Annotated in this window: 55 protein-coding genes (1 of these 55 running past the window's edge); 21 read left to right on the forward strand and 34 right to left on the reverse strand. The window is 51.7% G+C overall.

The genetic code is table 11. The features are described 5' to 3' along the window. Positions 1-195: 195 nt before the first annotated feature. A complete protein-coding gene (locus CLH62_RS20110; protein ID WP_099619974.1) occupies positions 196-1,062 on the forward strand; it encodes an ArdC family protein in 867 nt (288 codons plus the stop codon). 87 nt (positions 1,063-1,149) lie between these two features. On the opposite strand, the gene CLH62_RS20115 is transcribed toward CLH62_RS20110, so the two are convergent. After that, entirely contained in the window at positions 1,150-1,431 is a 282-nt protein-coding gene (locus CLH62_RS20115) for a hypothetical protein (RefSeq protein ID WP_099619975.1), read from the reverse strand. A gap of 303 nt (positions 1,432-1,734) precedes the next feature. Here CLH62_RS20115 and CLH62_RS20120 point away from each other — a divergent pair, with 303 nt between their 5' ends. From CLH62_RS20120 to CLH62_RS20140, 5 genes are read left to right on the forward strand one after another with little or no spacing between them, the layout of a single operon-like run. Beyond that, positions 1,735-2,016 (forward strand): hypothetical protein, encoded by a 282-nt coding sequence (locus CLH62_RS20120; RefSeq protein ID WP_091643682.1) that lies wholly within the window; start codon positions 1,735-1,737, stop codon positions 2,014-2,016. Next, the gene (gene traD, locus CLH62_RS20125; protein WP_099619976.1) at positions 2,017-3,852 is read left to right on the forward strand and encodes a type IV conjugative transfer system coupling protein TraD; all 1,836 of its coding nucleotides are present in this window, start codon (positions 2,017-2,019) and stop codon (positions 3,850-3,852) included. Then, positions 3,852-6,641: a MobF family relaxase gene (gene mobF / locus CLH62_RS20130; RefSeq protein WP_099619977.1), complete on the forward strand. Its 2,790-nt coding sequence runs from the start codon at positions 3,852-3,854 to the stop codon at positions 6,639-6,641. The genes traD and mobF overlap by 1 nt, the downstream gene beginning before the upstream one ends. Before the next feature lie 14 nt (positions 6,642-6,655). Then, positions 6,656-7,117, forward strand: a complete 462-nt coding sequence (locus tag CLH62_RS20135; RefSeq protein ID WP_099619978.1) for a hypothetical protein — start codon at positions 6,656-6,658, stop codon at positions 7,115-7,117. A gap of 5 nt (positions 7,118-7,122) precedes the next feature. Beyond that, positions 7,123-7,476 carry a hypothetical protein gene (locus tag CLH62_RS20140; protein WP_143752392.1) on the forward strand — a complete coding sequence of 118 codons (354 nt, stop codon included), beginning with the start codon at positions 7,123-7,125 and terminating at the stop codon, positions 7,474-7,476. Here CLH62_RS20140 and CLH62_RS20145 read toward each other — a convergent pair whose 3' ends face one another. From CLH62_RS20145 to CLH62_RS20260, 23 genes are all read right to left on the reverse strand, one after another. Then, on the reverse strand, positions 7,477-8,460 hold the full coding sequence (locus CLH62_RS20145) for a S49 family peptidase (protein ID WP_099619980.1): 984 nt from the start codon (positions 8,458-8,460) through the stop codon (positions 7,477-7,479). Between the two features lie 4 nt (positions 8,461-8,464). After that, positions 8,465-8,893: a lytic transglycosylase domain-containing protein gene (locus CLH62_RS20150; RefSeq protein ID WP_170005833.1), complete on the reverse strand. Its 429-nt coding sequence runs from the start codon at positions 8,891-8,893 to the stop codon at positions 8,465-8,467. Further along, positions 8,880-12,170: a conjugal transfer protein TraG N-terminal domain-containing protein gene (locus CLH62_RS20155; protein ID WP_099619982.1), complete on the reverse strand. Its 3,291-nt coding sequence runs from the start codon at positions 12,168-12,170 to the stop codon at positions 8,880-8,882. Before CLH62_RS20155 ends, CLH62_RS20150 begins: the two co-directional genes overlap by 14 nt. Then, positions 12,167-13,546, reverse strand: a complete 1,380-nt coding sequence (locus tag CLH62_RS20160) for a conjugal transfer protein TraH (RefSeq protein WP_099619983.1) — start codon at positions 13,544-13,546, stop codon at positions 12,167-12,169. The genes CLH62_RS20155 and CLH62_RS20160 overlap by 4 nt, the downstream gene beginning before the upstream one ends. Next, the gene (locus CLH62_RS20165) at positions 13,546-14,376 is read right to left on the reverse strand and encodes a conjugal transfer protein TraF (RefSeq protein WP_091643658.1); all 831 of its coding nucleotides are present in this window, start codon (positions 14,374-14,376) and stop codon (positions 13,546-13,548) included. The genes CLH62_RS20160 and CLH62_RS20165 overlap by 1 nt, the downstream gene beginning before the upstream one ends. 11 nt (positions 14,377-14,387) lie before the next feature. Then, positions 14,388-14,855, reverse strand: a complete 468-nt coding sequence (locus tag CLH62_RS20170) for a S26 family signal peptidase (RefSeq protein WP_091643655.1) — start codon at positions 14,853-14,855, stop codon at positions 14,388-14,390. Next, positions 14,845-15,612 (reverse strand): type-F conjugative transfer system pilin assembly protein TrbC, encoded by a 768-nt coding sequence (locus tag CLH62_RS20175; RefSeq protein WP_143071169.1) that lies wholly within the window; start codon positions 15,610-15,612, stop codon positions 14,845-14,847. The genes CLH62_RS20170 and CLH62_RS20175 overlap by 11 nt, the downstream gene beginning before the upstream one ends. Further along, positions 15,599-16,585, reverse strand: coding sequence for a TraU family protein (locus CLH62_RS20180; RefSeq protein WP_211285862.1), 987 nt, complete (start codon positions 16,583-16,585; stop codon positions 15,599-15,601). Before CLH62_RS20180 ends, CLH62_RS20175 begins: the two co-directional genes overlap by 14 nt. Positions 16,586-16,657: 72 nt before the next feature. Beyond that, positions 16,658-17,236 (reverse strand): hypothetical protein, encoded by a 579-nt coding sequence (locus CLH62_RS20185; protein ID WP_091643649.1) that lies wholly within the window; start codon positions 17,234-17,236, stop codon positions 16,658-16,660. Beyond that, positions 17,202-18,674, reverse strand: a complete 1,473-nt coding sequence (gene traN, locus CLH62_RS20190; protein ID WP_091643647.1) for a conjugal transfer protein TraN — start codon at positions 18,672-18,674, stop codon at positions 17,202-17,204. Before traN ends, CLH62_RS20185 begins: the two co-directional genes overlap by 35 nt. Next, positions 18,644-20,578, reverse strand: a complete 1,935-nt coding sequence (locus CLH62_RS20195; protein WP_099619984.1) for a conjugal transfer protein TraN — start codon at positions 20,576-20,578, stop codon at positions 18,644-18,646. The genes traN and CLH62_RS20195 overlap by 31 nt, the downstream gene beginning before the upstream one ends. After that, positions 20,578-23,079 (reverse strand): TraC family protein, encoded by a 2,502-nt coding sequence (locus tag CLH62_RS20200; protein WP_099619985.1) that lies wholly within the window; start codon positions 23,077-23,079, stop codon positions 20,578-20,580. The genes CLH62_RS20195 and CLH62_RS20200 overlap by 1 nt, the downstream gene beginning before the upstream one ends. Next, complete coding sequence (locus tag CLH62_RS20205; protein WP_091643639.1) at positions 23,076-23,666, reverse strand: TraV family lipoprotein; 591 nt, start codon at positions 23,664-23,666, stop codon at positions 23,076-23,078. Before CLH62_RS20205 ends, CLH62_RS20200 begins: the two co-directional genes overlap by 4 nt. Further along, positions 23,666-24,841 (reverse strand): TraB/VirB10 family protein, encoded by a 1,176-nt coding sequence (locus tag CLH62_RS20210; RefSeq protein ID WP_091643636.1) that lies wholly within the window; start codon positions 24,839-24,841, stop codon positions 23,666-23,668. Before CLH62_RS20210 ends, CLH62_RS20205 begins: the two co-directional genes overlap by 1 nt. Further along, complete coding sequence (locus tag CLH62_RS20215) at positions 24,841-25,593, reverse strand: TraK domain-containing protein (protein ID WP_091643634.1); 753 nt, start codon at positions 25,591-25,593, stop codon at positions 24,841-24,843. The genes CLH62_RS20210 and CLH62_RS20215 overlap by 1 nt, the downstream gene beginning before the upstream one ends. After that, positions 25,586-26,167, reverse strand: a complete 582-nt coding sequence (locus CLH62_RS20220; RefSeq protein WP_091643631.1) for a TraE/TraK family type IV conjugative transfer system protein — start codon at positions 26,165-26,167, stop codon at positions 25,586-25,588. The genes CLH62_RS20215 and CLH62_RS20220 overlap by 8 nt, the downstream gene beginning before the upstream one ends. A 3-nt stretch (positions 26,168-26,170) precedes the next feature. Next, the gene (locus tag CLH62_RS20225; protein WP_091643629.1) at positions 26,171-26,440 is read right to left on the reverse strand and encodes a type IV conjugative transfer system protein TraL; all 270 of its coding nucleotides are present in this window, start codon (positions 26,438-26,440) and stop codon (positions 26,171-26,173) included. A 24-nt stretch (positions 26,441-26,464) separates the two neighbouring features. Further along, entirely contained in the window at positions 26,465-26,830 is a 366-nt protein-coding gene (locus CLH62_RS20230; RefSeq protein ID WP_211285864.1) for a hypothetical protein, read from the reverse strand. 2 nt (positions 26,831-26,832) lie between these two features. Then, positions 26,833-27,534, reverse strand: coding sequence for a DsbC family protein (locus CLH62_RS20235; RefSeq protein ID WP_170005834.1), 702 nt, complete (start codon positions 27,532-27,534; stop codon positions 26,833-26,835). Positions 27,535-27,853: 319 nt separating this feature from the next. Continuing rightward, on the reverse strand, positions 27,854-28,165 hold the full coding sequence (locus CLH62_RS20245) for a hypothetical protein (protein ID WP_091643619.1): 312 nt from the start codon (positions 28,163-28,165) through the stop codon (positions 27,854-27,856). A 141-nt stretch (positions 28,166-28,306) separates the two neighbouring features. Then, a complete protein-coding gene (locus CLH62_RS20250; RefSeq protein WP_091643616.1) occupies positions 28,307-28,618 on the reverse strand; it encodes a hypothetical protein in 312 nt (103 codons plus the stop codon). Between the two features lie 178 nt (positions 28,619-28,796). Next, complete coding sequence (locus CLH62_RS20255) at positions 28,797-31,817, reverse strand: ATP-binding protein (protein ID WP_170005835.1); 3,021 nt, start codon at positions 31,815-31,817, stop codon at positions 28,797-28,799. Continuing rightward, the gene (locus CLH62_RS20260) at positions 31,795-32,697 is read right to left on the reverse strand and encodes an alpha/beta fold hydrolase (protein WP_099619988.1); all 903 of its coding nucleotides are present in this window, start codon (positions 32,695-32,697) and stop codon (positions 31,795-31,797) included. The genes CLH62_RS20255 and CLH62_RS20260 overlap by 23 nt, the downstream gene beginning before the upstream one ends. Positions 32,698-32,837: 140 nt before the next feature. Here CLH62_RS20260 and CLH62_RS20265 point away from each other — a divergent pair, with 140 nt between their 5' ends. The 11 genes from CLH62_RS20265 to CLH62_RS20325 all read left to right on the forward strand — a co-directional run bounded on the left by CLH62_RS20265 (position 32,838) and on the right by CLH62_RS20325 (position 41,675). Beyond that, positions 32,838-33,227, forward strand: coding sequence for a hypothetical protein (locus tag CLH62_RS20265; RefSeq protein ID WP_143752393.1), 390 nt, complete (start codon positions 32,838-32,840; stop codon positions 33,225-33,227). Further along, entirely contained in the window at positions 33,224-34,204 is a 981-nt protein-coding gene (locus tag CLH62_RS20270; protein ID WP_091643606.1) for a response regulator, read from the forward strand. The genes CLH62_RS20265 and CLH62_RS20270 overlap by 4 nt, the downstream gene beginning before the upstream one ends. Beyond that, on the forward strand, positions 34,192-34,794 hold the full coding sequence (locus CLH62_RS20275) for a helix-turn-helix transcriptional regulator (RefSeq protein WP_099619990.1): 603 nt from the start codon (positions 34,192-34,194) through the stop codon (positions 34,792-34,794). The genes CLH62_RS20270 and CLH62_RS20275 overlap by 13 nt, the downstream gene beginning before the upstream one ends. A 103-nt stretch (positions 34,795-34,897) precedes the next feature. Next, positions 34,898-35,281 (forward strand): hypothetical protein, encoded by a 384-nt coding sequence (locus tag CLH62_RS20280; RefSeq protein ID WP_091643599.1) that lies wholly within the window; start codon positions 34,898-34,900, stop codon positions 35,279-35,281. 155 nt (positions 35,282-35,436) lie between these two features. Beyond that, on the forward strand, positions 35,437-35,760 hold the full coding sequence (locus CLH62_RS20285) for a HigA family addiction module antitoxin (protein ID WP_158254302.1): 324 nt from the start codon (positions 35,437-35,439) through the stop codon (positions 35,758-35,760). A gap of 224 nt (positions 35,761-35,984) precedes the next feature. After that, positions 35,985-37,235: a replication initiation protein gene (locus tag CLH62_RS20290; RefSeq protein ID WP_099619991.1), complete on the forward strand. Its 1,251-nt coding sequence runs from the start codon at positions 35,985-35,987 to the stop codon at positions 37,233-37,235. 319 nt (positions 37,236-37,554) lie between these two features. Beyond that, positions 37,555-37,872: a type II toxin-antitoxin system TacA family antitoxin gene (locus tag CLH62_RS20295; protein ID WP_099619992.1), complete on the forward strand. Its 318-nt coding sequence runs from the start codon at positions 37,555-37,557 to the stop codon at positions 37,870-37,872. Further along, the gene (locus tag CLH62_RS21030; protein WP_143071167.1) at positions 37,829-38,509 is read left to right on the forward strand and encodes an antitoxin Xre/MbcA/ParS toxin-binding domain-containing protein; all 681 of its coding nucleotides are present in this window, start codon (positions 37,829-37,831) and stop codon (positions 38,507-38,509) included. The genes CLH62_RS20295 and CLH62_RS21030 overlap by 44 nt, the downstream gene beginning before the upstream one ends. Before the next feature lie 740 nt (positions 38,510-39,249). Beyond that, positions 39,250-40,143, forward strand: coding sequence for a TIGR04255 family protein (locus CLH62_RS20315; protein WP_099619994.1), 894 nt, complete (start codon positions 39,250-39,252; stop codon positions 40,141-40,143). Next, complete coding sequence (locus tag CLH62_RS20320; RefSeq protein WP_099619995.1) at positions 40,143-40,772, forward strand: hypothetical protein; 630 nt, start codon at positions 40,143-40,145, stop codon at positions 40,770-40,772. The genes CLH62_RS20315 and CLH62_RS20320 overlap by 1 nt, the downstream gene beginning before the upstream one ends. A 15-nt stretch (positions 40,773-40,787) precedes the next feature. Further along, positions 40,788-41,675 carry a hypothetical protein gene (locus CLH62_RS20325; protein ID WP_143752394.1) on the forward strand — a complete coding sequence of 296 codons (888 nt, stop codon included), beginning with the start codon at positions 40,788-40,790 and terminating at the stop codon, positions 41,673-41,675. 22 nt (positions 41,676-41,697) lie between these two features. On the opposite strand, the gene CLH62_RS20330 is transcribed toward CLH62_RS20325, so the two are convergent. The 3 genes from CLH62_RS20330 to CLH62_RS20340 are packed head-to-tail and all read right to left on the reverse strand — an operon-like array spanning position 41,698 to position 48,160. After that, positions 41,698-42,318: a GAF domain-containing protein gene (locus CLH62_RS20330; RefSeq protein WP_099620044.1), complete on the reverse strand. Its 621-nt coding sequence runs from the start codon at positions 42,316-42,318 to the stop codon at positions 41,698-41,700. A 14-nt stretch (positions 42,319-42,332) separates the two neighbouring features. After that, positions 42,333-43,400: an HD-GYP domain-containing protein gene (locus CLH62_RS20335; protein ID WP_099619997.1), complete on the reverse strand. Its 1,068-nt coding sequence runs from the start codon at positions 43,398-43,400 to the stop codon at positions 42,333-42,335. Further along, positions 43,397-48,160, reverse strand: a complete 4,764-nt coding sequence (locus CLH62_RS20340; RefSeq protein ID WP_099619998.1) for a PAS domain-containing protein — start codon at positions 48,158-48,160, stop codon at positions 43,397-43,399. Before CLH62_RS20340 ends, CLH62_RS20335 begins: the two co-directional genes overlap by 4 nt. 168 nt (positions 48,161-48,328) lie before the next feature. On the opposite strand from CLH62_RS20340, the gene CLH62_RS20345 reads away from it, so the two are divergent. From CLH62_RS20345 to CLH62_RS20360, 4 genes are all read left to right on the forward strand, one after another. Continuing rightward, a complete protein-coding gene (locus CLH62_RS20345) occupies positions 48,329-49,921 on the forward strand; it encodes a methyl-accepting chemotaxis protein (protein WP_228152913.1) in 1,593 nt (530 codons plus the stop codon). Between the two features lie 84 nt (positions 49,922-50,005). After that, positions 50,006-51,235, forward strand: a complete 1,230-nt coding sequence (locus tag CLH62_RS20350) for a sensor domain-containing diguanylate cyclase (RefSeq protein ID WP_170005836.1) — start codon at positions 50,006-50,008, stop codon at positions 51,233-51,235. 28 nt (positions 51,236-51,263) lie between these two features. Next, positions 51,264-51,593 carry a DUF3135 domain-containing protein gene (locus CLH62_RS20355; RefSeq protein WP_099620001.1) on the forward strand — a complete coding sequence of 110 codons (330 nt, stop codon included), beginning with the start codon at positions 51,264-51,266 and terminating at the stop codon, positions 51,591-51,593. A 139-nt stretch (positions 51,594-51,732) separates the two neighbouring features. Next, positions 51,733-52,941: a cyclic di-GMP phosphodiesterase gene (locus CLH62_RS20360; protein WP_099620002.1), complete on the forward strand. Its 1,209-nt coding sequence runs from the start codon at positions 51,733-51,735 to the stop codon at positions 52,939-52,941. 205 nt (positions 52,942-53,146) lie between these two features. On the opposite strand, the gene CLH62_RS20365 is transcribed toward CLH62_RS20360, so the two are convergent. The 7 genes from CLH62_RS20365 to CLH62_RS20395 form a co-directional block, all read right to left on the reverse strand. Beyond that, a complete protein-coding gene (locus tag CLH62_RS20365) occupies positions 53,147-53,506 on the reverse strand; it encodes a roadblock/LC7 domain-containing protein (protein ID WP_099620003.1) in 360 nt (119 codons plus the stop codon). 34 nt (positions 53,507-53,540) lie between these two features. Beyond that, positions 53,541-54,401: a 2Fe-2S iron-sulfur cluster-binding protein gene (locus tag CLH62_RS20370; protein ID WP_099620004.1), complete on the reverse strand. Its 861-nt coding sequence runs from the start codon at positions 54,399-54,401 to the stop codon at positions 53,541-53,543. A 16-nt stretch (positions 54,402-54,417) separates the two neighbouring features. Next, positions 54,418-54,825, reverse strand: a complete 408-nt coding sequence (locus CLH62_RS20375; protein WP_099620005.1) for a roadblock/LC7 domain-containing protein — start codon at positions 54,823-54,825, stop codon at positions 54,418-54,420. Positions 54,826-54,895: 70 nt separating this feature from the next. Further along, positions 54,896-55,303, reverse strand: coding sequence for a hypothetical protein (locus CLH62_RS20380; protein ID WP_099620006.1), 408 nt, complete (start codon positions 55,301-55,303; stop codon positions 54,896-54,898). Positions 55,304-55,344: 41 nt separating this feature from the next. Then, the gene (locus CLH62_RS20385; protein ID WP_099620007.1) at positions 55,345-56,685 is read right to left on the reverse strand and encodes a phosphatase domain-containing putative toxin; all 1,341 of its coding nucleotides are present in this window, start codon (positions 56,683-56,685) and stop codon (positions 55,345-55,347) included. Beyond that, positions 56,682-57,215 (reverse strand): GTP-binding protein, encoded by a 534-nt coding sequence (locus CLH62_RS20390; RefSeq protein ID WP_099620008.1) that lies wholly within the window; start codon positions 57,213-57,215, stop codon positions 56,682-56,684. The genes CLH62_RS20385 and CLH62_RS20390 overlap by 4 nt, the downstream gene beginning before the upstream one ends. Positions 57,216-57,224: 9 nt before the next feature. Beyond that, a protein-coding gene (locus CLH62_RS20395) for a hypothetical protein (protein WP_099620009.1) crosses the window boundary here: on the reverse strand, positions 57,225-57,671 show its 3' portion. 192 nt of this gene lie beyond the right edge of the window; 447 of the gene's 639 nt are visible here — the last part of the coding sequence; the start codon falls outside the window, past its right edge; its stop codon occupies positions 57,225-57,227.

The raw sequence follows: 57,671 nt of genomic DNA on the forward strand, positions 1-57,671 counted from the left end.
CACACTGCAAAAGACAAGTCTGGCGTTAGACGAAGATGCACAAAGAGAGCTGATTTATATGGGTTTTTATTCTTTGAAAGGTATACAAAGCGATTGACAAGCAGGGCAGGAAAACCGATAATAGTCACATGGTCAGCGGGGTGCTGGCCTCCGGGTTCGCCGCCGGTTATCGAGGCGAGTTAGGAGATTCCCACCATGGCAAAGCGCGACCTCTATCAAGAAATCACTTCAGAATTTTTGGCAGCCCTGAAAGAAGGTGTTAAGCCCTGGGTTTGTCCATGGACATCAAACGGATCTTTTGCGATGCCGGTAAACGGTACGACTGGCAAGCCGTACAACGGTATGAACGTTCTTCTGTTAGCCATGCGCGCACGCGCTGAAGGCTACCGATCAAACCAGTGGATGACCTTCCAGCAGGGCAAGCAGCAAGGCGCTTTTGTCCGTAAAGGTGAGAAGGGCACAACCTGTATTTTCTTTAAGCCGATGGAGAAAGAGAACAGCGACACCGGCGAGAAAGAATCCTATGCCGTGATGAAGGCTTTCACGGTATTCAATCGCGAACAGTTTGAAGGCTTTGAAACACCTGAGGTTGAGCCGACCTGGGCTCCCATCGAAGATGCAGAAGCGATCTGTGAGGCGTTTCCGATCGAGACTCGCCATGGTGGCGATCAGGCCTGCTATATCCCAAGCCTCGACATCATTAGAATGCCAACCCGTGAACAGTTCGCTAAGGGCGAGGATTACTATTGCACGCGCCTGCATGAAATGGTTCACGCGACTGGTCACAAAAGCCGCCTGAATCGGGAATTGGTCGGTAAGTTTGGCTCTGACGCGTACGCCTTTGAGGAGCTGGTCGCCGAGTTGGGTAGCTGGATGATGTGCAGCCGGATTGGTCTACAGGGTGATTTGCAGCACAAGAGCTATCTGGCGCACTGGATCCGAATCCTGGACTTTGACAAGAAAGCCCTTTTCAAAGCGGCCACGTTGGCACAGAAGGCACACGATTTGTGTTTTGAGTACCTGGCAGCCCATGAAAGCGAAAGGGAGGACCAAGCCGCCTGAGAGGGCAAACAATGAAGGGCCGCGAGGCCCTTTTTTTGTGTCTGGATTTTGAGCTGGGCGTGGCCACCTGGACGGCGGCCACGCCGATCAAAGCGTTTCCGTCGATTGCTCAGTGTTAGAGGATCCGAACGCGTTGTTCGACTCTTTCTCCACCGTCTTCTTTAACCTGGTTAATTCCTTCTCACCTTTGTCGACAGCTTCCTCAATGGCGTCTCTGATCAAAACAGAAAGATCAAACGATAGTTCGTCGTCAATTTCCTGGATCTGATCGCGTAGCTTATCGGCTCGGAGTTTGAGCGAGCGTGGCACCTTGGCTGAGACGGTTACCGTATCCTCGCGTGACTTAATAAATACTGACTGCTTTGCCATTTCGAACTCTCCTGGTCTACCTGTGGTTTACCGTTGGTTTACTGATAAAGATCCCGGTGCCTAAAACACCAGGATGGAGCAGGGGATTGGACCTCAGCGACGCGGTCGCCTTGGTTTCGTCACACCCTACGCAGCTGACGCTGCTTTACTCTATCCCTTGTGGCACAAGGGCTAGAGCGCATACGCCCTGTGGGCGATGCGGTATGCGCCTCCGAGTACGGGCCCTGATTTCAGTAGTGCTGGCGCGCATACGCTCTTTATACTAGTATATGAATAAATATAAAGCTATAAGGAGCCATAGCCGTGAGAGCTGTTTCAATTCGGGTGTCGGAAGAAACGATCGCATTCGTTAAACAGGAAACGAAAAAACGAGGGATCGCCACTGAGGCGGAAATGTGGCGCATCTTGATTGAGCGGGGTGTCGCTGCCAGCGAGGGTACCCAGGCGCAGATCGACGCGCTTATAAAGATTGGGGTCCAATCCCTATGTCTTACACAGAGGTTCGCGGGTGCTCAAAACGAAAGCTTGATTGCTGAGGCGCGAGAGGATGCTCGCTCAATGCTTGATCGGATGGGGATGATCTAGATGAGTATTTTCAGGGGCTCCAACATCGGTAACTTCACGCGCGGTGGTCAGACAACCATCCATTACTTGCGCATGATCTGGCAGGTTGTCGTCCAATTCTCCAGGCTCTGTTTGATCTTATTTGTACTGGCGATTGCGACGACCTATTGGGTCAAAACGACGCCCCTTGAGCGCTCATTGGCAGTCGGTTACATCGAAGCCTATGTGAAATATGAAGGGCTGAAGATTGACGATGCGACCGTATCTGTTACCTACCCCGACGGTCGTAGCCGGACTATTCCGGCGGTGGGTTTCCTGCGGAACCAGGAAATTCATCGAGTGCTAGATCGAAGCACACATGCTCTGGCCTTTGGTGTGGTGTTTGGGTTTCTGGCATTGGCGGTTTTTGGTTTTGTGGCCTGGCGATTCCTCAATAGCACTGGTGAGGACTTTGCCAACGAGGAATTTGTTCGTGGCGGGAAGCTAGTCGATTCAAAGGAGCTGACAAAAGCGATAAAGCGCACGACGAAAACAGGCGGAATGACCGTCGCGAATATACCGATCCCCAAGGATTCAGAGCCGGCTCACTTTTTGATTGTGGGTGCGCCAGGGACAGGCAAATCTGTCACCTATAAAGAAATGGCGGAGGTTATTCGGAAACGGGGTGAGCGTGCGATTTTCTACGACCCATCCGGCGAAATGGTCGAGAACTTCTATCGCGAAGGGCATGACGTGATCTTGAGTCCGTTTGACGCCAGGGGGCGTGCTTGGGACATCTGGACCGAGTGTAAAGAGGATTATGAGTTTGATCAGCTGGCGACCTCGTTCATTCCTGATCAGAAGTCTAACGATCCTTTCTGGGCTACCGCCGCGCGGATTGTTTTTGCAGCTATGGCTCGAAAGCTGGCAACCCATCCCCAGCGATCAAATAAGTTGCTAGTGGACAAAATCCTGAATGCCGATATGGAGGAAATTATCGGCTTTTTGAAAGGCACAGAAGGCGCGTCAATTCTGTCTGAAGGTGCTGAGAAAATGGCGTCATCCGTTCGAGCGGTTATGGCCACTTACATCAGACCGCTGAAGTACCTCCAGGATAATGGGCCGACGTTTTCTATCAAGGAATGGGTGCGCAACGACGATGGTGATCAGTGGGTCTTTATCACTCGAAAAGACGACCAAAAGGACGTTGTTAAGCCGCTAATAACCGCGTGGTTGGATACTGCATCATCTGCGATTTTGAGTATGGAACCATGCAGGGACCGGAGGATCTGGTTGCTGATCGATGAGCTGCCAAGCTTGAACAGGCTTCCCACGATTACGGACACACTGGCGCAGTCCAGGAAGTTCGGTGGATGCGGGGTATTGGGAGTCCAGAGCTACCCCCAATTGGTGTCGATCTATGGTCGCGACGAAGCCGACACACTGGCCGGCATGTGTTCGACCTGGGCTGTATTTCGGTTCAACGAAGAGCGATCGGCCAAGTGGGCCAGTCTTGGTTTAGGAAGCATCGAACAATTGGAGACTAATGAAGGCATTTCTTACGGCGTAAATGACATTCGTGATGGTGTTTCGTTGAATCGTCAGCGTCATGTTCGTCCCATTGTTCTGCCCACTGAGATCCAGTTTTTGCCAGATCTGGTGGGCTATTTAAAGCTTGGGCGTTCGTTCCCGGTGGCACAGTTCAAACTTAAGCGAAAGCCGCTGAAGAAAATTGCCGAGGGCTTCATCCACCGCGATTTGAAGGGTGATCTGCTTGAAGCGGTCGAAGCCGCTCCGGAGGCGAAGGATGGGAATTCAGAGGCGACTGCACCTGTTGAGTCGAAGAAAAATGATTACGTCGACGGAGCGCTGTTCTGATGTTGTCGATTAAGGCGCTCGGGAGCGCGAAACAGGCTGGTTCCTATTACAAGGATGCGGATTACTACGGCAAAAATGAAAACGGCGAGAAAGAGGTAATTCCCAGCGAATGGGTAGGTAAGGGTGCCGCCTTAATGGGCCTGGAAGGGCCGGTGGACATTAAGGTATTTCAGCAAGCATTGGAGGGCCGGTTGCCAACTGGAGACACGCTGGGGCGGTCGGACGGGAAAGGTGGCTTGGAACATAAACCAGGTTGGGATTTTACGTTTTCAGCTCCTAAATCCGTTTCGATTATGGCGCTGATGGGAGGTGATGAGCGCCTGATGGCCGCTCATAAAGAAGCGGTCAAATCGGCTGTCGGTTACATAGAAGATAGGCTGGTTGGAGCCCGGAATACCTCAGAAGGGGTTTCGCAGTTTGTACGCACTGAAAACCTCGCTGCGGCGACATTTACGCACACGACCAGTAGGGCGCTGGATCCTCAATTGCATACGCATAGCGTGATACTGAACGCTACGCTGAGGAATGATGGTCAGTGGCGATCCATCGAAAGCAGGAAAATGTACGATCCAAATGTGGCTGCAGGACAGGTGTACCGATCTGAACTTGCCATGAAAGCCCAGGAGCTCGGTTACACAATTGAGCGCGGCAAGAACGGCACATTTGAGCTTCAAGAGGTGTCTCAGGAGCTTCGAGATCTTTATTCCAAGCGGCGAAAGGATATTGAGGCTGCCGCAAAGGAAAGGGGTCTGGAGGGTGCCAAAGCCATGGATAGGGCATCATTAATGACGCGCGATTCGAAGCAGTCGACGACAGAAGATGTATTGCAGGAACGGTGGCGGAGCGAGCTTCAAGAAGCTCGTTTGACGGTTCCTACCATCCCCGAGGCGCGGCCAAGTGCTGAAAGGGACAGTCCTGACCGCGCTAAAGACGACGCGATTTTTGCTTATAAGAAATTGGCGGAACGTGAGGCCGTTTTCTCAGAAGGTGAACTGGTCAAGATGACCCTTGCGTGGGGCGTAGGCAACCACAGTATTAAGGACGTAGAACAGGCAGTACGCAGCCTCAAGCAGGAAAAAGTCCTGCTTCACGCCACTGGGGTTTCGCGAGATGAGGCGTATCTCACCACCCCCCAAGCTCTAAAGAAAGAGCGGTATATCGTAGATCTGGTGAAGACTGGCCAAAATGAATTAAAGCCGATATCCGGCAAAGGAGCGGTCAAGGAATACGGACAATCTTTGGGTTTCACCAGGGGTCAGATGGAGGGTGCAACAACCATCTTGAATGGGAAAGATAGGGTCGTTGGCGTTCAAGGTTATGCCGGTACTGGTAAGACCTACATGCTATCTGCGGTGCGCGAGGTCGCAGAGGGGAAGGGATACTCGGTCCGTGGTTTTGCCCCAACAGGATCTGCAAGCGATTCGCTAATGGAAGGCTCTGGGATTCGGAGTCAAACGCTTGCCAGCCACCTCTACGCATTGGCGCGGGAAGAGGAAGGGAAGGGCGGAAAGGGACTGGATCAGAAGAAGCTCTGGATTGTCGATGAAGGCTCTCTGGTAAACGCTAATCAAATGGCTGATCTGCTCACCTACGCTCGAAAGGAAGGTGCCCGAGTTGCGTTGGTTGGTGACCACGCGCAGATCGGTTCAGTTGAGTGGGGTAAACCGTTCGCGCAGCTCGTAAGAGGCGGCATGAAGACGGCTCAGATGACTGAAATCCAGCGGCAGAAGAACAATCCGATTCTTCTGCAAGCAGTGAAAGATGCGATGGTTGGTCAAGTTGCTAAAGCAATGAAGAACGTCGCGGGGCGGATTCACGAAGACCCGAATCGTGAAACTTTGGTGACACGAGTGATTGATGACTATGCCGGTATGACCGCCAGGGACCGCTCAGACACACTTTTGATGGTTCCGGATAATGAAACGCGGGCTGTTGTGAATCAGGGCATCCGAGAGAAGCTGCAACAATCTGGCGACCTGAAGAAAGATAAAGCCGAATTAAAGGCGTTGGTGAGTCTGGGGCTTACAAGGGTAGAAAAAGGAAGTTCACGGGGCTACCAGAAAGGTGATTTGGTTCAGTTTGCGAGGGATTTTAAAACCATTGGGGTTGAACGAAATGAATTGGTCAAAGTCCTTCGTGTTGACGGCGAAAAGGTAAGATTTGCTAACAAGGACGGTCAGGAAGTTGAGTGGCGACCTGATAAAGTTGCTGGTCGTGCCAAGCATGGGGTCGAGGTTTATCGTGAAGAAGATAAGCGCCTGGCAGAGGGTGATCGCATAAGGTGGACCAAGACTGACAAGGACCGGGATCTTAAGAACGGTGCAAAGGGGGAAATTGAGCGGATCGATGGGTCAACGGCCATAATAAAATTTCAGGATGGGCGTCGAATCTCGCTGGACCTGAAAGAGGATAAACATTGGGACCATGCTTATGCCTCAACAATTGTTTCTGCCCAGGGACAGACCTACAGATCCGCAATGGCATTGGCAGAAAGTTGGCGGCGCAACCTCGTTAATCAGAAATCATTCTATGTTGGATTGTCCAGGGCTAAAGAAGATGCTCGGATTTATACCGACGATAGAGCCAAGCTCACAAAAGGTATTGAAGAGCGTACCGGCGAGAAAACGAGTGCCTTGGAAGGTCGCAACGTGAGCGTCGAGAAAATGTTTGCTGCTGATGGCCTGGTGAAAGAAACCAGGATGGAGAAGGTTACTCAAAAGGTTAAGGAAATCGTGGACAAGGCGTTGGGGCGCGAAAAAGGTGGACCGGCGAAAGACTTGTCCTTATAAAAAAGGAGCTTGTCATGCTTTACACATTAGGTTTTATGAAATGCGTTATCGCGCCCACCTTTGGTATGGCGCTGTGGGCTTGGTTCGTTTACGACGGAACTATCATGCCGGAGCTTTACATGGAAGATGCTGCCATATTGGGAGTTTTTCTTGCTGTTCCGGCGGCACTCGCATTTGCCGTCTTTTGTCATTATACGAGGGGTGTAATCAGGGCCGCAGGCGTAATAGCCGTAGCGATTTTGACCTTTTGGCTAACGCCAAGTGGTCTCGAAGCTCAAACCCCCGAGTGGGAAGTTATGGGGCGCCAGATTATTCTGCCCTTACCTTTTATGGTGGTCGGTACTCTTTTTATCGGGGTTTGCCTCTGGCCTGTGATTTATGCCCGAGAAATCTATGAGATTAAAGGCGATGTTCTAAGGGGAGTTGTTCAGGTTGCGCTCGAAGATTCTAACAAGAAGGACCTCAGAAATAGGTGATTGAAATGTTGAAAGGAATTGTAGGTTTCGGCTGCGGGCTTGCTTTGATTTTGAGCTCCCCCATCGTTTGGAGTGAGCAAAACGTTTACGACATACAGACAATAAAAGAGGTGACTAGCGTTTCCAAGATAAACGCAGTCTGTCTGGAAGATCTAACGAAGGGCAATCTGGATTCGGTTAGCATTGAACAACAAGGCCTGTGTTCCTGTGTAAGCTTCCAGCTTGTTCAGACGTTATCGTTCAAAGAATACCGTCAGATTGAGAGAAATATTTTTAGTGGTAATAAACACTGGACCGACACCGAAGCGATCAGCCGCGTCAGGCCTCGCCTACGCGAAGCCTGTAACTGGACAGGTTAGCTAGAGGCGCGGACCATTGATATTGCTCAGTTCGCTACTGATCCGAGAGACGATTGAGTCGGCGATAGATTCGGAAACACTCGGAAGCCTACCGAATAGCCCTGGTTTCAAGCTGTAATCGAGGGCATGTTCTGAGCCAAACTCTTCTTTCAACACTCGATGGTAAGTGGATATTCCGTCAACTAAACCAAGAGATAATGCTTCGGTTCCTGTCCAGTAGTCTCCGCTGAAAAGATCATCAGCCTCTGACAGCTTATCTTTTCTGGATGATCGCACAACGGCAATGAACTGCTGGTGTATTTCATCGAGCACCGATTGAACTTTAAGAAGGTCCTCAGGTTTTGCATCCGTGAAAGGGTCAAGCCTCCTTTTGTTGTCGCCAGCTACGATAGTTCTAGCTGTTACACCAGCCTTCTCCGCAAGATTTTTAAGGCCAAAGGATTGCTGGAAGACGCCGATCGAACCAGTGAGCGTAGCCGGATTCACTAGTATCTTATCGGCAGCAACTGCGACCATATAAGCCCCGCTCGTGAGCATGTCGTCACCTAACACCACCAAGCGCTTGCCAGTTTCCTCTTTAAGTTGCATTAGGTACTGGTGAAGCTTGTGTGACTGAACGGGCGTGCCACCCGGCGAGTTGATCACTAGAAGAACACCCTTAGAATCTTCGTCGTGGAAGGCTTGGTAAAGGTTGTTTTCTAATTCACTAAGTGCTGTAGGTTTTCCTGCCTCTATAGGGCCATTAATTCTTACTAGGGAAACATAGGATTCGCCTTTTGGGATCGTTATGCCTCCAAGAATTCCTCGCGAGTAAAGAATGTTAATTGTGAAAATAGTGACAATGACCAGAATGAATCCAATCGTCCTGAAATTCGCATTGCGTCGAGCTTTCCGGGTCTCTGACATTATGGCGTCGGCAAAGGCCGTCTGCTGACGAGTAAATGCTTCGATAAGCGTTTGTTCGGTGTTTTTTTCCTGGTCCATAGCATCACTCTCCTACATGGTTTAGGGCATCACGGACCTTCGACACATAGTGCCGGCGGGCGCGCTGTACTTTTGGTTTGGTTGAGAATCCTGCGTTATAGGCTCCCACAGCGGCCCAAAGGTCGCCTTTTGTGGTAACGAGGTTTTCGGCAAGGATCCAGGCGCCTACATGGATATTGGTGCAAGGATCGCGAACCAGAACAGGAGCTGTTATTCGGTAGGGCTGCAACCGCTCTAAATGCTGGGAGTTGATCTGCATTAACCCATAATCTCTGGAACCATCGCTGTTGTTGCCGTTTATCGCATCGGTTTTGTTATTACTTTCAACAAGAGCAATTGCTTTCAATAACTTTGCCGGGACCTGGTAGCGACCTGCGGCCTCAGAAAAACATTGATTTATGTCCGCCAATACCGAAGTACTAACGACCAGCATTGCTGCGAGACCTACGATTCGGGGTCTTCTCTTCCTCGCCATCGTTAAGTAGCTCCTTGCCTTCATGTTCAGAAAGTGTTGTGTAGCGGGCATCCGCATCCTCTCCAGCCGCCGAGTAAAGTTTTTGGAAGCCGTCTTGGAAGTGCAGCGCAGCGGCTGTCGCGGCGTCCCTTTCTGGTGTGAGAGAGCCGGGTTGTGTTTCGTAGCTCTCCATGACGTTCCAAGTAGATTCCGCAAGCTTCTCCAAGGCCTGGCGATTCATATTTGCGTCTTCGTGATCAGCGTATGTAATGCCAGCGTTCACCATCGCTGAGGCATGGACAGGAGAAAGATCTTGCAACGGTGTTTGAAGCCCGGCCTGGAAAGCGCCGCCCACACTCACGTTTTCTGAGAGGTTTGAGCTGTTCACTGCATCGATCACGCTAGTAAGCTGATGCAGGAACATTGCTTTGTTGCCTTGTTCGCCATCGCCGGCAAACTTCTGGAATTGGTCGGCAAGGCGGGCTGTATCAGCAGGATCCTTGCTAAGAGCCCAATGCGCCGCGTTGGGGAGCTCGACCCTCTCACCGGTTTCAATTCTGGTGGTGTCAGTTTCGGTGTAACTCCTATCTTTGCGAATGTGGTTGTCAGAGGCGGCGTTGTTACCGGACAGAGCGCTGCTGTGAACGATGTTCCCCTCATTGTCGAGAGCAAGTGTTACCCGAGCCCCATCATCAACCGCGTCGATTTGACGCTGTGTGAACCAGCCGTTTTCGTCATGTGCGCTCTGCATTTCTTCTTTGGACATAGAAAACGAGCCAGCCGAAGCCAGGCGATCGCGAAGAACAAGTTCTTGCATCGACATTCCGGTTCCATCGGACATTAATTCCATTGTGGTGAGGTTTGAAGCGACGGCAGACTGATGGAGTCTTCCAGTGTCCAAGAGGTATTCATACATACCTCCTGGTCTCATCATTCCCTGTTCATAAGTTGCTTGGCCATCTGCTGATCGCTTCATAGTTTCGATTGCTTGAGATACAGCAAGCTGCTGTGGCGTAACTTCATCCAATGCCAGCGCAGTTCCGTGATCAGAAGCAGCGCGCACGGAACCTACTGCCTCATAAATCTGGGATGGAGACTGGCCCGTTTCTGCCATGTAACTCATCATTCCGCGAAGCTCTGACTGATTCATGTTTGCTGAAAATTCTGAGAACTTAACCATCTCGCCGGGATGCCAGTTAGTAGCGCTCAACTTGCCCCACAGGTCAGCATTAGTGGCTGTCGCATAAGCCTCAAAAATTTGTCCTCTCGATAGATCAGGGTGCTGCTCTGCGATACGGTCAAGCATGGTGCCTACACGCTGAGTGTTACCTGTGTTGATTGAAACTGACTGTGCAGTATTAATGGCTTCCTGCTCATTCACAGACATACCAAAGGTCGCGGCAGACTGATTGCGGCCGGAGGCAGCCCCGTGCCTCACCTGGCTTTCTACATTCGAGGTGTTTAGCCCCTGCTTGAATAGAGCTTCAGGGGAGCTATCTCCACCGTTGGATTGGACGGCGCCAGCAACGCCACCCACAACCCCACCGGCTCCATATGCGCCCAATGCTTTACCTGAGGTGATCGGATTGGTGTGGCTAAGATCTGCCATGCCAGACATCGTTTCGAGGCCTCGGTAGTGGCTTTCTGCTTGATTGTGCTCAGAAACAGAGGCGATATTGTTCCACCCGGTCTCGGCCATGAGGTTTGCGGATCCGCGAGCACTCGCAAGCGAATTCAAATGGTTCATGCTTTCTACAGGGGACTGAGCTTTGTTCGCTGCGTCAGAGCCTGCGCCGTCAGCATGCCCCGACCAATTTCCAGCCAGAGACGTCAGGCCATAGGGCGACATCTTGAAGAGCATGGCGGCGATGAAAGCCGAAATGGTGATACCCATGCCGCGGGCTTTTCCAAAAAGAGAAAGCGCCTGGGTTGCACTTTCGGGGGCAAGGAACATTGCGGATAGCCCCATGTTGTGACGCTGAATTTCGTCAACGGCATCGTAGGCCTGGTCGACCGCAATTTGTGCCAAGATCACATCCATGACCCCCCACAGCATTATCCAGCCGAGAAGAGCCACGATAAGCTTCAGGGCCATGGGGAATAGTGGCGTCACAATGAAAAGTGCCAGAATCGGGATCAGTCCCAACACTATGGCGGTAACTGAAGCCCTAATCTTTGGCATCCACTCGTTCGCGCTAACAGCAATTCCAAGTCCGTTGTTGACCATGGACCGGTTGGTTAAGGCGCGGATCCCCGCATCTGGGTTTTCATCAAGCATAACGCTGGCGATTGCATTACTAATGACCACGTTTCTAAGCAATTGCGCAGGTGGGGCGGCTGCGGCTCCAAACACGTTAAGATTCATGTTTTGAATCTTTGTTTCGCACGCTGTTTTTTGTGCGGGTACGGTTATATCAAAGCCGGTTTTCGTACAAACGGAATTCAGGTGCTCATCGTATGTTGGCGCGGCGTTTAGAGCCGGCGCCAGGACATTGTCATAAGCGTCTGAACAACTCATCACTGTGCCGGCCTTGCCTGCGCCAGAGGAATACATGGTCGTAAACATCGCAGGCGATTTCATATCGGCTAACTGGTTCAGCAAGTCGTCCGTGCCGCTTTTAATCTCGGCAAGATCCACTGCGTAGCTGGGAAGGACAAGAGCAAGCTTTGAGCAGTCTTTGAAATACTGTCGGATAGACTTCTGGAGGTAATAATCGGAGGAAAAGGTTTTATCCGACGTTGCGTTGAGCAGGAGCTCGAAGCCAACACCCATTCCCTCTGTCCCGTAGGGATGAGCGGCCGAGGCATCCACAATCTCTTGAACTGCCCGCTCCGCTTTGTTGGTCATACCAGCGACCAAAACAATCAAATCAGGAACGTCTGGCACAGCTTCATAGGCATTTCGGACCGGGTCATACACGTGCACAGTGCCGGTTGGAGTGATCAATGCTTTAAAGACAGCCACGCCAATTAAGGTCGTCATTAACCAGGACAGGCTGAGGCCAGTGGCCGACTGTTGGAAATTAATGATGCCTTTACCGACTGTGAACAAACCACCGAGTAACAGGCCGAGTACCACGGCCACGGCGAATAATGTGGTGTACTGATTATTCGCAAATACCAGTGAAATGCGTTTAAAGGCGTTTACCGTTTCCGTGAAGCCGTCATAGGTATAGAAATCCATATCTAGGGCAAACGCTGTGCTTGGTAGCGCTGCCACGAGGATCAGAGCGATTATCGGAAGTGTGCGCTTCATTGAGTGATGTCCTCTGCATTGCGCCGAAGAACTTCTTCTTGTCGCTTAGCCTGGGCAGCGGTAAATGCGATGTGTGCCATCTGCTCTTGGGTCTTTTTGAGATAGCTGGTTCGCGCGGCCATTCGGAATTGGTAAGCGTCTTTTTTTATTCCGGTTAGATGGTCGGCAACCTCGGCGTAAACTGTTCTGTCGCATTGTGGGCCGGCGGCGCCTGTGCTGTTCATAACCGCGTCGATTTCGCGGATCATGTTGTCGATGGTGTTGTAGAGATCATCGACCATATAAAACGCATAGGCATAGGCGACGACTTCTTCCGTGAGAGCGATCGCCATTGCTTTGTCTCCTAGTGCAATGGAATCGACAATAATTGGCAGGATTGGGATCGGAGAAGAGGTCAGGAACGCCTCATCTGCTGCACTCAAAGCGGTTTTGTTCTCGATTTTGGTGGCGATCGCATTCATCTGATTGCTCACTAGCGCCAGAAGACCGCCTGGAGTCGCTGAATCCGTTTGGCAAACAGGTCCAGCCGCACCGTTGACTTTCTTTTCGGCATTGCCGACAACGAAATCATCGATGCTGGATTCGTCGTTATTGGGGCATGAGCTAATCGGTTCGATGACGGGGGCTTTTACGGCTGCCGTTGCGTTGATCATCACATCACCCACGAATCCGCGCATGGTATCGACGTACTGGAAACCGAATTCGTCAGCGGCATTCTGTAGTAGGGAGCCAGTCTTGAAGATGTTATTGAATTGGGTCGGACAATCGGCAGTAAGCTGCTTGACGTCGACGGATGGCTCCTGGTTGGCTGCTACTTGATTTTCAGTCGTTTCATACCAGCTTGTAACTGACCCAAGTGCGGTGGCCGCCTTGCTATCCAGGGCTTTGAGACGGTTGCTGGCTGCGGTCCCGATAAAATCGCCAACGGGCTCGCCAAGCTTTTTGGCAAATTGGCAATCGTTGATCTGAATACCGTTCAAGTCGTTGATTATTTTTTCGAAACTTTTCATCGTCTCAGAGAGTTCTTTGCTCATCACTTTCATTGCTGTGTCGAAAGCGACGGCAGGAGCTGCCTGAATCATGTTCTGAAGCTTATCGACCAGGTAATCCGGGTCGAGCATCGACATCCCGCCAAGAAAAAGATCAACACCACCACACCCTGCAGATACCCTGGGGGGAGAAATAGTGAGAAGCGGGTCGTTGGACACGTTGAAGCGGGCTGAATAGGAGCCTGCAGAGTAGAAACCGCGCTGCTGGTTCTTGTAGCTTGATGCGCCACTGGACGTGGATGAAGCAAACCAGTCATCCGTCCAGTTTGCGGAGGCCACTGGCGCGGAAAGCGAAAGGATTAGGGTTGGGAGGATAAGCCTTTTCATCAGAACGATTCTCCCTTTGGCGCGCCCGGATCAAAGAATCCACCCTGACGATATTCGGGGGTGAGGAATTGCTCTGGGGATGTCTCGCCTCTCAAATAGCGGATGGCGCGATATGCGTTTGAGGTGATTTTGGTGGCTGATTCCACCCCAACTGCAATTGGCATCCAGCGTTCGCTATTACGCTCGATGAGAATAACCATCGGGGTCACTTGGACATCGAATCGCGCTTGAGCAGATGGGTTTTTGTTTATATTTACTTCAGTAGTTTCAAGCCCGGTGCGATCTGACACTAACTTGAGAATGTTTCTTTGAGGCGAGCAGTACGGGCACTCTTCAGTCGAGAAAAGTGCTAGGGCATATTTGCCCCTGAAGTTTTCTAGGTATTGAGCCTGGTTATTGGCGCGCTGCTGAAGTTCCGCTTTTCGGCCTGGGGAAGTAATCGGGTATTGTGATGCACCGCTGAGAGTTGGATTTTGCAGCATGACCATGTTGGACACGGCCGTAAATCCGGCAGCCTTGCGGCGCACGACATCCTGAATTCGATAATAAGCAAGTACACTCTCCGGAGTTCTAAGCCAAACAGCTTCCTTCAGGTAGTTTTCGAGCATGGCTTTTAAGTCATCCGGGTGCATATCCATCATCTCCGCTGCCGGTGGCGGTGGAGGAAGTGGTTGCCTCTCCTTCTTATCGGGATCTTCTTCGCTAGAAGGCTTAACCGGTTCTTCATACCAGTGATACCCCTTGATCTGAGTATCCTGGTTCGGCTGCTGGATGGCGTTTGCCTGTGAGGCAGCAAGAGCGAGCAAGAGCAGTGTCAGTACAAATTTCATGGGTTGGCTCCTTAAAAGATCGCTTTGAGGCGCTTGGTTTTGGAGACGTCCACAAAACCCCAATACCGTGAGTCGAAAGAATCGGGATGCGATCCATAGGCCCAAGCTTTGCCGGCAGGTACTACTCCCGAATAGGAAAATAGGGGTAAAGGATCGCCTTTGAGCGTTTCAGTCTTGGCGCGCCCCAGAGACTCTCCATCGCAAAAAAACTCAAGATCCTTTTGGGTTATTGTTTGACCCTCCCAGCACATGAGCCTTTTGCTGATTAACACAGGTTCATGGCCCGCCAATTCATGAGAAAGCTCGAATGTCGCATAGTCGCCTGGCCCGGCAATGGCGTCGGTTTCCCAAAAAATTCTGTGATCGACAGACTCAGAGACCGTGATATTGAGGTGGTCTGAAACGAAGGAGATTGCAAAGGCAAGAGGCGCCCCTACAAGCAAAGTGAGAAGGACATTTTTCACTTTATTATTGAGCATTTGGGTTCTCCAGCTTGGCAAGAATGGATTCGGCCGGTGCGCCGCCGGTCATCGTGGTTAAGCGTTTCAGGAGACTTTGTAGGCTTGAATCCCCGTAAACCACGGGCAGTCGCATTCCGGGGGTTGCAGCGCCTTTCTCGCAATAACTTTGAAAATCAAAGTTCTGCTCAACGACCAGGGCGGGGACTTTGGTGATGTTGTGATTCCTGAATTGGATGGGATCGATGACGACATCAAGCCCTCGCATTGCGCACTTTGGCCCCTCACACGTCGGGTTCTTGCGAAGAACCTTGGCCATGAATTCCATGGTGGGCTGTGTTTTCTTGAGACCACCGATCATGCCGCGCATCACCATCACACCACCGACCTTTTCGAGATCCCTGGCGTAATTCCGCAAGGTGATTTCCGGAATGGAGCTTGAGACGAATAGCAGGGCGCGGGAGCCAGTTGCTTTAGGGTCTGGGTTTTCAGGATCGCCAGCATCGAGGCCAGCATCGGCCCGAAGCAGACTGAGAAATTCATTCTTTCGGGCTTGCCATTGGTCGCTGTTCACCTCCTGCATGACTTCGGAGACGCGGGCCTTCATCGCCGGTGAATCCATCACCCGTTCTTTGGCCTGTTTCGCGATCGCCAGGTATTCCTCCGGCACGTTGATCTGATCGGGAAGTGTGGGAATGGCATCCGATTCCGCAGAGGCTAATGGGCTCATTAGACAGAGGGTTAGGGCAAACCCCAGGTTACTTTTAATAAGAAACACAGCAGTTGAGCCTCCTAAACACCATCCATGAAAAATTGTCACCGCCTGCGGGGGGGTGCTTGAAATGGCTCCACAACAAACCGGTTTGACCGATCGGCCGGCAGCTATCGTCCCGAACAGGCTTCATCAGTTGCAGCTTGTATTTGTCCTTGGACCAAATGGGAACTGGCGCGGTATAGCAGCCATCTGAGGAGGATTCTTTTAGTAGTCCCATCCGAGCCATGAAGTAGATTCCGCGGGCTGCGATCCCGGCATTCGCCGTCACGTAATCCGTGCCGGTTATTGACCCGGCCAGGGGATAGGCTCCTGACCACGATCCCATACACCAGAAGAGGGAATTAACGGGCCTTCCAACCAAGGCGCCAGAGGAATCCGCAGCGCACGCCAGTTGAGCGACCGGGTTGGCGAACAGCAACGACTCGGGGTGAATCATCAGCGAGAGAATTTCGTTGTTCCAGGTAGGGATGAGTTCAGTCATCATCGCTACGTCGAATTCTCGCTCTGCTATGCAGGGGATGTCATAGAACAGCCCCAAGATGCTAAATGCGGGAAAGAAGTAGTAATGCATCTGCTGGAAGGTTTTGGACTGACCATCTTCCTGCATGTGCGATCCGCCCAGTTTCCCGCCGGTGTTCATCAACTTGAATCCGAGAGGCATCATGCAGTAGGGATCTGAAACGGTATCAATGAGCCGTGCGGGCTCCCACATAGAAATACCAATGCCGTATCGATTGATCGCTCCTGAATTACAGCTGCAGAGCACGGAAGGGGAGTCAGCACCAGGATCGGGCATTCCTGAATCGCCTTTACCGATGCTCAGCCCGCCAATGCGAATCGGGAAGATGCACTGCCAAGAGACGTCCGTAACAGGATTCAGGACGCCAGAGGGGCATTTGGACGCGAGGGCTGATTGAGGGGCCGTGTAAGCCCCTATCAGTGTTAAAAGAAGCAAGATTGCTCGAATACTCATCATGGCTAGAAACGTCCGGGAATTTCCCTAAGTTTAGCCTAACAATATATGTGAGTATATAGCACTATATGAAAATTAGAGATTGATTGAGTGTTCTTCGATTCGGAGGGTGCTGCCCTCTTGTGTCACGATCGATGGAACAAACTGCAGTGAGAGTCGGTCGCGAACAGGAGGGGTAAGAATGAAAACAGGGCGCTGCAAAGCCATGGCGATAGCCCGGTAATCACCTGAGGTGATCATGACCATATCCGTGGATTTCAGGTGATCCTGTGCCCAGGCAAGGTCATCTTTTGAGATAAACATAAGCCGCTGGGGAAGACGAACATGCTCCAGGGGATTAAATTGGAATCCCTTTGGATAGATGATTTGCCCATTTTGGTCCTTAACATCGAATTCGGCCGTGTAATAAGGAATGTGGTACCGAATGCGGTCTTCCCGCGCGCGAGGCAGAGACACGGCTTGCGCGGCAGCATTGCGCGCAACACCGTCACTCATCACTGTTTCCCAATCAACTTGAGCCACCTTGCTCTGGATCTCAGTCAGTGCATCCGGTTCAACAATCTCATAGGTGCGCCCAAGAACGTGGGATTCGGCGGCAATCAGGGATCCGGCAAGACAGCTACTGATTACTGTTATAAAAATCCGTAACACCATTAGAAATCTTCCCTTCAATTTGAGTCATGGTGTCTGGTACCAGGTCACCGTAATATTCGCTGAAATCGATCTTAGAAAAGTCGATTGATTGGAACTCCTCGGGTGTCAGCCCGCGACAGTTCGGAGCTTCCGGGGTACCGAAGCCGGCCACAGAGTTGAGCTGCGCTCGGCCTTGTTGATGGATGATGCGACCCATTTTCGAATTGAAACAGCAATACGATTTTGCTTTTTGGACGCACCCAACAAATTCCCATTCTTCCCGGCAGTATTCTCCAATCTCGTAGCAAAACCCTGAGCCATTAAGAACACCCGTTTCCGTAGATGTTTGATCGCAGGACTGTGTGAAGTAGTCGATTACAGCGCCGACCATGGCCGTTGGATCTACGACTACGCCATAGTTTGCCATGACATCCCCAGCCACCGTGGCCGCCGCATTCGCCGCCACCATCGTAGGTGCGCCGGCGGCCAACGCAGCTTCATACTCCGATTTACCCTGCGTAATTGAGTCGTAGACTGAAGTAATCATCTGGGTCGGGGAACCAGAGTCGCCGGTGTCATCCGCAAGCACTTTGCCTGTGTTTTTGCAGCAATTCTGAAACGCGGTAGATACTCCTGCTTTATCACACCTCATTGCTCTACCTGCAAAAATCATCATCTGTCCCAGGCAGGTTCCATCGGCTGCGGTCGTGCCATCGTCCTGATACATTCCAGTATCGATGTCGTCGACCACCGGCACTTGGGTTGCCAGATCAACACAGGCATTGGGGCTGCACTGTTGTTGTCCGGCGGCGTTTTCCATGCAGGAATAGCTGTTACCTAAAGGGCAGGCGTGCTGGGTTTCTAGGGCGCAGGTTTCAGATGTGGTAGAGAAAGAAACTTGTCCGCCTGCTTGTGAGGGGAGGCCCCCAGTGTAATTGTCAGTGATCTGGATTGTGCCGACTAAACCGTTTGCACAGCTTGGGGCGGTCACTAGGTTCACAAGCGTTGTGCCCAGGAAGTTGGTACCGGATAGGCTCGGGGCGTCCCAAGTTGTGGAACCAGTAGCACTGATCGGATTGTTGTTTGTGCAAATGCTGTCGAAATCGAGCGTTGGGATCTGTGCGACCAAGCCAGTGGGGCCTGATGTTACGGCACCAGTCTTGAGATCGAATCCGACCGTGAAGGACCCGAATTGCCGAGCGACTTTTACATCAAAATTCAAAGCAACCGGGTTCGTGCAGACCATTTGTTGACTTGAGCTACAGTCAACGGCGGAAATTGGACATAGCGCTCCCCCGCTTGGCGATTCAAAACATGAAGCCGTCTCACCTGGTTGGCCAAGATCACCATTCATATTGAGATCTTGGCCACAGGACCAGTTGGCCGCATAAACTGAGCCGAGAGGGAGAAAGAGGCTTAAAAGTCCAATTAAAGCGGGTTGGCTGTGCCTGAACTGCATATCGTATCCCTTGATGCTTGGCGAACGGCCTGCAATGTTGCTGCGGCTTCTGCGAATTCATTAAGACATCCACACGACTGAACGACTGTCTCTCCGGGTCCAGCCGGACAAACGCCAGCGGAACACTCGTGGAAGAAGTAATCGAAGGTATTGGGGTCTGTGCGGTTCTCCTGCACGACGCCGTTCTGAACCGCGTCAGTTGCTAAGCGCGGCTTTCTGGTCTTGCATGCCTGTGTGCAGGCAGGCACTGAAACCTCCTCCAGAACAGAAAGGCTTTCTGTCGGCGTCAGAACACTACCGTTAGACTGCTTCAAATAGTCTTGATAGCCAGTGTTCGTGGTGCTGGCTTGAACGTTGTCAGCCCGTTCGAGGGCGTCATCGAAATCGTATGTACCGGTGACCTGACAGCGATATTTGCGCGTTTTTTGCCACCAGGGGCGTGTAGGTGTAAACGAGCAGGTTGAACCATTGATCACTTGGGTGGACGGCAACGGAGTAAGACCGGTATTGACGAAATTCTGATATGTCCAAACCCCGTCCACTTGTTCTTCCATGAGTGTGCATTCAGGGTCACTTTGGTATGCACTACAGCTGTTTGAAATGGTGTCAGGTTTGAGTTTACAGTCGGTATCGACCTTTATTTTTGCGAGCGCGTAGCCTTCGCCATTCCCCGTAACTTCCACTCTAATTTTGAAGTCGACGGGTCCACCCGTCAGATAACTCTTAAAGTCGACATTTGGCGAGCGGACCCAGTTGGTTGAGAGCTCGCAAGCGCCCGGTGGTCGTCCGGTACCTGTCCAGTTTCCGTAGGGGCCATTCCAAAGCAGGTCGGCATCGGCGTAGATCTGCATCCAGTCATCGAATTTTGCGTAGTTGATTTTTGCTTCCAAAATCCGGCTTGGGTCCAAGACATTGAATTGAACCTGGCGCTCATACATTTTGCAGCTACCCGCCCAATAGTTGTCGCCAACTTGCCCTAATGAAAGCTGAAGGCAATCTGGGCCGCATGGAAAAATGTTTCCAGAACCGCCGGCATATTCAATGATGTCGTTCAGTGTGACTTCTTCCACTGGCACGTTCCGGGTTATTTGGCAGCTTTTGATTTGGACAGGGTCCGCTGTAGCGGCCGGAGATGTCGTAATCAAATTAAATTCCGGATCAGCGGCAGAGGCGGAGAAAGCATCGCTGGCGAGGTTACCCGGCGTGCTGTTGTAGGCTTTCAGCATTGGCGAGCCCGCAGCGCAGTCACCGGCCTTCTGTGCGTAAAACTTAATCATCGGTCCGGTCACACCCACTTCGGAAACCGTGAGATAGTCCATTTGCGATGTCAGCGCACCGGTTGCGCCTCCCCCCAAATCATTAAGGACTTTGTCCAAGTTGCTCATAACTAGGCCAGTCCCGCATGAGTTATTCACGCAATAGCACCCGCCCAGCTTGTTTAGGGGAATCGGGGTCATGCCGATTTCGCCTGAGCCGTTCACCACCCAAGACAGTCCCGAGCAGTTGTCCCAGGTCCCTGCGTTACACGAAACAGCTCCGTTTGCACATACACCGGACACCGGAACCCCTGGTGTAAATACCCGATCAATCGTGCCGTCCAGGTCGCTATCTTGAGAGACCGTCAAGGTGCCAATGTCACCGCTGGCCGAGGGTGCAACGAATATTTCCAAAAACTTCTGAGAGCCGCTGCAGCCCAAATTGGCATCGAAGCTCTGGTCATCGAACGTCTTCATGGCGTCGGCAGACATCAGAGGTGTAGTGAAGTTCTGTTGGATGGCTTCGGCGCTTCCGTAGCTGCTTCTAGCATTGCCCACAGTGGTCTCGGCCTCAGTGACGGATGCCGGATCTGCCGATACAAATCCCGGTAAAAGTCCTATGAGGACGAGCAGAATCCAGCGATCCATTAAAGTGGCACTCCGGATAGTTTGGACACCGCCTGAGCTGGCGTCATACCCTGAGCAATCAGTGCGTTATATTTGGCAACCTCCTTGCCGTCGGACGTTGCGATCCAGTGATTCCAGGGATCCACAGACAGCCTGCCGATACCCCGGCCAAACGGCGTATCAAAGAAGATCTCAGAGTATTTGGGTTTGTTGGCTTTTACGGAGGTCAGGAGATCGACAGCCAGGCCCTCGTAGTCGAGAACCCCTTCATCTACAGCCTTCGCGTAGTCCTCGCATTCAAGGTAAAACTTGAATGCAGCGTTATTCTTGATGACCTGTCCGACAGGGCCGAATTTCCGGAGATCCAGCGGACTCTGCGTAACAATGCCAAAGGCCCCGGAGTACTTGCGGGCGCGGCGATAGCCCTCTTCAATCAGGTTGCCGAGTCGGTTGTTCTCCTCCCCCCGGGAATCTGAAAAGTATCGCCAGGCCTCTTCGAACAGCACGAAGCGTTGTTCGGAGCGATCGGAAAGGTAAAGATCCTGGGTGACCGAGTTCATCACCTGCATAATCACCACGTTGAACAGCTCGGCTTGACCTGAAAGCTTTTCAAGCTCCAGGACTACGAAACCATCGTTCGAAATATCGAATCCGCCGGCGCCATTGAAAAAACGCCCGTACACGCCTTTCGTCGTGAAATCGTGCAGGTTGAAGGAGAGTTCGTGAGCCTTGGAGACCGCACTAGGCAGCGGTTCGCCCTGGTCAGAGGCGAGTTTTGGATAAGACTTCAAGTAGTGTTGAACAGCATCGATTCCGTTGACGATGTCGCCGCGGTCTGCAGTCCAACGAACGGCTTCCTTGATCAACGTCCATTCCGTTTCGTGCAGCGCTTGGCGAGAAGCGGAATATGCCATTTCAGCGAGGATGTTGGCGGTGGTCATGAGGTCCGCGTTTCGGTCATCCTCATCCTTGGAGTTGGTGTTGAACGGATTGATCGTGATCCGCTCTTTGCCGAAATCCATAAACCGGCCGCCGACCATATCGCATTGCTTCTGAAGGCTGTAACCAATGTCGGTTACTCGAACCAATGAGCCTGCAGCGTAATAGTTTTTGCAGAGATCGTTGAGCGTGTAGGACTTGCCCGCACCCGAACCGGCGGCAATGAGGAAGTTATGGTTGGGTGCTCGCTTGTCGAACACGTCCATGCCGACCAGCTGCCCTTTGCGCCCGACGTAGAGTAGGGCGGGGTCGCTGGATCCTCGAAAATCGCCTTGAATGGGCATGAAACGAGCCACGGCGCTCAGTGGCGCGTAGAAATGTCGGTCTAGCAAGCCGATGTTTTTATCGATGTCATAGAGACCGAACGGCAATGAGGCAATCAGCATCGGTTTCTCAAGCACCGATTCTTCCTGCATCACGAAATCTTTGGATTCCCAGAGTCGACGGGCGCGCGACACCGAATCAATGCATTCAGCTTCGGTATCTCCGAGGATGACCAAGGATGGAATGATTGTCATAAACCGTTCCGATTCGAGCTTGTCCAGAGCCCAGCTAAACTCCTCAGTTCTTTTCTGAATGGCCTTTGCAAAAGAGCCTGTGCCTTTTTGCGCCATGGTGGCGCTGGCCTTTTGGTGCAGAGAGGTTTTTATGTCTTCGAAAACAATGTTCAGGCTGAAAATAAAAGGCGTGGTTATCTGATCGGGATCATCCGGTGCGCCCATTACGCCACCGGTCAGGGTGTTGGTGGTGAAGGTATCGATGGATTTTGCGTTAACCTTTGGCGTAATCACTCGACCAAAGCGCTTGCCCAAGCGAAAGGGTTTTTCGCCACCTGAGAACTCAATTTTGGTTTCAGCATTGATGATCTGCTTTCGCAGCGGAAGGCGGGAATCAACATTGCCGTTCGGATCGGCGTCGGCATCGTTGAAAAACTGCCGTGCCCAGGCAACTAGATGATTTGCCCCCATCCGCGCTGGCGCAAGATGGGCGGCTTGCAAGGTTTCTTCAGCGATCGACAGCACTTCACTTGATAGAGGTTTCACAGTCTTGATGCAGACAAACGCTCGCCAATTTCGAACGGGAATGCCGTGATAGCACCGCATTCCCTTTGTGCCGGCTTTTAGGAAGCTGGTGTATTGCTCGATGGATTTCTGGAGCAGAGGTGTTCGGCGCTGTTTGTTGCGCGAATAGGCCTGAAGGATGCCGTTCACATTGTGATCAGGCGCCAGCATGATTTGGATCTGGGTTCTTTTCGGGTAGGTGACCGATAAAAACGTTTCTAATTGTTTAAGGTCACGCCCGCCCAAAAAGGTGAGAGGGCAGATCTCGAAAAGGTAGCCGTAGCGGTTATCCAGGGTCTGGAAGGCGCCCAGCTCTTCATCGAAACTTACCCATGGTAAAAAGTCAGAAAATTTGTTTCGGCGAAGCTCTTGCTCAAGGTCCCTGTGCGTGATGCCGCCATTGTCGCCAACGATCAACGACCAGATTCTTGAGAGGGGGCCTACTTTCTCTTCAGCGGTCATTGGTTGCTCCCTTGCACCTGGTCAATCAGAGAGTCAGTAAGCTCCGGCTTCTTATAAAGGTATTGGCCCATAACGAAACGCGGTTCCTCGACAATGCTGTAGACGAATCGGGGCATGTATAGCCGGTTGCGTTTCAGTTCACTGGAGTAGGGAAGAATCATGGTGCGGACTGATCGCGGAGGTTTGATCATAGGCGTCCGAGGCGCCTGAATCATGGTTCCAAGCTGATCATAAACCTGGTCGCGGTAGCCGCTGTATGCTGACTGAGGGGGCGCAAAAGAAGGATCTTCTGTGTGAGAGGGCGTCGGCGCGTCATAGGATGTCGACACAGCGATTGGTTGCTCCTTTACACGCTGGGATCCAGCCAACTTGTTTTTTCGCTCCGCTCTGGCTTGCCGCGCTTGCTCGGACGCCCTGGTCATGTGCGGATACTTTTCTACCCCCGTCACCGCCTCCTCATAAGCATCTTCGACAGAGATACATTTTCCAAAGTTGTCCTGTAGGTTGCAGGAGAACTCGTTTTCATAAGGCACCAGAGAACAGCCGCCCAAGAGGCTAACCGCTAACAGCAGAGTAAATTTTTTCATTAGCCTTTCTCCATAATGCTGAGATCCGTTCCTTTCTGGATGACCACGGTCAGCCTTTTGGCTGCGCCGACCTCAATGATGGGAACGGTTTGTTTTGCGAGATCCAAAAACAGTTTTTGGACGGCTTCAGAGCCAGACTTGAGAGCTTGACCGCCGGCGGATTGAACGATTGAGTCTGTGTCGACGATTTGTGTTGTTCCAAGCGCCGAAGTCGAGGTTGTAGCAGCCGCACCCGCAATGCCGTTTCCTGCTCCCTCGAAGAGGCCTGCGACGATCATCCGCATTACATGAGCGCCCATCTTTGAAACAACTGGACCGGTAAGCCCGCGCACGCCGTCACTGTCAGCGACGAACCCCTGAACTGGCTGATCAATGACCGCTGTTCCATCCAGGCTCATGCAGGAAAGACTGACCAACTGAAGGTTTACACGCTCCTGAGCGAGATTTGCCGTCGCATTGGCGATGACAAAGCAGCCTTTCAGGTTGGCTTTGACACTGTTTGGAAGCACCGCCGGCGCCTGAACCCGAAGCATTACAGGCTCAGGGTTTGCGTCACCTAGTTCCGAAGTAAGGGCACGAATACCAGTCAGCAGAATTGCAGGCATGTGGCTGGGTGGCATGTAGATCGAATTCTTTTTTTTTGAAACTGTCTCCGGTTGAAAGTCGGCACCAGGGGCACGGCCAATACCGCCGACAATTCTCGCTTCAACCGGAATATCGTTGAGGGAGGATTCGGACGCGCTATAACTGGGAACATAGGTTGGAGGCTCCGGATAAGATACTTCGCCTCCGGCTTCCGGGGCTTCGAAGTCGGAAAGGGGATTCACCATTTCCTCTTTTCCGGTTTCTTCACCCTGACCCTGCCGCTTCAAATCGTTCTGAGAGGTCTCAAGCGCCGCAAGCAGAGAGTCATATTGGCGTTGTCGACGCTCCATTTCGGCAAGTGTCTCGCCGACGTGCTTCAAATCCTTGTCTACTTTTGCACGGATGTCGTCTTCCAGGAGATCGGCACCTAGAGATAGGTCTGTCGTTTCAACCTCTTTGACTGGCTCTTTTTCGTCTTGACCGGAGGCATAGTAAACGAACAGCAAGAGAGCGAGGAAACCAGCGGCAATGCTATATTTCCGGTACTTGAGTCTGTCTTCGGCTCCGAGGCCATTCCACCAAGTCTTCATCAGAAGCCCTCCTTAGAGACCACAAACAAACGGCCTACTTGGCCAGGTTCCAAGCTCAGCGGATCCATGGTTACCGCAAAGATCGATTCGCCAATGGCCGAGCTCAGGAAATCCGTCTCGCTGAAGGTGGTCGTGGTGCTGGTTCTGACCAAAAACTCTTTTAAGGAAAGCCCCAACCCATCCACTCGAATAGTCCGGCGCAACGCAAGTTGTGTGTTTGGCTTGCCGGCGGTCATGCGGGACACCCATTCACTGTTCGTGTTTGTGCTGACCGAAAAGCTGTCCGGGATGTCGTCCTCAAGGGCCGCCATAGTCAGATAGACTGCGCGCTCTTCATCGGGAAGGGGAGAGAGCAGTTCCTGGTTGCCTTTGATGCGGTTTTTCGCGCCTGTAGAAAGGCGGATTGTTTGCCCGGGAATGTCCTTTGGAGACACCATTAAGGTGTAAATCTCGCCGGCGCAAACCAGATAGAACTCGGATCGCGCTGAAACATATTCCTGGTGCAGCCCATCATCCTGAATCAGAAATTTGATGAAGCTATTATTCCCGTTGTTCTCAACCACGATCCCTTTCTCTTGAGAGAAAAAAGCATCGTTAATTGCACCGTCGACACAGGTAACTCTGTTGATGTCTCGATTGGACATTTCCACTGGTGTGACAACATCAGGCTTCACTACCTGGGTGTGAGCAAGCGCCGGCAAGCTTACTAACATCACGGCCAGTGCCGCGTTGAAAAATTGTTTATTAAGCATCGTTCGATACCTCCTTGATGCCGGTAAGCCAAAATCTTCCTTGCTCGAATGAATAAGAGATCTGGTAGGTGACGTTTTCCGTGCTGGTCACCGAGTCACCAACAATCCGCTTTTTCACGCCAGCAACGTGAATGGTGTCGTCGCCTACTTTTTTAATGTCTCGATTACCGCGCCATTGAACGACATAGGAGACTGTCGGGTAGCGCTCAATACCATCTGCCAGTCGGGTAAATAGATCGCGATAACGGGAGTATTCGTCGGGGTGAATGAGTGGCAACAACTCATTCAGCTGCCTTCTGGCAGTGGCGGCTGAAAGGTCGCCCGCCATATGAACGATGTAACGACTCATCGAGCGCAAGTAATCATCAGATGCCGTGGATCCTGATATAACGAAGTCGCCTTGCCCACCAATGGGGATAAGGTGAACGCGTTGTTCATCTAGCTTCGATGAAATTGTGGCTGTCTGAAGACCAGCAAAAATCACCACCGCCACAAACCCAAATTTGAGCAGCCGGTTTTCGGCAAAGACATTGCTCGAATCCTGGACAAACAGATTGGAGAAGAGACTTTTCATGGGTCACTCGTGAAATTTGGTGGCAGTGGGAACGGGATAGCCTTTGAGTTCAAAGAACCCGTTGGCATAGGCCAGATGGCTGAACCAGCCTCGGGCGCGTTTTCGTTTCATAGGAATAAGGAGGGCCGGACCAATGAACAGCGTTATCCAGGCGAGGCCACCAAAGATGGCGGCGCCAAGATAAAAAATCACGATGATCGCCATTTCATGCGCGTCAAACCAAAGGACTTGAAGCGGCTGATGAAGGTAAATCGGTAGTCGTGATTCGTTCATGGTCGGCCTCCGGTCATTGCTCGCTTAGATGATCATGCCAAGCGAAGTTGTGATGCTGTCAGCCTTGATCATGGCGGTACCGCCCAGAACGCCACCGGCAGCAAGCATCCAGTTCTTGGTGATCTGGACTGCTGAAAGAACAATCGCAGCCAGGCCGCCGACGAACCCGACAGGGCCTTTCAGCATGTCGTTTACAGCCACGTCGTACAGGTCAAATGCGAAGGTACCGGCAGCTGGAGCTGTGATTGCGCTGGCAGTCATCGAACCCAGCACGAGCATGGGTACGGCAGCTACCGGGGCAGCGGAGCGGAATGAGCCAAAACGGGCTTTGGCAATGGCGCTCAGGCGAGACAGTTCTGCGTGAGCAGTTTGAGAAGCAGACACTTTCATTTTTAACTCTCCTTGGTTTTGTTGGCGAGGTAATTGGCGATTACCTCTTTCCTAAAGCCCGTCACAGGGCTCCCATCGAGGATCAGTGTCGGTGTTCCTTGAACTCGCCACTGACTCGATACGTTGGCGTGAACCTGAAGCTGCTCAGCACCGGTGTCACAGGTCGCTGTAGGCTTGATTCGACGCAAATAGATGTCATCAAAGGCAGCGGCTTTGTCTTCCGAACACAGGATGTGTTGGGCTTTGGCCGGTGCGGTTTGAGGATGAATCGCTGTCATGAAGAAAATCACGCGCTTAACTGGTACTGCCGAATCGCGTATGAATTCGTCGTAGCGAAGGCAATAGGGGCAATCCGGGTCTGTGAACTCGATAATGGGAACGCCGTTCTCGGGGCCAAGAACGAGCGCCTGGTCATAAGGGAGGTCTTCAAGCCGGAGGCGGTTTGCTCGCGCAATGGCTTCTGCAGTTAGCGATTGACCTTCAAGGTCATAAATCTCCCCGAACACCAGAGCATTATTTTCCGCCGAGAAGTAAATCACCTGGGCTCCGCTCAACGTCACCTCGTAAAGGCCATCGATAGGGCCAGGCCTGACATCGTGGATCTTAGAATTGGTGAACTTTGCAGCCAGGGTGTTCTTAACCTCTTCGATGGTCGTTGCATGGGCTGTGATTGAGAGCGCAATCAGAAGGATTGCCGAGATCATTCGAGAGCATTTCATTTGGAAGACGTCCGTGATTGAGGTTTGGTCAGCTCCTGCAAGAGCCGAGGATCGATATGAACACCGCGCGCGATTTTTTCTAACTTGGGCTTGGGGAGGCGAGCATGGTCCAGAATGACCCAAGTGCCTTCATCGAAAACCACTTCGCTTTTGGGCTTGCTGGCCAGAGCGGGGGTGGTAATCCCGCTCAGGAGTGCGGCCGCTAGTAATATAGAGTTAGTCGTTTTCATATAATCTGTGCAACCTACAGGCGGTGACTTACACAGATGGAGTATATGATAGGTTTATACGCTCGTATATAGTTTTATATGATTTTTTTCGACTTCTTCGCGAGGTACTTCACCAGGGAGGTGTAAATGACGCGGTTTTGCGGCTGACTGTCTTCTTCGGCTCGGGTTTTCACTTCCATGACGATAGGGTTCGGCAACCAAATGCTGATATAGACGCCGTCGCGGGGAGAGGCAAGGTATTCAGGGTCGTTTGATGCGAGAAACCAACTCACGGCATCGCGGTAGAGTTGCTTTAAAAAAATCCCTTCTTGAGCAGCATAGGATTTCAACGCAGATCGAGTGTCTTCACCCAACTTTAGTTGCTTGAGAGTCTCATGCGTGTCCAATGGTGTCGCTTCCTGGTGAGTTGATGGGCACCGTCCATGGCGTGCCGCGACGGATCAACAGGAATTATATAGCATTATATGAAAATGTCTAAAATAAAATGTTACTTTGCGAGACTATCGAGGAAATTGACATTTTGGGAGCTATTCGAAAAAGCGAACCAGGGCAGTGTATTCGACCCGGTTTACAGGCACGTCGTCTTGCTCTGCCGCCGATTGTACTTCGGCAAGTATAGAGTCCCGTAGCCAAAAGGATCTGGATTTGCCCTCGCGCGGGGAGGCAAGGTACTGGATCTTCTTGATTTTTCTGTCCGCGATTAGTTTCTCCATTGCTTCATCGAACACTTCTTGCATTAAAACGTCATCTTGCACGGCCTTCATTTTGATTGCTCTGTGAAGGTCATCTGGCATTTTTACTTGTTGAAGGGTTCTCTCAGCTTTTTTCGCGGTCGTCATCTACTGCCTCACTGTTTGCACACCGGCGTGGCAATCATGGCGGCGTCCGGTGCTGCAACTGGTTAGAGAATTCAATCCAATCAATTACGATTGAATTTATAGTTGTGTACGAAACCAATTAATTTTATATGAATTAATCCGTTTGCGATATACAACCCAGCGCCAAAGGGCATGCAGGCTAGATGGTCTCAGGTAATGCAGTAAGTAGCGGGGATGGCTGGCTCTGATGTGCGAGAGGCAGCGTTATTTTAAAGGTGGCCCCATGGTCAGTGGGTTCCAGAACGATAAGCCCACCCATTTTATCGATTAGCGTCTTGCAAATAGATAGGCCGAGGCCGAGGCCGCTTGATTTGTTGGAGTGGATGAAGGGCTCAAAGATTTGTGAGCCAAGATGTGCAGGGACACCTGGGCCATTGTCGGAAACTGAGAGGGTTACAAATCGTCCTTCTTCATCAATTGCTCCCTGGATATCGATGCGGGGGTCAGCCACTGGTTTCTCCAAAATGGCGTAAAGGGCATTATCGATCAGATTCCCGAGAACATGCATAAGCGCGGAGTCAGACGCCACAACCTCTACTTCGACGTCCCTCACAGAGAGCGTCACCTGGCTCATACGATCTGCGTTCAGTTTTGCTGCCCGCGCAATTACCTCCACCAATGATATCGGTCTCAGCTCTAAAGATGGCGTTGCGGTAGGGGCAAGGAAATCTCTAAGCTCGCGCACCATTAGCTGAATGCGTTGAAGCCCCTCTGTGGCGTCGGCCAAAGCTTCAACCCGCACGGCATCGTCACTGTGGCTAGCGGCTACACGCGCAGCAGACAGGGCGTAATTCAGAGGGTTCCCAATTTCATGGATGAGTGCGCCGGCAAAGTGGTTGAGTGTTCTCCAGCGCTCTGAGTGGATTAGTTGAGCCTCACTGGCTTTGAGTTCGCAGATTGCCTTTTCGAGTTCGCTGTTTTTGCTTTCCAGCAGCCTTTCGAGGCGAGTACGTTGCACCAAATTGAAAACGCGCGTGGTGAGTTCTGGGCCAGAAAACGGCTTTGATAAAAAGTCATCAACGCCAAGCTTTAGAGCCTGCTCTTTAACATTGCTCTTTGTGTTCGCTGTGAGAAGTATTACGGGGATTGATCGCAGCTCTTTGCTTGCTTTCAACTCTGTAAGTATGTGGATGCCATCTTTGTCTGGCAGCATGTGGTCGAGAAGCACAGCCGAGGGTTGGCATTCACGTATGGTTTCAACCGCGGATCCCCCGTCGGCAACACGAATAATGTCGTAGCTGCTTTGGAAGAGGTCTACTAGGACTGCAGCGATATCGTCCTCATCATCAACGATCACGAGTTTCGGGCGGGCGATGACGCCTCTATCCGAACTTTTCATGAGGTCGGCAAGCGATTTACGGAGAGCGATTGCATCAAACGGCTTTCCTAGAAATGCATCGGATCCCGCATCGATCGCCGCCTGTTTTGTTAGTGGATCGTTTTTAGCGGTCAGCATAATGATCGGGACTGTTTGGCCATTCGGCTGGCGCCTGCACCAGGCGACAAACTCTGCACCACTCATTCCAGGAAGCATCTGATCACTGATCACGCAGCTTGGCCTGGTCTGCTCAAACAGCTTCTGGCCCTCGTAGGCGTCAACGGCGATCTGTACCTCGAATTCCGACGCCAACACTGTTCTGATATAGGCGGCCATATCTGGCTCATCATCGACAACGAGACACAATGGCTTATTGCCGGCGCTCACGGCAGATCGTTGTTCGAAGCTGTTGAGACAGTCAACTTCTGCACTTCGGAAGAGGTCAACTCTTTCATCCTCTGTCGAGAAGGTTTCATCGATCACCTGGTTTGTAATAGGGAAGGAGACAGTAAACGTCGCTCCAAAATTGGGTTTGCTGGAAACATCGATGCTTCCGCCATGGGCTGAGACGATCTCTCTAACGAGGGCCAATCCTATGCCTGTTCCGTGGTACCGGCGGGTCTGCGATCCGTCGGCTTGACGGTATCTCTCAAAAATTACTTTGTGGTCTTTCGGGTCAATGCCAATGCCATTATCTTTCACGGTAAGCACCGCCTTGCTCCCTTGCCTGACCAGGGACACGCTGACTTCTCCGTTTTTTGCTGGCGAAAACTTGTAGGCGTTCTGTATGAGGTTAAAGCAGACACGCTCCAGCTGCATTTCACTGCCCATCACGGGAATGACCTCATCACCAATGTTTACTTGGAGTTTCCGCCCACTTTGAGAGTGGAATAGAGCCGAGAGTTGGTCCGCCGTGGATTTAACGACGCGATCAAAGGCTATTGGTGAGAGTTTCGCGTGCTTTTTTCCGGACTCAAAGCTCATCACTTCAAGAACATCATTCACCAGCTTAATCAATCGGGAGCCATTTCTGACGATTCGCTCGATAACCTCGCGGGAATGCTCGGACAGTTGGTTGCCCTCGTTTTCCAGCAGGTGTTTAGCAGGACCAACGATGACTGTAAGGGGCGTGCGGAGCTCGTGGGAGACGTTAGCAAGGAATTCTGTTTTCAGGCGATCCATTTCCTTTAGCTCGGAATTCTTCCGCTGAATTTCCTGCTCTTGGCAAAACGTATAAAAACGCTCTCGCTCTGAAAAGTAAGCAGCAATGTTGGCAACTACACCGGTGAGAAATATGAAGTAAGAGTTATTAATCACGATGCGCCAAGCACCGTCAGGGATTCCGGAGGCTGCGCTTACAGCCAAATAGCTTGCAAGGGTTAAACAGGTGTAGAACAGCGCTTCTTTGAATGAGAGCCCCAACATAAATCCGATGCCGAGCAACACAAGATTGATGCCGGCATAGTAGGTCGAAGTCGCTCCATCAGTCTGATAGATAATGATCACTACCGTTAAAATAACCGATGAAGTGAAGGCTGTTGTGACCAGGAATAGATAGGGCTTCACGGATGGCAAGGTGGTAATGCAGTACATCGCCATAAGAAAAGCGACTTCTGCGACACGCAGGAACGCAAACTGCACAAACTGCTCAGGGTAAACAACGTAATCCAGAGGGATGCCGAGAGTTACGATCACAATCGAGATCAGGCAGCCAATTCGATTGAGGTAAGCTCGATCAGCCAGGTTTTTCTGTTTATAAGCGGGGCGATAATGCTCTAAGTGGGATACATCACCGAAAGCAGGGCTGAACTGCGTGAGGCTACGCGTGAGCGACTTGAGCATTACTTTGGCCCACCCTGGCCATAAAGGATTCAATAGCGGACTGGTATTGAGGCCAGTTTTCAAACATCGGCATGTGCCCACTCCCATCAATGAGCGCCAGACTACTGTTGGGGAATAGATCTGAAAGCTCTTTAGTTCGTTCTAGGGACACATACGGGTCGCGGTTGCCACACATTACCAACACTGGACATTGAATGCTCGGAATGATGTGGCTGAGGTCCATGTTGGCCAAGTCTCTAAAATAGATGCCCATGGATACGCCGCTGATTTTCTGAAGAGCGGGGAAATAGTAGGGCAAGTAGGCTTGAAAGTCGGGTCGATTGATGACGCTTTTGGGCTCTGCCAGTACATCACCAATGAACAGTTTGTGAACGCCCAAAGTTAGGGAGCTGACCCGCAACGCTGGTGAAATCAAAGCTCGGCCTAAACCGCCCAGCTTGTTTGCCATCCATTGAAAAGCAGCGTAGATGCCGCCTTCTTCCTTTCCGGTTACTGCTCCACCTATTGATACGAGACCTCGAACTCGATCGGGCACCACGGCTGCGGCCGCTATCGCAGCATGTGCGCCTGTTGAGTGTCCTACCAGGATAAACGATGTCGTGGATCCAAGTAGCTGGTTAATTTGTTCAAGTACCGAACTGGCAAGACTATCAGCAGACAGTTTTGATGAAGGGCCAAGTGAGGCCGATGGATAGTGACCAGGCAAACCAATGACGAAGATTGGGCGGTCGCCGAATACAGATAGGTGGGAAGGCCACCAAAAATAAATAGAACAAAGAAGACCATGAATTAATACAACGGGCGTGCCTGGCGCGTTCTCATTGAATGCAAGGCATCTGAAACCATTGATCGCTATTTCCCTTGGGGGCAGAGGCGCCATATCCAAATCTTCCTTTGAAATCCTTTGCGTGTAAAATACTAGATAGCGATTGGTATTTCCGGGCACGGAGCCACAATTCGGGACAACATATCGCTGAAATGGGCACTAGTCAGCAGATTTAACTTTGCTGATGCAGAAAAATGGAAGCCCTAAACCGTCCAACACCACAAGGACTGTGCGTGATTCACTGTATTTCAGGGCAACCTGATGTGATCGGTCGTCACTTCCCTGGCGACGACGTCATTTTTCACTCCTATGGCCAACCGCTACCGTCATTTCCGGTCGGCGCGATCCTTATACTGCATGAGCCGCCTTTAGCCTGGCTCAAGAACCCTGCTCAGATCCAAACTTCGACACACCGAATACTGCTCGCGGAAAACCCGTCTGCCGGTGCGATCAAGCTCGCGGTTAATCAGATCGGTGTGGTTCGAATTTCTGATTTGGCCAGCCTCTCAAAAGCCATTAAAGAGTTATTCCGAGACTCCGCGCTTATGGCGGCTCAACGTATGGTGGAGGGGCCTGCCGTATGAGCACCCCTCAGATTAGAGTGGCCTTTGTTGATGACGAACCAAGAACTTTGCGAGCTTTCCAATGGGAGTTTGGTGAGCACTTTCACATTAAGACCTTTCTTGAAGGGAGTGAGTTGCTGACCGCGCTGGACGCCGGTGAACAGTTTGACGTATTGATCAGTGATCAACGCATGCCTGGGATGACTGGCGACGAGGTTTTAAAAGAGGTTAGCAAGCGCTATCCGCCAATACGCAGGCTGGTTATGACGGCCTATGCGGATGTGGGCCCACTTCAAATTTGTGTGAATGAGGCGGGTATTGACGGATACCTTGAAAAGCCTTGGGATCCGGCCGAGGTCCGAGATTTTATAGTAAAGGCATACGGTAGACTTCTGCAGGCGCGAAGCCGAGAGCTGCGGCGTATTGCGGCGGGGAACGATCGCTGGTCATCTATTCAAAAGTCCAGGATCTCAGGCGTTGCACAAATGTGCGAGGCCTTGGGTTTCAATTCCACGGTACAAACTTCTTTTTATCAGGCCTTGGAGCTTTCTGCCTTCTTCAGGCCATTCGATTGGTCTGATTTGCTGCTGATAGATTCGTCATCTGAACAGGAGCTGATCCTCGACTTTCTTTCATCCATCGAATCTTTGATGTTGCTCGGGTCAGAGTTTAACGATCCATGCCGACGCGCGCTTTTTTACTGGTGGATGCTACTCAAAGCATGCCCAGAAGGGCAGGGAAGTAGTTTTTTCAAACAGTGCCACGCGAACGGGACGATATCTCTGTCTTTTGATGCTGGCGCCCCTTTTGGGGACAGCATTTTTGATCCGTGTGGTGACCGGGATCCTAAAACCATACGGCGAAACGCTCTTCTTCTTTTGGTTATCCAGGAGCTCCAACCGCTGGGTGGCAGCCTACTCCTGGTGCCAGACAACGCAAGGTTCAAAGGGGATCTCCTGATGGGGCCCGAATCAGGGAGGGCGACATGGGCTATGTAAGCGTCACTATCGTCTATCCCTTTCGCATACTTGCAGATGCGTTTAGCTCCAGCATCAACAAGCTACCGGACTTTTACGTTTCGAACCAAGTTGAATCGCTGGTGGAACTCTGGGAAAGCGTGGAAGAGACCGATTTAGTCCTGGTTGATGCCGATCTTCTCAAACAATCTTGTTTCAGAGACATTCGGAAAATCATGGCTAGCTTTCCCGGCGTACACATAATTGTGATTGGCATAGTGTCGGCGCCTGAAGTGCTGATAATGAAAGGTTGTGCTGGTTACATTGACCTTCATCGAGGATTTGACGAGGCTCTCCACCTGATTACCAGAGTTGGCAGAGGTGCGACCGGGGGTATTTTGTCGAGCTCCAAGTCGTCCAGTGAAAGCACCTTGGATACCCTTTCACAGCGGGAAAGCCAAACCCTAAAACTGATTTGGGATGGCATGACGAATAAGGAAATATGTGACTTTTTGGGAGTGAAACAGCAAACCGTTAGTTCCTATGTGAATCGCCTCTGTGAAAAGCTCGGTGTGGAGTCACGTAACGGGATTTTTCTACTGAGCCACCGGCTGAGAGATAAAACGCTGTAGGTTTTTTAAGGCAGGATTTGCCTGTTTCTTACTACAGACACTTTACAATCCGTAACATAGACTTCTCCAGTATATACGGACATATATTGAAGGAAGCATGAAGATGATTGCACTGACGAAAGGACGCGCAGTATCAACCTCGCTGTTTGTCTGTCTTCGGGACGCGAAGACGGGCGGGTTCACCACCAATTTTTATCAAGCGGTCTCGGTGGATCCCTCGGTATCGTTTAGCACGCCTAACCGAAGTAACGACGTTCTGAATTCGATCGCACTGAATATTCTGGCAATTGCCTTTCCTGGAGAAGAGATAGAGCTCCCAGTTGGACGCTGCTCAACAATTGCTGTGAGCCTCCATCAGTTGTTCGCTGATCAAGTGCTTTCAACCATGCCAGAGGAGGGCGGAAATCTGCCCTGCGAGGTTGTCAAAGATTGGGCTCGCGAAATCAGTTTAAACACGGTGATGGAGCCAACAAAACTAAGCGCTTAGGGCCGTCATTGGGTTGCTCTTCACCGTTTTTGGGTTGCTGCGGGCCGTCATCTGGTTGTGACAAACCTTCTTTGGGTTGTTTCTCTGAGACATTCTTGCGCGGTGTATCGCGTATGGTACACTTCAGAAAGGTTGTCATCGGAGGAACCGCAATAATGAACAGCGCCGCCCCGATCCACCCCGGTATTCATCTGGGACACGAAGTTGAGCGCCATGAATTGAGCAAGCGCCAGACCGCCGAATCGCTCCAAATTGGAAGGATGACTCTTTACCGTCTGATTAAGGGTGAAGCCGATATAACCGTTGATTTGGCGTTGCGCCTGGAAGCGGGTTTCGGGGTTCCAGCGGTGAAATGGCTAGAGATGCAGGCAGATTATGATCGATGGCGAAACGAAAAGACGGGTTCGGATGTTTCCCGAATCCCTCGGTTGGTAGAGCCCGAATCCAAGCCTCAGCAGGAATTAAATATGATTTTCTAATAGGCAAAAGAAAAGGCCCGATCTGGTAAATCGGGCCTTTCAAGAAAAATGGGCACCAAGCTGCAACTTGAGTGCCTGATGTGCGAGCTCCGCGCTAAACGAAGGACCACACGAACAGCCTTCATATTAGCGCGTCATAGCTCCCTTTTGCAAGAAATAAGGGTAGAGAATGACGACAGCACCTCTCTACACGCTCTGTTTGCCCATGGAAAGGGAAATGCAGCGTGGCGACATCACCTAATAAAAGGCCTGAGAACGAGGCGTTTTCGAAGCCAGGCTCCTCTTTATTTCGTGTCTTCAACGAGGCGCCGTACCTTTGTCGATGCTCCGACAATAAAACGGCAGCTTACGTTAAGCCGCGGGCTAATGCGGTTAATTGGCCGTACATGCAGGTCAATCGCAAGAACGTCGTGTCCTGGCTGGTTTTCGATCTAGACCATGATAATCCGATGATTTGGGAGGACGCAGCATTGCCGCCCCCGAATCTGATCGTGCGAAACCCAAAAACCAGCAGTGCCCACCTCTACTACGCGATCACTCCGGTTCTTTCCGGCCCAGGAGCTCGACAGAAGCCGGTTGATTTCATGAAAGCGGTGTATCGCTCCTTGGCACAGAAGTTACGGGCGGATCTCGCATACAGCGGTCCTGTGGCAAAGACGCCAGGCCACCCTTGGTGGGAGACTACTGAGCTTCATAATTTCGAATATTCGCTTGGCGAGCTGCAGCCAGCGAGCGAGCTTGAATATGAGCCGCCCTGGCGAGGTGTTCCAGACCTGGAAACCGTCAGCCATTCTCGACATTGCACGTTGTTCGAACAGGTTCGATTTTATGCCTACGCGATCGTGCGGCAGGAACGCGAACAGGGCTCTGAAAGCTCTTTTATAAAGAGGGTAGAGCAGTACGCACGGAGCAAAAATCGGTTTTCCGGGCGTCACTACAAATCGAGCAAGCTTCGCCAGAGCCAGGTTCGTGCGACGGTAAAGTCAATTACTCGCTGGACCTGGTCAAAGTATTACGGCGCCGCCGATTGCGCTCGTGGCACCATGCTGTTAGACCGCGCAATGCCGCTTCCAGAAAAGCAGCGTTTAGCAGCCAGGTACACGCACAAAGAGCGCGTCAAGAAAACCGAGGAGAAGATTCGCACAGCCGTCACCAATCTCGAAGCTCAGGGAGTTGCACTGACACAGAAGGCAGTTGCAGAAGCTTCAGGACTTTCCCGCCAAACCGTTGCAAAACACAAACACCTACTCACGCCCACCGGCCGCAATGTTGTCGATTTTCTCTCGGAAAAGCAGCGGCTCAACGCCAACAAATCTAATGTTAAAAATGCTGTCTATCAGATAACTGCTCGGCTTTCGGTTCCTTTGCTTTTTGATCGTGGTTGTTACCTAGTGCCGTCGCGGATTCTTACAATCGAACCTGCTTTAGTAAGTGTGTCTGAAGGGGACAACGGTATGGGCTTGGACACCAGTTAGGTTGTGTTCACGTGGACGGGGCATGTCCAACACCGTTTTACCATTGTGTTAGAAAGTGGGGTAGAAGGGTGTTGTTGCCTGACTTGGTTTCGATTCGGCGCTGCTATGAGAACTGGAACCTGCCTGGTGTGTGTTACAGGCTGAGGAGCGCGGTCTATCCTTCAAACAATAAATGGCTTCTTGCTCTGTACGGTAATTATCCGTACAATTCATGTGTGTCTTTCAAAGGCACGGGAGAAAGAGAGAAATATTGTCTAACACAACAACGGGAGATGCTGAGGAAAACTCTTTTACAGAGTAATTCCCAGCAGATGGAAAAATGCAGCATAAAGTCGCAAGGCTGGACCTACGATTGGATCCAGACATCAAGAACCTTGCGGCGCGGGCTTCTGCTTTAGTGGGCTCGAAAACTTTGAGCGATTTTGTAGTGCAAGCAATTCGCGAAAAAGCCAGTCGAGCAATCGAGGAAGCAGAAGTTGTGCGGTTGAACAGCGAGGCCTTTGCTGCCTTTAAGGCGACATGCGAGTCACCAGAGACAGCAAATGAAGCGTTGTCAGCAGCCATGCGCCGCCGACATAAACGGAAACAGGAAAGTGCTTTTTATAGAAGAACTGAACAAGAAACTTCACGACCGTAAAGCGTTTGATTGCGGGCTTGCTGACGTCAATGAATTCCTGAAAAAGCGGGCGAGTCGGCAAGCCCAGCAATCCATCAATCGAACCTGGGTGGCACTCGATGATGAAATGGTGGATCGCCATCCAGCGCCAATAGTTGGGTTTTACACTCTAACCAGTTGTACGGTGGCTCATACAGACATCCAGGGGAACTACCCCCACTATCCATTACCCGCTTTTAAGTTAGCCTGGTTCGGTGTTCATAATGAATATCAGGGCACGCCAATGCGCGTTGGTGAAGAACTGCTAGTGGAGGCACTGCTTCAGTCCTGGGAGCTTTTTACCCACACTCAGCTAGGTGTTGCCGTAGTCGTTGACCCGTTAACCCAGAAAAGTGAAGACTTTTTCCGGAAATATGATTTTCAGGAAATTGGGCGCTCGTTCCATGGTCAAGAAACTCTCTATTTGCCGATGAGAAAAATCCGGCAGATGATTGAAGCGGATCTGCTCCTGGGGGCTGAGGAAAAATTCGGCTCCAGAACGAAAGCTGAGCGTTGGTTTGATACACCTGATTCACTGTTCGGTGGCCTGTCGCCCCGAAAGATGATTGATGTCGTCGGTGGCGTCGGCATTCTGGAAGATGCGATCTATGAGAGCTGAAGGCGGCGCCTCAGCTCTGATTCTTATTTACAGATCAGTTTCAGCTTCCAGAGCTGTTTTTACGCTATCGGGGGAAATGACATGCTCAGCGTCTGGATCAAGTTTCGAAACCAGGTTGTGTACCAGTTCCCCCCCCCTCTTGGCCACGTGATCTCCTGTGTCACAGACGACATGGCCCGTGTACCAGCCAGCGATAGCAGTTGCCAGAGCCATTGAGCCAGTACCTTTCGTGCAGGCCGCCGTCGTATTGAAAAAGGTCGTAACGAGTCGGAAGTTGTTCGATTGGGCCTTGGTACTTTCTCGATTCCCGACAAAGTTCTTTAAAACAGTAAGTTAGATCTGCTGAACCCATGCCTGGTTCAGTCTGCCTGCAACTGTCCGGTTTTAAACAAAAGCGAACATTCGTAATACCTCAGATCCTTTGCCTTTTCTGCCCCAGTGGAGCGCTTGGGTTCCAGCCCGTCCATCGTGAATAATGTGACTGTAAAATTCAGTCGTTCCAATATCGCTGTGGCCGAGGATTTTCTGAACCGTTCGGACATCACCTCACCTTGCTCAGAGCCAGCGTGAAAAGTACGAAAACCTCATATTTATCAATTTCTTAAGCATTACAAGAAGAGCTCTTGCGTGAAATAGTCGCGTTCCATGAGGGTTAATCGGTCAGGAAGGTAGTTTTATTTGGGCTTGCGGGCGTATAATGTGTCTACAAAAATGTCTATATCAGAATTGAGAGACGCACAATGTCTGGCAGTTTTCAGAAAGCGCCCTTGGTTTATGTCACGGCTAACGTTCGATTAGTCGAAATTCCGGAGCTTGATGAAGCGGATGAGCGGAAGCTTCACCATGCCATGATTCGAGCGGGATTAACCGAGCGTCGAGAGAGTGTATCTCACGGTTTTGACCTCAATCAGCTGCATCAAGCTATGAACAATCCCGGCCAACCAGGTTTTAAAGGTGCCAAAGAAGAAGTCCGTTGGGGTTTTTTTGGTCCTGATAGTAATGAGAGCTTGATTGTCGACCGGGATAACCTCGAATATCGCGTCACAGAATACGGCAAGTATGAGAATTTCATTAGGCGATTTTCTGAAATTCTTGAAGGCCTCAAATCGATCGAAATTCTTGGTTATCTTGATACCAATGAAATTACTCTCACTTACTGCGATGCAATTATTCCAGTATACGGTCGAGAGCTGAAAGAATACTTCAGCAACAAAGCATCAGTACTCCCTTTGGATTTTGTCAGCGACCATCAGCAAAGCGATTTGTTTCAAACCGGCCAGCTGCAAGTCACTCGGGTTATTGCGCCTAATGAGAAGATTGCTGTGCATTTGGAACAACTTCCTTTTAATAGTAACGGAAAGCCGGCGAAATGGCTGACGGGCCCAGTTAGCGAGCCAGATCAAAGATTCAGCATGAAACTTCAGCTTCGCGATGAATGGTTAAAGGATAGACCGTCTGGATCTTATTTTGGCTTGTTGACTACCCAAGCAAGCAAAATCGTTAAAACGAAAATCAATGCGCTGAATGTTGAGGAGGTGTTTACGAGCTCTCATCAGGTAACCAAAGAGACTTTTAACGAAATCATCAATAGGTCAGTATGTGATGAAGACTGGCTATATACGGAAGCCTACTAATGGACGGATACGTTGCACAGTATGATGAATACAGAGCATTGTCAGAAGCGTTAATCCCCTCTACGAGTGTGGTTAGTTTCGAAAATGGAGGTGCCGGTAGCAGATTATTCGATGAGGATTTCCTCAGTATTTCCGATTTAAAGGATCTCACGCTACCGCTCGGTGACGCCTACGAGCGACCAACGAATATGTCGGCTTATGACGGATTTTCGGGGTCGGAAGATATCAGTGCTCAAGCTGTCTCTGTAGAAGACATGGTAAAGCACGCTCAATCCATTTTGGGGGTTAATGCTCACCAGGTTGCAAAACTTGTTGGTGTTTCCCGTGCAGCCTTGTACAAGCATTTGAAAGATACATCCCCGCGCGAGCTTGACCGCTACAAACAGCTTTACGAAGTTAGTCGCGCCGTCGAGGCACGAGTCCCTGGCGGCATCAAAAAGGGCCTTAAAAACGTTGTAGTCGGCGGCGCCACGTTGTTGGACCACTTAAAGCGCAGCCTATCAGATCCAGACGGAATTGCGCAGATGGCCCAAGAAGTGAATCATAAGCTGCAGTCAGTAGAATTCGCCCCGGCCCCTTCGAAGAAAGAGGCTCGTAGCCGAGTACACGCGATTTCTCGACAAGGGTAAGTAGCAGGATCGACTTTGCCAACAAATCAACCAACACATCAGCCGATAGCAGCGCTACCCGTGCAGGAGTTGCGCCAAGGGATGATTGTTGATGCGGAGCAACTGCATCCTGAGGTCCTGGCTGAAATTAAAGATTCTCGCGCCATTGCCCGATATCGCACAAAACAGGTGAGCACGAAGCTTATAGTGCTCTCACAGGACTGTGATATAGCCAACCCGAATGAAAGCATTGTCGAGCTAGTACCGGCTAAGGTTCTTAACGAAAACCAAGAGCGAAAAGGGAGAGAACGTAAGTTTGACAAGCCGTCCAATTACGGAAAATTGATCGTTCGTTTCGGTGGAGAATATCTTGAATTGGATGCGGGAATGATCTCCGCTGTTGAAAAAGCCACTTTATCCGCGCCTCTGAACTTTTTAGGCGAACTGGATGACCGTGAGCAGCGAATCTTAATTGATTGGCGTGTTGGCCGTTATAACCGAAAGCCGTTTCCGGATGCTTTTAACCGTCTTTTCAAGAAGTTTTTTGAAGAACAAGGTCTTTGGGACTTTCTCGAGCAGAGATGTGATGAGGTTTCAGATGTTTGGGTCTACGTTAGCCCAGAAGGCGAAGAGCAAGCTGCCCAATATGACGTGAGCGTAACAGTAGAAATTGATCAAAAATGTCCGGCTCATGTGCATAATGAGGTCCACGAAAAGCTCTATTCAGCATTGAAGACTCTGCATGAAGTGACGGGGCAGGATCCCGGAATCGCCACTTTGAATTTTGGGCAGATCAGTGGAGATTGGATCTTTGGATTACCAAGATGCACTGTTGAAATAACCGCAATGTCAGAGGACATATCACTGTTTGATATTCAATTCTTGCGCACTTATAACACAGCGTTCGCGTGTTATCCTGATTAACGTTACCGCCTTTCTTTCTCGCTTATTGAAGTTGCCCCGATAAACCGAACACCACCTTATAAAATGTGGACTTACCCCGGTCTACCCGACCTTCCATGTCCGTCATGATGACGCCGTTTGTGGTCTGGCTGGCCACACGGGATAACCGTGCCAACTCCTCGCTCTGGCGCACCTGATTAACCTTTTTGAGCTCCGATTCGACAACGTCAGCTAGATCCCGAAGAGCCCGCCGCTGGTCGTTGTCTAGCTGGCGAGGTCGTGTATCGATAATGCACAGTGTGCCAATGCCATATCCATCTATCCTCAGGGGCGCACCTGCGTAGAACCGGATATGTGGATCGCCTTTTACAAGGGGATTGTCCGAAAAGCGAGCATCCCTGGTCGCATTGGTAATCTCGAATATTTCGGAACCGAGGATGGCATGCCCACAAAAAGAAATACCCCTATCGGTTTCACAGGCCCCCAGACCTTCCCTTGACTTGAACCACTGCCGTTCCGAATCGACCAGTGAAACCAGAGCAATGGGAACATCAAAGAGCTGCTTGGCAAGCCGGGTCAGGCGGTCAAACCGTTCCTCAGAGGGGGTGTCGAGCAGGTGGGTGCTGTGAAGCGCCTGAAGGCGTTGCTCTTCATCAGGCGGAATCGGTGGGCTCTACATCATCCCGCCTCTGGTTCAACAAATTTTTCCTTTATAGCAACAATACAAGGCAGTTTTCTTAAAAAGACCTCTACCAGAGTGGGATCAAAATGCTTCCCGCTATTTTCTTTAATCAACTCAACCGCAGCCTCTACTGTCCAGGCTTTTTTATAAGGTCTCTCTGAAGTCAATGCGTCAAACACATCTGCCAGTGCCGCAATGCGTCCGGCCTGCGGAATGGCTTCACCAGCAAGGCCTTGAGGGTAGCCACTACCATCCCATTTTTCATGATGAGTCAGGGCAATGTCCCGTGCCATTCTGATCAAGTCGCTATCCTCGTCCTCTAATAACTGCGCTCCGATTGAGGCGTGGGTTTTCATGACTTCCCATTCATGGCCCTCCAGCTTTCCGGGTTTGAGCAATATGGCATCGGGTATACCAATCTTCCCGATATCGTGCATAGGGCTGGCATTCAGAATCAAATCACAGTCAGCGTCACTCCAGCCGATTTCTTTGGCCAGCAAGGCACACATATGGCTCATGCGTAAAATATGACACCCGGTCTCTTCATCACGATACTCTGCGGCCATTCCCAGACGCTGAACCACCTGCAGCCGGGTATGATGAAGCTCCCTGGTACGCTCTCGTACCATCTGCTCAAAAACATCTTTTTGATTATAGAGGACTCGGTGAGCCAGTTGAGCGTCAAGCAGATTTCGTACCCGCATCAGTAACTCATTGCGATCAAAAGGTTTGCTGATGAAGTCTCTTGCCCCGGCGTCGAGAGCCCGTAACAAATAGTCCTGGGTGCGTTGAGCGGTCAGGATCACAATCGGGGGCAGCAACGGATCGCCCAAACCCTTCAACTGATCCATGACTTGATAACCATCGATGTGTGGCATATTGATGTCCAGAAGTATCAAGTCTGGCTGATGCTCCCGGTAGGCGTTGAGGACCTCCCGTGGGTCCTGAACCAAAATCAGGTTTTCGTAACCCTGGCCTCGTAACATGCGATCCAAAAGCTTCAGATTGACCGCTTCATCGTCGACGACAAGAATGCAGGCGTGTGGGTTTGCCGCGTCGTTCATGTTTCACCCTTTGTTGATTCCAGCAATGGGCTAATCGTGTCAAGAAATTCTTTGATATTAAGGGGCTTTGTCAGGTAATCGGAAAAACTTGCAGCCTGGCCACGTCGTATGTCGCGCGGCATTGCGTTGGCGGTAATAGCAACAACCGGCGTGGTGCGGAGGTTGTCATCGGCCCTGAGGGCCTCCAGCACCTGATATCCATCCATACCGGGCAGATTGATATCCAGTAATATCAGGTCTGGATTCCTTGTTTGTGCAAGCTCCAGCCCAAGCCCCCCAGTATGAGCAGTCAGTAGGCGCAGGTGAGAAACCCGCGAAAGTACCTGGCTGACGAGTTTCAGGTTTGCGGGGTTGTCCTCCACATATAAGATAGTCCGTATCTGTTGCTCGTCAGTTTGGGTATTCCATTCCCCGACTCCCGATGAATCAATGAGTTCTCCGGCTGAGCCATCAGTGTCGCCTTCCAATGGCAAATCGAGCCAGAAAGTACTGCCAACGCCAGGCTCACTATTCACGCCTACAGAACCACCCATCATTTCCATAATACGCTGGGTTATGGTAAGGCCAATGCCGGTCCCCTCGATCTCGCTGGCATCGGCGCCAAGGCGGTTAAAGGGCTGAAATAATTCCAACAACTTCGCTTCGGATATTCCCGGGCCGGTGTCGGTAACTCGAAGCTGTAAGCGATCATCTCTACCCGGAACGGTCTCTAGCCAGACCTTGCCCCCGCTCTTATTGTATTTGATGGCATTGGAGAGGAGGTTAAGCAGCACTTGCTTAAGGCGTGTGCGGTCAGCGCGTACACTGAAGGGGCGAACAGCTTCGATATCAATTTTGATTTGTCGCTTTTGAGATAATGAGCTTACGAGAGACTGACATTCCTCGATCACCGGAAGCAGTTCGACAGGTTCCAGGGATAGGTCAATATTACCGGACTCAATTTTGGCCAGATCAAGTACTTCATTGATCAGAGTGAGCAAATGCTCCCCGGCCTTCAAAATTTCTTTCACACTGTCCTGGTGTTCCTCAGGCAGCTCGCTGTCGTACTCCATTAATTGGCCAAAGCCCAGAATAGCGTTCATGGGAGTGCGCAATTCATGGCTCATACTGGAGAGAAAATCCGACTTGGCCCGATTCGCTCTGTCGGCCTCCTCTCTTGCTGAAATCAATTCGGACTCGGTGCGTTTACGGTCCGTAATATCACGCATCAAGCCCACAAAAAAACGGGATTGGCCCACGAAAATCTCACTGACGGCGACCTCCATGGGAAACTCGTCTCCGTCGTGCCGTTTGCCCCTGACCTCAACCTGACGGTTCAGTATCTTAGTCTCTGATGTATCGAGATAATGCCGGATGTATGAATCGTGCTCAGAACGCATGGGCTCGGGCATCAGAAGTGAAACATTTTTGTCCTTCAGGTCTTGCTGGGAGTAGCCGAAAATTCGAGAGGCAGCGGGACTCGCCAGTTGGATGCTGCCTTCGGTGTCTATAACCAGCACCCCGTCAAGGACAGAGTTAACCACATGCTTGAACACTTCGAGGGTTTGCTCTGAGGCCTTGCGCTGATCGATATCGCTGTGAATCCCAATCAACCGAACTGGCTCGCCTCTTTCGCTACTCTGTACGACCGTAGCCCGGCAGAGCACCCATTTATACTGGCCGTTTTTGCAGCGCAGCCGGAGTTCAACGCTGTACTCCTCACTCCGCCCCTCCATGTAATCGGACAGCTGCTTCCGAACGTCTTCAAGGTCGTCGGGATGCACCATCCTGATCCAGGTGTCGATGGTTGGCGTCAATTCACCGTGTTCAAAGCCCAGCATTGGCTCGTAGTTACCCGTTAATGCCATCCTCCCACTGGGTACATGCCAGTCCCAGACACCATCGCCGGCTCCTTCTACTGCAAACGCGAAGCGCTGTTCCGTCTCGCGCAGCTGGTTTTCTGCCTCGACACGCTCGGTAATATCCTGCACCGTGCCAGCCAGACGAACCAACTTTCCCTTGCCGTCAAATTCTGCCCGGGCCAACTCGTGCACATGCCGGATCTGTCCATCAGGCCTGATAATACGGTGAATCACATCGTGGTGTCCGGTCTGTTCGGCCCGTCGTTCGCTTTCGTGTACTTTGGCGCGATCATCCGGATGGACAGCGGCATGAAAAGCTTCGACACTGGGCTCAATTTCACCGGGCTCGTAGCCAAAAATCCGATAGATTTCGTCAGACCAGCTTAAGCCGCCAGTGTCAATTTCAGCACTCCAGTTTCCCAATGAGGCAAGAGCCTGAGCCTCTTCCAGGGCTTTCTGCCGGCGGAAAACCTCAATTTCCGCACACTTTCGGTCGCTGATATCCTGAACAACACCCAGCATCCTCAATGGCGAGCCTTCAGGGTCACGAACTACCGCCCCTCGCTCGGCCAGCCAGCGAACGGTACCGTCAGGCCAGACCACCCGATGCTCGATCTGGTAGGGGGTATCGTCCTCAATACAAGCATTTACGGCATCGGTCACGGTTTGACGGTCATCCGGATGAATTGCCCCAAGAAAGTTCTCGTAGGACGTTTCCAGATCACCCTCCGGGTAACCGAACAAAGGCGCAATACGCTCCGTCCAGAACAGGTCACCGGTTACGATGTTCCATTCCCAGGTACCGATATTGGCGAACAACTGCCCGCGACGGAGTCGCTCCTTTGCAACCTGCTCATTCTCCTCACTCCTGGCCCGCTCCAGCGCGCTGCCAATAATCCCGGCCAGCAGGCTGAATAATTCTGTCGCTGCGTTGTTCCAGTCACGAGCAGAGTCAACCTGATCAAAACCCAGGAAACCCAGTGGCTGGTGTGTGCCTCGCTTGATAGGAAACCCACACAGTGCCCGAATGTTCAGAGACTCAAACAGTTCCCTCTCTGCTCCCGCCTCCGGGGGCAGGGCAGCTACATCGTTTACAAGAACAGGTTCTTCTTTCAATATCTGCTCCCACCACCAGGGAGCCAAGGTCAGGGGAAGGTTCTGCAATTCTTCCTTCTGCGGAGCGATGCCGGCAGCACACCATTCGTGGCTGTTGGTCATGCTCTGTCCGTCATCCGAGAGCAGGAACACATAAGCCCGGTCCGTACCCAGATGTTCCCCTGCCTGTCCAAGCACTTTCTCGATGACGGTATCCAGCTCCGAGGAATTTGCAGACAACAAGTTGGCCGAAGCATGCCCTATGACCTCCCGTGCCGCATTTTCCTCGATCTGCGCTTCCTCCCGGGCTTTAACCTCCGTGATATCGGTACGGATCGAAACGTATTGGTAGGGGCTTCCTGAACTGTCGAGGAAAGGTGTTATCGTTGTCGACACCCAGTACAGCGATCCGTCTTTGCGTCGGTTACAGATCTCGCCCTGCCAGACGTCGCCACTCGATATGGTTCGCCAGATGTCGCTATAAAAGGTTGGGGGGTGCATGCCGGATTTGACAATGCGGTGGTTCTGCCCGATCAGCTCATCCCGATTGTAACCGCTGATCTCACAGAAGCGGTCGTTAACCTCGATAATCTCGCCTTTGGTATTGGTAACGCTCACCAGAGCATGATAATCCAGCGTCAGGTGTTCACGTTCGCGTTCGTAAAGGGTCGTACGCAGGCGGCGCTGAACTTCGTCGTTCTGACGCGATCTACGCGCTCTCGCAGTGACCGCAGAGACCAGATACTCCGCTCGTGCGGGTTTGACAAGAAAATCATCGCCGCCAAGATTAAGCGCACGCAACTGCTCTCCCATGTCGGTTTCAGCAGAGAGAAACAGTATGGGAAGGCTCAGGTGATCCTCTTGCTCCCGTATCACGGCGGATAATTCCGGCCCGCTGACATCAGGCATATAGACGTCAAGGACAACCACATCCGGATTGAAGGTATTCAGAACATCGAGGGTGTCACGGGGGTTGGATAAGACGTGTACGTTCAAGCCTGCAGCGCGGAGAATCGATGCTTCAGCTTCCAGTAACACCGGGTCATCATCTACCAGTAAGATCCGGTAAGGGTCCCTCGGCATGCGACCAGTCAGATCATCGAGCAATTCAATAAGTGCAACTGGTGCGATCGGTTTGAGTAGATACCGGCTGGCACCCGCACGAAGCGCCCCGAGCCGGGCATCAAGATCATCTCGCACGGAAACGAACACGACCGGCGGAAAGTTTTCCTGTTCTGTTTTCAATTCCCTCAGGAGCGTGACACCAGCATTGTCACCTTCTGGAAAAATCATGTCGAGAACCACAGCATCGGGCAGTGGATTTTGATTGCAGGCGGCCCGAAAATCATTCAGGGCAGTAAACACTTCTACCCGGTAGCCTTCTTCGCTGAGAATTTGACGCAGTTGTCCAGCCTGTTCGACATCGTCCTCGACGAGATACACCAGAGGGGCTCCATGAGCGCGTGGTCTGGCGTCAGGGGGCAAAAGAGTGTCCCCTTCACTATCGAGACGGCTGCGCACCAGTTCTTCGATACGCACCAACCCCATGTCGATAGCCTGCCAGATCACTTTGTCTGGTGGCCCCGCAGCATTGATGATAGCTCTGAGTTTGTCATCGACCTCCCTGGCAATTATCGAAAGTGACTGCAGCCCGAAGGTGCCAGCACTGCCCGTCAGACTGTGCAACTGAAGGTGGAGGGTTTCCGCTTTGGCAGGTTGCCAGTCGGGTCCACTGAGCTCCTGATATTGAGAGCGTAGTTTTGAAATCCGATCAGGGAGTGTGGCCGAAAACTGACGCTGTAATGCCCGGAGACTATCCTTCATAGGAGCCATTCTTGATTGCCCGACGTTATCGCATTTTGTGCTTACATTATTACAATCGCCATGTATGATTATTAAACATGTTGTACAAGTCAACGGAACTTTCCTGGCCAGCTTCATTTTGGAGGCTGCGGGTTTTTAAAAAAAGAATTGAGGACACGTTTTGTGCGAGTGAACCAACCTGTTACCAACCGAAGCGTCCCGGTTAGCAAGGATGCCAATATTCTTTCCACAACCAACCCCAAAGGTCAGATCACTCACATTAACGACGAATTCGTTGACATCAGTGGGTTTACCAGGGATGAACTGGTTGGTCAGCCCCACAACATTATCCGACATCCTGATATGCCGCGAGCAGCTTACGAGCAAATGTGGGGGAACTTGAAATCGGGTAAAACCTGGTTGGGCGCGGTGAAAAACCGCTGTAAAAATGGCGATCACTACTGGGTTCAGGCGTATGCGATACCAGTAACCGGAAAGAACGGTGAGATTCTTGAACTTCAGTCCATTCGGTCGCAGCTGCCGTCCGATGCTCAGTCACGGGCAGAAAAGCTCTACGCCAAGCTGAGACAAACCCAACCGACCAAAGGGCCCGTAGAAACACCAGCTCTCAAGCGATCGGCATCCCTGCCCGTAAAACTGATCGTGACTTTGGCGATTATTTTCGGCGTGGCTGGCTCCATCCAGTTTTTAACACCGTCGTGGTACGCGGCACTGGCTGCATGGATAGGGGCGTTTGCTGTTAGCGCCGTTGCGATCATCGGCCTTACCGCCCCTCTGAGACGCTGTGTTCAAAGAGCCCGGGGCGTTATTGATAACACCGTTGCGGAGCATATTTTTACAGGTCGCCTCGACGATGTCGGCAGCCTGGAACTTGTGATAACGCAGCAGGCTGCAGAACTCGATGCCATTGTCAAACGCATGGACGACGTGATTGGTAAGCTCGACAGCCGCGCGGAGCATACCATTAACCGAAGCCAAGAAGCCCACTCGGTAGTCCAGGAACAATCTACCGCTACGGCGACGATTGCCTCGGCGAGCGAAGAAATGTCCGCCACCTCTCAGGAAGTGGCAAGCAATGCGTCCAGCATGCTGGATCAGGTCCAGATGGCCAAAGAGGGCGTTATCAACGGCCAGGGCCTGACCCAGGGGACTCGTCAAAGTATGGATGCCCTCTCAAAGGAACTCGTCGAAGCATCTAGGTCTGTCGGTCAACTCACTGAAGCCAGCCGGGGTGTTGGCCAGGCGCTAAGTGTGATTCGTGACATTACCGATCAGACCAACCTGCTTGCGCTCAATGCCTCCATCGAAGCCGCCAGAGCCGGAGATGCCGGTCGCGGTTTTGCGGTCGTCGCCGACGAGGTGAGAAGCCTTGCTCTTCGTACCAAGACGACGACCGAACAGATTAATGAAACGCTCGGTAAATTCCACGAGACAGTCTCAGCGGCAACACAATCCATGGAGAGCTGCGGCGCTCATGCCCAGAAAACAACCGAAAATGCGATTAGCTCAGAAAGTACGTTATCAGAACTCGTGAGCTACATAGATCGCATCAATGAAGCTTGTGATAGCACGGCCGCTGCAGCAGAGGAACAGCATACGGCCTCTGGTGAGATATCGGCACAAATCGTGACCATCAACGATCTGGGTGATTCTGCTATGTCGGTGGTGAAAGAAGCCGAGGAGTCCATGCAGGAGTTGAAAAAGCAGATCGGGGAAGTGGGAGGATTGGTTTACCGGTTACGTCAGCGAAATAATGGATAATTGCGCAGCCAGCGCTAAAGATTTCCCACTAAACAGGCACGCAACGGGTTAGTAGTAGCAATGAATCTGGAGAACGCGAGGTGGATGATCAGTAGTAGTCCCGATGGAGCCATTCTGATCAATCGGTCTCAAACGATCGTCGCCGCAAATCAGAAAGCAGCAGACCTGTTTGCCACCCGAATTGAAAGCCTGGAAGGAGCCCCACTGGGCACATTGATACCGGAGGATTCCGTACCAGGCCATCACGAATATGTTGCCAATTTTTTTGACCACCCCAAACCTCGCTCCATGGGAACCGGCGCTCGGTTTACTGGACGTCTCTCGGACGGCTCAGTACTGCCGGTTGATATCATGCTGAACCAAATTAAAATTGGATCAACTCTCTATGCCATGGCCGTGATCCGGGACGACTCTGAAAGAGCTACGATTGAGTCGGTGAAGAAGCAACTTGAAGCAGCCAACATGCGACTAATGAAGGCTCAGGAAGCCGGGGGATTGGCCTGGTGGGAAATGAATCTGAACACAAATCAGATGGTCTGGTCAGACACAATGCCCCGTATTGTGGGTATTAACGATGATGCGAGCCCGTCTCTGAATGCGCTTTCACAGTCATGCCTCCCGGAAGATAGGAGTCTTTTCGATGCCATTCACCAGAATCCGAGTTCCAGCGCTGGCAGAACAACAACCTTCAGAGTTCGTGATAGCCATGGGGCGATTCGCTGGATGGAAGAGACCATCCATGCAGAGGCTGAAGACGTTGTGCTGGGGGTCATTCGGGACGTAAGTGACCAAAAAGCTCTGGAGGAGAAGTTGCGGTCTGAGTCCGTCACCGATGACCTGACGAGACTCTTCAATCGGAAAAAGTTTAATCAAGACTTGAAGCGATATTATGCCGAATTCGTCCGCTCCAAGAGAAACGCTTCGGTCATTATGTACGATTTCGATCACTTTAAGAACGTAAACGATTTGTACGGACACGCTATGGGAGATCAAGTGCTTTCGCGAGCAGCGCAACTGGTCACACAGCAATTACGGCCCTCTGATCATGCCTATCGCCTCGGAGGTGAAGAGTTTGCCATTCTGCTAAGTGGCTCCAGTACCGAGGACGCCCGCATTCTGGCAGACAGAGTACGCCGAACGATTGAAACGGCGCGCTTTGCGCTTGGTGACGCGAAGGTAAGCGTTACGGTTAGTTTCGGGATAGCTAAATTCCGGAGTTCAGACCAACACTACGAGGATGCATTAAATCGTGCGGACAATGCTCTTTACCAGAGCAAGGCAAATGTTCGTAACACCATTAGCATTCTTGAGTGAATAGAAGACATCGCCAATAGGAGGGCTCATGAGCATCCCGACTTTCGATACTTTACTGGCGCTTTTGGATCAGGATCCCGTCGCATTCGAAAGGCTCAGGGAAAAACTGATTGAGGAGGAAATCCGGGATACACCTCCAGAGACCCAGCGTCGCTTGCGCGGCCTTCAATTTCAGATCGAAGCTATCAAACAAACATCGAAGAATCCGCTGGATTGTTGCGTAAAAATTCAGCGAGCTATGGATAAAAAATTGGAGGAATTTCGCAGTATTGTAAGGGATAACCACCGCTCTGGGGAGCAGCTGCCGAATCCAGACAACAACGTCATCTTTATGCAAAAAAAAGATGAGCCGCAATGAGTGGAAACAGCCAGCCTGTGGTCTTTTACCGTTTGATCCTCGGGCCGGGGATTGTGCGAGATACGCTGGAAGCTGATTGCCCTTTTCTGATCCCGATACCCTACCGTGACAGGGAAAACGTACTGCGATTCCCCACCGAATGATCAAACGCGTCCCCATCTCCGCACTCAAGGTCGGCATGTACATAACCGACCTGAACAACGACTGGATTCCCCACAACACCCAGCGCAAGCGCGGTGTGATCAAAAAAGAGGAAACCATCGAGAAAATTCGCCGCATGGGGGTGGAATTCGTCTATATCGATGCCTCGAAGGGGCTCGACACCCAGGACTCGGAAACGGCCGCCGAAGTGGATCGCCGGAACGAGTCAGCGCTTCAAAAGGCAGGTGAGCTGACGCCGGGCCTGCGACCCTATGTCCCGCTTGCCGAAGAAATGGTCATCGCCCAGCAGGTCCACAGCCAGGCTCAGGGACTGGTCGGCGAATTCATGAACCACGCCAAGGTTGGCGGTGCCATCGATGTGGTCCCCATCCATCAGCTGGCAGACGAACTTCAGAATTCTGTCCTCCGTAATGCCAACGCCCTGAGCTGCCTTGGACGAATACGGGAGAAAGACAATTATTTGCTGGAACACTCGGTGAACCTGAGTGTGCTTATGTCCCTGTTCGGGAATTATCGCGGTCTGTCTTCCGATGCTCTGCACCAGACCATCGTCGGCGCTCTGCTCCACGACCTGGGCAAGATCCTTACACCCGATGAGATACTGCACAAACCCGGTCGCCTGACTGCCGAAGAATTCGAGGTAATGAAACTTCACGCCCGCCACTCACGGGACATCCTTGCCACCACCGAGGGCATTGGTGAGCTCACCGTCATCACGGCGGCCCAGCACCACGAGCGCCTGGACGGAACCGGCTATCCGGAAGGCCTGAAGGGAGACGAGGTCTCGGAATACGGTCGCATGGTCGCAATCAGCGATGTCTACGACGCCATCACGGCAGACCGGGTCTACCACAAGGGAATGACGCCAACCCAGGGCCTGAAGAAGCTTCTGGAATGGAGTGGCAGTCATCTGGATCCGGTACTGGTCAAACAGTTTATCCGCTGCCTGGGCCTTTATCCGGTGGGCTCTATGGTTCTTCTGGAAAGTGGGCGTCTTGGGGTTGTGGTCGAGGCCAATGAGAGTGATCAAAGACTGCCGACTGTAAGGGTGATGTACCACACCAAATTCCGCATGCCGATTACGGTGGATACCATCGATCTCGCCAAGCCAAGCAATCAGGATCGAATCCTGAGATCGGTGGCCCCGGATGACTACAAAATCGATGTCCGGAAATTCTTGGCTTGATTGGTGGTTTGCCTCACCCATAATTATGGCATGCTGACGCAGGAGTGGGCTGAGGGAAAGTTCATCCCATTGCTTACGATCCATTGGACTTGCCCCGGTGCAGTAGACACTCCTGAGCTCAGCACCTCCACCTAGAAGAAGTTCAGTGGCGGGGCAGTGCTGCCAGCGTCGGGTTCTTGTCGGTTGAAACCAATAAACCTTGAGGCTATAGCAACGAGTAAATTCTTCTGGCGAATTTCCATGAGAAAATCTGTATTTTCCCAGCATTAATGTTGGCTGAAGAGATACACGCCAGATAGCCTTTGTCGAATAAGGGGAAAACAGTGACTGAGCCGGATTTTGACCTTATATAGATTTCCTCAATGTCGTCACAATTCAGTTGAAATAGGATTTTTTCACACACGACTTTCAGTTCAAGGAACAGTGCTGCGAATAAATCCTGATCGTGGGTAGGGCCGTGTTTCGCAATAACCAGACCATCCGGCGATATAATCATACTGGATTTTATGTCCTTTAAAGCCAGACAAAATTCTTCAAGTTCCTTTTCAATTTCAGCGGTCGACAATTTTCATACCTTCCTGTGATTGGCTGTTACCCTCTTACTCTTCGCGAAGCGAGTACATGCAGTCGGGACAGTAGAGCGTTCCCAACCGCAACTGATAGCGAACGGTTTCACCCTGCGCGATTTCGCTCCCACAGCTATCACAGATGGAACCAATGTCCAGGGTTATTTCGCCAAAACCTGAAACAGGGATTTCCATGTCGCCGATTTTTCGATTCCAGGGTTTATCCTTGACAATGTCCGGCCGGAAGCTGTTTTCCAACGCTACCCAGCGCGCCACCAAGTGATCGGGTAGACCATGGCGTTTCAGGCAGTCCACCATCAACGCTTCCCGATAGTCGAACAGGTCATTGGAGATCACCATCCAGTGATGGGCGTTTCGCGGTCGGTCGCCGAAGTACACCTTCTCCCCGGTGAATTTTTTCCGGAGAAACAGGTATTGTTTTTCTTGTGCCCGCTGACGGGTCACGTCATGAAAAAAGGGCGAGAGTCTCTCGTCGGAAAACGCGGCGGTGTAAAAATCGTCGAGGATGGCTGACAGCACCCGCCCGTTTTCCAGTGCTTCCCACATTTCCGGGTCTGGTGATAAAACGGTGTTGTTCTGGTGCGTATCAGCCCGTTTGTTGCCACGATCGCGTGTGTTTTTCGGCGCAATAGAGAGACTGTCGATTGGTTTGCAGCAGCATGGCAGGAAAAGTCCCTGATTGATCTGGTCGTCACTCAGCCCTTTTTGAGATTCCGGAGGGAGCGTTCCTTCCTCTGCAATATGTAAACAGGCGTGGCATGAGCCCTTGCGGCAGGAAAAAGGAAAATCCACGCCTTGCCGAAGCATTGCGTCAAGGATTGTCTCGCCAGAGTCGCAGTGGTAGCTATTTCCCAGATATTTGATTTTAAACATAATAGTTAATCATGGATCAGTAATCGTTACCGATCACCTGGTCAATTTTGGCGGCGGATTTCCGTGCCTCGAGAAAAATTCGGCCGAGATTGACTGTTGGTTTGGCAGCAACGGCCAGCACTTTATCGCCGCCGGCTTTTACTAGAAGCATCAATCCTTTCGAGCCCTCAATGAGTAGTTGCTTCATCTCGCCACGGGCGACTTCGTCGGCGGCCCTCTCTGCCAGTGCCAGTAGCGAGGCCGACATCGCTGCAAAGCGGTCCTGATCGGTATCCTTTCCAAGTACGGCGGCAATAATGTAACCATCGGTGGTCATGGTTGCCGAAGCCTCAATGTCGTTTGAGGAAGCGTTGAGTTCCCTTAAAATTGATCTCGCGGCGCTCGCTTTCGGGTGACTTTGTCCGGGGTGAGTCAAAGTATTCATTCGTACTCCCTCTGGGCCATTAAGTTGACGGCATTACTGGGTCGGGGATTAACCCGACCCAGTAGATAGGTTACAGGCTGGCCTCAACTTGTGGGAGGGCCGCACGTGCCTTGGTGAGCACCATACCCAGGTTGGCAGATTTCCGGCAGACAAAAGTTATCACGTGGTCCTGATAGCTCTTTGTGCGCATGAAAATGTGGATAAGGTTTTCGCTGTTTACAATGATTTCCTGGAAATAATGAAAATCATCCAGCGGCAGACCACGGGCCTTCTTGAACATGTTCTCGATGCTGACAACGTTGGGTCCCTGGAATAGATCGGCTGTGGCCGCAGCCAGCATTTCCAACACTTCGTCCGGGTGAGAATCTACAGTTTTAATGCCGAGAAGCATCCCGCTGGTAAGGTCTACGTAACCTCCGGCAAGGCACTCGGGAATGGTGGTAATAGCCTTCTGTAAGGCGTTATCAATGTCGGACATCGATCGCGTTCCTCTTTATTGTGTTTTTTTTGCAGACGCTCTCACGAGGCCTGCGTGGTTGTCGCCCGCTCACTCAGAAACAGGGCAAACTTCTCCAGAAACTCCACCTGGGCTTCGGATTGCACCCAGCGGGGCTCTATGCGTCGTACTTTTTCCAGCGAGTCCAGAGCGGACATGCCGTCCCAGATCAGGCAACAGGCCAGTATCGTCCCTGTTCGTCCTAGGCCGGCTCTGCAGTGGACGGCAACCACGCCCCCGTCATTGCAGAGTGCCTGGATTGTTTTGCAAAGTTCTACGGTCTGCGTGATCGACGGGGCCCCCATGTCTTTGAACGGAGACCAGATGTTTTCGATGCCATGGGCATTCAATGCATCGGTGTCAGGTTCGGTCTCTGTCAGTGTAACCAGCGTGGTGATTCCAACACGTTTCAGAGCGACGAGGTCATACTCAAGGTCCTGAACGATGCCGGGCCTGGGAGTTCCGGCGAGCTGTCCCTTTCTGAGCCAGAGGAAACCCCGTGGACCGAAGCTGTCACTCACATACGATCGCGCTGCCTCCGGCAGTGGCGCGGGTGGGGGCGTTCCCGGCGACAGGGTTTCGGGGTCGGCATCCGGTGCAGCAACGGCGCAGGAGCCACTTCTGACAAAACTCTTACCGGCCTGACTGGTCGGTTGCCTGAGAAATTCGCTGGTTTTTGCCGTTTCCTGAACAGAGCCTCCTGCGATCAAAACCGTTCGTCCGCCCAGGCGTGCGGCATGGGAAAGGTTGTGCAGCGCGATAAGAATCGAGCGATGCTGACTTTCCGCTGCAACGTACCGGAGAAGGCATTCTGCTTCGCGGTCATCCAGTCCGGTCGTTGGTTCGTCGAGCAGGATCAGTCTGGCCCCGGTTGCCGCAAGCCGCATAGCTGCGAGGTGTCGCTGCTGGGCTAGGCTCAGATGAATGACCGGTTCATTGATTTGCCCAATAAGGTCCTCAAGACCCGCTCTTTCCAACAGTCGCTTTGCCAGTTTGCGCTGTTGCAAAGGTGACAGGGAGCGTCGTTCCGGAAGATCCTGAACGATGTTGTCCAGAATGCTTGCCATCACCATTCGAGCGTTTTGCGCCGCGAGAACAGGCCGCTCTCCGGTGTCTACAAGGGGAGCACCAACGTAGTTTGCCTGACCCCAGGTGCGCAGGTTAGGGTTGGGATCGTTAAAACCTGCAAGCGTTCGGAGTAACGTTGACTTCCCGGTGCCGCTTGGACCCAGTAGTACTGTGATTCCACGATCCGGCACCTCGAGGTCGATGCTGGCCAGGACCGTTTTCTCCCGGAAAGCCACACCGAAGCCGGTTAGCGAAAGTACTGCGTTATCATCAGCAAACGGGTCGTCGGAATTCACCGCTTGACTCCCGGGTCCAGCATAGCTAGAAGCGCCTGCAGCAAGATTGTGATGTCGCTCCGTTCGCGCGCGTCTACCTCGAAGACCGGCGCCCTGATGCCGAGTTCATCGAGCTTCGTATAAAAGGAGTAAAGGCCGGGGCGATTTTTTACATCCATGCGGGTCACACCCAGAACCATTGAGCTTTTCTTGATAAAGGGCTGGAAAGCCTTGACGTAGAATTCGAGGTCCGCCAGTGGATCTTCGGTGGTATTGTCGAGTAACAGAACCAGACCCAGCCCTCCGATTGTCACAATGTCCCACATGAAACTGAAGCGCTCTTGCCCCGGCGTACCATACAAATGGATCTTCTGGCCGTTCCCTACATCAAGGGTGCCGTAATCCATGGCCACCGTAGTGGTTGCTTTGCGCTTTGATACCTCGTCGCTGGCCTTGCTTTCGGTGCTGACGACGTCAATATCACTGATGGCCTGGATTGCCGTGGTTTTTCCTGCGCCGACAGGGCCGGCAAAAATGATTTTATGTTCCACAAATCAGTCCTAGCGTCCGGCGAGTTTGGAGAGCAACGAGGTCAGCAGCGTCTGGTTTCGATGAGGGTCGAGGCGTGGTTCTTCGGCTTTTCGATTAATCGCGCGAGCAAAGCCTGCTGCACGGGCGGCACTGTAAATCTGACACATTTCCCCCATGGGCACTTTTAATAAGCGCGCTGCGAAGTAAACAGATGTTGGGTGTTTATAAAATAGCGCCAGGATTCTGAATGTGTTGGGTGAAAGGGGCAGTCTCGTGAGGTTCGGCCAGTAATCCAACTGAACGACATCGTTCCAGTGATACCCTTCCATCAGTCTGCCTTCAGAGGTGTAATAGACGGTTCGCCACATCAGTTCGTCGATGTTCCTGCCAATCGCTTTCTTATAGTCGTTGCTCTCTTCTTCGGACAGGACACGTAGACGGCACTTCGCGGCAGGCAATTGAAGGAGTTCGGGTAA

Origin of the sequence: Marinobacter guineae, assembly GCF_002744735.1 — a bacterium.
GTDB classification, from domain to species: domain Bacteria; phylum Pseudomonadota; class Gammaproteobacteria; order Pseudomonadales; family Oleiphilaceae; genus Marinobacter; species Marinobacter guineae.

Excerpts from the sequence above, each read along its gene's own strand:
- CLH62_RS20110 (WP_099619974.1), top strand. The coding sequence starts at position 196 with ATGGCAAAGCGCGACCTCTATCAAGAAATCACTTCAGAATTTTTGGCA.
- CLH62_RS20115 (WP_099619975.1), bottom strand. The coding sequence starts at position 1,431 with ATGGCAAAGCAGTCAGTATTTATTAAGTCACGCGAGGATACGGTAACC.
- traD (WP_099619976.1), top strand. The coding sequence starts at position 2,017 with ATGAGTATTTTCAGGGGCTCCAACATCGGTAACTTCACGCGCGGTGGT.
- mobF (WP_099619977.1), top strand. The coding sequence starts at position 3,852 with ATGTTGTCGATTAAGGCGCTCGGGAGCGCGAAACAGGCTGGTTCCTAT.
- CLH62_RS20135 (WP_099619978.1), top strand. The coding sequence starts at position 6,656 with ATGCTTTACACATTAGGTTTTATGAAATGCGTTATCGCGCCCACCTTT.
- CLH62_RS20140 (WP_143752392.1), top strand. The coding sequence starts at position 7,123 with ATGTTGAAAGGAATTGTAGGTTTCGGCTGCGGGCTTGCTTTGATTTTG.
- CLH62_RS20145 (WP_099619980.1), bottom strand. The coding sequence starts at position 8,460 with ATGGACCAGGAAAAAAACACCGAACAAACGCTTATCGAAGCATTTACT.
- CLH62_RS20150 (WP_170005833.1), bottom strand. The coding sequence starts at position 8,893 with ATGCTGGTCGTTAGTACTTCGGTATTGGCGGACATAAATCAATGTTTT.
- CLH62_RS20155 (WP_099619982.1), bottom strand. The coding sequence starts at position 12,170 with ATGAAGCGCACACTTCCGATAATCGCTCTGATCCTCGTGGCAGCGCTA.
- CLH62_RS20160 (WP_099619983.1), bottom strand. The coding sequence starts at position 13,546 with ATGAAAAGGCTTATCCTCCCAACCCTAATCCTTTCGCTTTCCGCGCCA.
- CLH62_RS20165 (WP_091643658.1), bottom strand. The coding sequence starts at position 14,376 with ATGAAATTTGTACTGACACTGCTCTTGCTCGCTCTTGCTGCCTCACAG.
- CLH62_RS20170 (WP_091643655.1), bottom strand. The coding sequence starts at position 14,855 with ATGCTCAATAATAAAGTGAAAAATGTCCTTCTCACTTTGCTTGTAGGG.
- CLH62_RS20180 (WP_211285862.1), bottom strand. The coding sequence starts at position 16,585 with ATGATGAGTATTCGAGCAATCTTGCTTCTTTTAACACTGATAGGGGCT.
- CLH62_RS20185 (WP_091643649.1), bottom strand. The coding sequence starts at position 17,236 with ATGGTGTTACGGATTTTTATAACAGTAATCAGTAGCTGTCTTGCCGGA.
- traN (WP_091643647.1), bottom strand. The coding sequence starts at position 18,674 with ATGCAGTTCAGGCACAGCCAACCCGCTTTAATTGGACTTTTAAGCCTC.
- CLH62_RS20195 (WP_099619984.1), bottom strand. The coding sequence starts at position 20,578 with ATGGATCGCTGGATTCTGCTCGTCCTCATAGGACTTTTACCGGGATTT.
- CLH62_RS20200 (WP_099619985.1), bottom strand. The coding sequence starts at position 23,079 with ATGACCGCTGAAGAGAAAGTAGGCCCCCTCTCAAGAATCTGGTCGTTG.
- CLH62_RS20205 (WP_091643639.1), bottom strand. The coding sequence starts at position 23,666 with ATGAAAAAATTTACTCTGCTGTTAGCGGTTAGCCTCTTGGGCGGCTGT.
- CLH62_RS20210 (WP_091643636.1), bottom strand. The coding sequence starts at position 24,841 with ATGAAGACTTGGTGGAATGGCCTCGGAGCCGAAGACAGACTCAAGTAC.
- CLH62_RS20215 (WP_091643634.1), bottom strand. The coding sequence starts at position 25,593 with ATGCTTAATAAACAATTTTTCAACGCGGCACTGGCCGTGATGTTAGTA.
- CLH62_RS20220 (WP_091643631.1), bottom strand. The coding sequence starts at position 26,167 with ATGAAAAGTCTCTTCTCCAATCTGTTTGTCCAGGATTCGAGCAATGTC.
- CLH62_RS20225 (WP_091643629.1), bottom strand. The coding sequence starts at position 26,440 with ATGAACGAATCACGACTACCGATTTACCTTCATCAGCCGCTTCAAGTC.
- CLH62_RS20230 (WP_211285864.1), bottom strand. The coding sequence starts at position 26,830 with ATGAAAGTGTCTGCTTCTCAAACTGCTCACGCAGAACTGTCTCGCCTG.
- CLH62_RS20235 (WP_170005834.1), bottom strand. The coding sequence starts at position 27,534 with ATGATCTCGGCAATCCTTCTGATTGCGCTCTCAATCACAGCCCATGCA.
- CLH62_RS20250 (WP_091643616.1), bottom strand. The coding sequence starts at position 28,618 with ATGACGACCGCGAAAAAAGCTGAGAGAACCCTTCAACAAGTAAAAATG.
- CLH62_RS20255 (WP_170005835.1), bottom strand. The coding sequence starts at position 31,817 with ATGCTCAAGTCGCTCACGCGTAGCCTCACGCAGTTCAGCCCTGCTTTC.
- CLH62_RS20260 (WP_099619988.1), bottom strand. The coding sequence starts at position 32,697 with ATGGCGCCTCTGCCCCCAAGGGAAATAGCGATCAATGGTTTCAGATGC.
- CLH62_RS20265 (WP_143752393.1), top strand. The coding sequence starts at position 32,838 with ATGGAAGCCCTAAACCGTCCAACACCACAAGGACTGTGCGTGATTCAC.
- CLH62_RS20270 (WP_091643606.1), top strand. The coding sequence starts at position 33,224 with ATGAGCACCCCTCAGATTAGAGTGGCCTTTGTTGATGACGAACCAAGA.
- CLH62_RS20275 (WP_099619990.1), top strand. The coding sequence starts at position 34,192 with ATGGGCTATGTAAGCGTCACTATCGTCTATCCCTTTCGCATACTTGCA.
- CLH62_RS20280 (WP_091643599.1), top strand. The coding sequence starts at position 34,898 with ATGATTGCACTGACGAAAGGACGCGCAGTATCAACCTCGCTGTTTGTC.
- CLH62_RS20285 (WP_158254302.1), top strand. The coding sequence starts at position 35,437 with ATGAACAGCGCCGCCCCGATCCACCCCGGTATTCATCTGGGACACGAA.
- CLH62_RS20295 (WP_099619992.1), top strand. The coding sequence starts at position 37,555 with ATGCAGCATAAAGTCGCAAGGCTGGACCTACGATTGGATCCAGACATC.
- CLH62_RS20315 (WP_099619994.1), top strand. The coding sequence starts at position 39,250 with ATGTCTGGCAGTTTTCAGAAAGCGCCCTTGGTTTATGTCACGGCTAAC.
- CLH62_RS20320 (WP_099619995.1), top strand. The coding sequence starts at position 40,143 with ATGGACGGATACGTTGCACAGTATGATGAATACAGAGCATTGTCAGAA.
- CLH62_RS20335 (WP_099619997.1), bottom strand. The coding sequence starts at position 43,400 with ATGAACGACGCGGCAAACCCACACGCCTGCATTCTTGTCGTCGACGAT.
- CLH62_RS20340 (WP_099619998.1), bottom strand. The coding sequence starts at position 48,160 with ATGAAGGATAGTCTCCGGGCATTACAGCGTCAGTTTTCGGCCACACTC.
- CLH62_RS20350 (WP_170005836.1), top strand. The coding sequence starts at position 50,006 with ATGATCAGTAGTAGTCCCGATGGAGCCATTCTGATCAATCGGTCTCAA.
- CLH62_RS20355 (WP_099620001.1), top strand. The coding sequence starts at position 51,264 with ATGAGCATCCCGACTTTCGATACTTTACTGGCGCTTTTGGATCAGGAT.
- CLH62_RS20360 (WP_099620002.1), top strand. The coding sequence starts at position 51,733 with ATGATCAAACGCGTCCCCATCTCCGCACTCAAGGTCGGCATGTACATA.
- CLH62_RS20370 (WP_099620004.1), bottom strand. The coding sequence starts at position 54,401 with ATGTTTAAAATCAAATATCTGGGAAATAGCTACCACTGCGACTCTGGC.
- CLH62_RS20375 (WP_099620005.1), bottom strand. The coding sequence starts at position 54,825 with ATGAATACTTTGACTCACCCCGGACAAAGTCACCCGAAAGCGAGCGCC.
- CLH62_RS20380 (WP_099620006.1), bottom strand. The coding sequence starts at position 55,303 with ATGTCCGACATTGATAACGCCTTACAGAAGGCTATTACCACCATTCCC.